Origin of the sequence: Mycolicibacterium sphagni (assembly GCF_002250655.1) — a bacterium.
GTDB lineage: Bacteria > Actinomycetota > Actinomycetes > Mycobacteriales > Mycobacteriaceae > Mycobacterium > Mycobacterium sphagni.
In genome coordinates this window covers 52845-110301 of sequence record NZ_NOZR01000019.1, presented here as the reverse complement: position 1 = coordinate 110301, position 57457 = coordinate 52845, and the positions used below count along the sequence as shown (strand labels likewise).

Annotated in this window: 56 protein-coding genes (2 of these 56 only partly in view); 44 read left to right on the top strand and 12 right to left on the bottom strand. The window is 66.0% G+C overall.

Translation table 11 applies throughout. The annotated features are described in order from the left end of the window. From CG716_RS20760 to CG716_RS20705, 12 genes are all read left to right on the top strand, one after another. A protein-coding gene (locus tag CG716_RS20760; RefSeq protein ID WP_094482998.1) for a glycoside hydrolase family 38 N-terminal domain-containing protein crosses the window boundary here: on the top strand, positions 1 to 2138 show its 3' portion. The gene continues 2053 nt to the left of window position 1, outside the view; 2138 of the gene's 4191 nt are visible here — the last part of the coding sequence; its start codon lies beyond the left edge, outside the window; the stop codon is at positions 2136 to 2138. Continuing rightward, positions 2135 to 2740 (top strand): DUF7158 domain-containing protein, encoded by a 606-nt coding sequence (locus tag CG716_RS20755; RefSeq protein ID WP_165774226.1) that lies wholly within the window; start codon positions 2135 to 2137, stop codon positions 2738 to 2740. The genes CG716_RS20760 and CG716_RS20755 overlap by 4 nt, the downstream gene beginning before the upstream one ends. Positions 2741 to 2745: 5 nt before the next feature. Further along, the gene (locus CG716_RS20750) at positions 2746 to 3663 is read left to right on the top strand and encodes an ROK family protein (protein ID WP_094482997.1); all 918 of its coding nucleotides are present in this window, start codon (positions 2746 to 2748) and stop codon (positions 3661 to 3663) included. Between the two features lie 250 nt (positions 3664 to 3913). Then, on the top strand, positions 3914 to 4444 hold the full coding sequence (rplJ, locus tag CG716_RS20745; RefSeq protein ID WP_094482996.1) for a 50S ribosomal protein L10: 531 nt from the start codon (positions 3914 to 3916) through the stop codon (positions 4442 to 4444). A 36-nt stretch (positions 4445 to 4480) separates the two neighbouring features. Then, positions 4481 to 4873 carry a 50S ribosomal protein L7/L12 gene (gene rplL, locus CG716_RS20740; protein WP_094482995.1) on the top strand — a complete coding sequence of 131 codons (393 nt, stop codon included), beginning with the start codon at positions 4481 to 4483 and terminating at the stop codon, positions 4871 to 4873. A gap of 212 nt (positions 4874 to 5085) precedes the next feature. Next, the gene (locus CG716_RS20735) at positions 5086 to 6108 is read left to right on the top strand and encodes an ABC transporter ATP-binding protein (RefSeq protein WP_094482994.1); all 1023 of its coding nucleotides are present in this window, start codon (positions 5086 to 5088) and stop codon (positions 6106 to 6108) included. Between the two features lie 147 nt (positions 6109 to 6255). Continuing rightward, positions 6256 to 8664, top strand: a complete 2409-nt coding sequence (locus CG716_RS20730) for a hypothetical protein (RefSeq protein WP_133066988.1) — start codon at positions 6256 to 6258, stop codon at positions 8662 to 8664. A 354-nt stretch (positions 8665 to 9018) separates the two neighbouring features. Further along, positions 9019 to 12516, top strand: a complete 3498-nt coding sequence (gene rpoB, locus CG716_RS20725; protein WP_207760729.1) for a DNA-directed RNA polymerase subunit beta — start codon at positions 9019 to 9021, stop codon at positions 12514 to 12516. A gap of 41 nt (positions 12517 to 12557) precedes the next feature. Then, positions 12558 to 16511, top strand: a complete 3954-nt coding sequence (locus tag CG716_RS20720) for a DNA-directed RNA polymerase subunit beta' (protein WP_094482992.1) — start codon at positions 12558 to 12560, stop codon at positions 16509 to 16511. Between the two features lie 141 nt (positions 16512 to 16652). Then, the gene (locus CG716_RS20715) at positions 16653 to 17300 is read left to right on the top strand and encodes a dihydrofolate reductase family protein (RefSeq protein ID WP_094482991.1); all 648 of its coding nucleotides are present in this window, start codon (positions 16653 to 16655) and stop codon (positions 17298 to 17300) included. Between the two features lie 42 nt (positions 17301 to 17342). After that, complete coding sequence (locus CG716_RS20710) at positions 17343 to 18095, top strand: deoxyribonuclease IV (RefSeq protein WP_094482990.1); 753 nt, start codon at positions 17343 to 17345, stop codon at positions 18093 to 18095. Between the two features lie 23 nt (positions 18096 to 18118). Next, positions 18119 to 18931, top strand: coding sequence for a CE1 family esterase (locus CG716_RS20705; RefSeq protein WP_094483020.1), 813 nt, complete (start codon positions 18119 to 18121; stop codon positions 18929 to 18931). A 34-nt stretch (positions 18932 to 18965) separates the two neighbouring features. Here CG716_RS20705 and CG716_RS20700 read toward each other — a convergent pair whose 3' ends face one another. Next, positions 18966 to 19301 carry a cupin domain-containing protein gene (locus CG716_RS20700; protein WP_094482989.1) on the bottom strand — a complete coding sequence of 112 codons (336 nt, stop codon included), beginning with the start codon at positions 19299 to 19301 and terminating at the stop codon, positions 18966 to 18968. A gap of 62 nt (positions 19302 to 19363) precedes the next feature. On the opposite strand from CG716_RS20700, the gene CG716_RS20695 reads away from it, so the two are divergent. The 4 genes from CG716_RS20695 to CG716_RS20680 are packed head-to-tail and all read left to right on the top strand — an operon-like array spanning position 19364 to position 23536. Further along, positions 19364 to 20992, top strand: coding sequence for an acyl-CoA dehydrogenase family protein (locus CG716_RS20695; RefSeq protein WP_094482988.1), 1629 nt, complete (start codon positions 19364 to 19366; stop codon positions 20990 to 20992). After that, entirely contained in the window at positions 20989 to 21897 is a 909-nt protein-coding gene (locus CG716_RS20690) for a crotonase/enoyl-CoA hydratase family protein (protein WP_094482987.1), read from the top strand. The genes CG716_RS20695 and CG716_RS20690 overlap by 4 nt, the downstream gene beginning before the upstream one ends. A 23-nt stretch (positions 21898 to 21920) precedes the next feature. Further along, positions 21921 to 22634, top strand: a complete 714-nt coding sequence (locus CG716_RS20685) for a PaaX family transcriptional regulator C-terminal domain-containing protein (protein WP_094483019.1) — start codon at positions 21921 to 21923, stop codon at positions 22632 to 22634. Further along, positions 22631 to 23536: a crotonase/enoyl-CoA hydratase family protein gene (locus CG716_RS20680; RefSeq protein ID WP_094482986.1), complete on the top strand. Its 906-nt coding sequence runs from the start codon at positions 22631 to 22633 to the stop codon at positions 23534 to 23536. The genes CG716_RS20685 and CG716_RS20680 overlap by 4 nt, the downstream gene beginning before the upstream one ends. Positions 23537 to 23578: 42 nt before the next feature. Here CG716_RS20680 and CG716_RS20675 read toward each other — a convergent pair whose 3' ends face one another. Continuing rightward, the gene (locus CG716_RS20675) at positions 23579 to 23974 is read right to left on the bottom strand and encodes a DUF3060 domain-containing protein (protein ID WP_094482985.1); all 396 of its coding nucleotides are present in this window, start codon (positions 23972 to 23974) and stop codon (positions 23579 to 23581) included. Between the two features lie 288 nt (positions 23975 to 24262). Between CG716_RS20675 and CG716_RS20670 the strand changes: the two genes are divergently transcribed. The 7 genes from CG716_RS20670 (at position 24263) to CG716_RS20640 (ending at position 31604) form a co-directional block, all read left to right on the top strand. After that, entirely contained in the window at positions 24263 to 24901 is a 639-nt protein-coding gene (locus tag CG716_RS20670; protein WP_094482984.1) for a TetR/AcrR family transcriptional regulator, read from the top strand. A gap of 323 nt (positions 24902 to 25224) precedes the next feature. Beyond that, entirely contained in the window at positions 25225 to 25599 is a 375-nt protein-coding gene (rpsL, locus tag CG716_RS20665; RefSeq protein ID WP_036343468.1) for a 30S ribosomal protein S12, read from the top strand. Then, positions 25599 to 26069, top strand: a complete 471-nt coding sequence (rpsG, locus tag CG716_RS20660; RefSeq protein ID WP_003881868.1) for a 30S ribosomal protein S7 — start codon at positions 25599 to 25601, stop codon at positions 26067 to 26069. Before rpsL ends, rpsG begins: the two co-directional genes overlap by 1 nt. A gap of 88 nt (positions 26070 to 26157) precedes the next feature. Next, positions 26158 to 28260 (top strand): elongation factor G, encoded by a 2103-nt coding sequence (gene fusA / locus CG716_RS20655; RefSeq protein WP_094482983.1) that lies wholly within the window; start codon positions 26158 to 26160, stop codon positions 28258 to 28260. 116 nt (positions 28261 to 28376) lie between these two features. Beyond that, a complete protein-coding gene (gene tuf, locus CG716_RS20650) occupies positions 28377 to 29567 on the top strand; it encodes an elongation factor Tu (protein ID WP_094482982.1) in 1191 nt (396 codons plus the stop codon). A 231-nt stretch (positions 29568 to 29798) separates the two neighbouring features. Beyond that, complete coding sequence (locus CG716_RS20645; RefSeq protein ID WP_094482981.1) at positions 29799 to 30656, top strand: SHOCT domain-containing protein; 858 nt, start codon at positions 29799 to 29801, stop codon at positions 30654 to 30656. 93 nt (positions 30657 to 30749) lie between these two features. Further along, complete coding sequence (locus CG716_RS20640) at positions 30750 to 31604, top strand: mycofactocin-coupled SDR family oxidoreductase (RefSeq protein ID WP_094482980.1); 855 nt, start codon at positions 30750 to 30752, stop codon at positions 31602 to 31604. Between the two features lie 7 nt (positions 31605 to 31611). Here the strand turns inward: CG716_RS20640 and CG716_RS20635 are convergent, their stop codons facing one another. Genes CG716_RS20635 through ddaH form a run of 4 tightly spaced genes read right to left on the bottom strand, consistent with a single transcriptional unit; the run spans position 31612 to position 36106 of the window. Further along, positions 31612 to 32493 carry a universal stress protein gene (locus CG716_RS20635; RefSeq protein ID WP_094482979.1) on the bottom strand — a complete coding sequence of 294 codons (882 nt, stop codon included), beginning with the start codon at positions 32491 to 32493 and terminating at the stop codon, positions 31612 to 31614. Further along, positions 32490 to 33986, bottom strand: a complete 1497-nt coding sequence (locus CG716_RS20630) for an amino acid permease (protein ID WP_094482978.1) — start codon at positions 33984 to 33986, stop codon at positions 32490 to 32492. Before CG716_RS20630 ends, CG716_RS20635 begins: the two co-directional genes overlap by 4 nt. Before the next feature lie 33 nt (positions 33987 to 34019). After that, positions 34020 to 35264 (bottom strand): ornithine--oxo-acid transaminase, encoded by a 1245-nt coding sequence (gene rocD / locus CG716_RS20625; protein ID WP_094482977.1) that lies wholly within the window; start codon positions 35262 to 35264, stop codon positions 34020 to 34022. Continuing rightward, on the bottom strand, positions 35261 to 36106 hold the full coding sequence (ddaH, locus tag CG716_RS20620) for a dimethylargininase (protein ID WP_094482976.1): 846 nt from the start codon (positions 36104 to 36106) through the stop codon (positions 35261 to 35263). The genes rocD and ddaH overlap by 4 nt, the downstream gene beginning before the upstream one ends. Positions 36107 to 36227: 121 nt before the next feature. Between ddaH and CG716_RS20615 the strand changes: the two genes are divergently transcribed. After that, on the top strand, positions 36228 to 36674 hold the full coding sequence (locus CG716_RS20615; protein ID WP_094483018.1) for an Rv2324 family transcriptional regulator: 447 nt from the start codon (positions 36228 to 36230) through the stop codon (positions 36672 to 36674). Between the two features lie 75 nt (positions 36675 to 36749). Beyond that, positions 36750 to 37931 carry an NAD(P)/FAD-dependent oxidoreductase gene (locus CG716_RS20610; RefSeq protein ID WP_094482975.1) on the top strand — a complete coding sequence of 394 codons (1182 nt, stop codon included), beginning with the start codon at positions 36750 to 36752 and terminating at the stop codon, positions 37929 to 37931. 12 nt (positions 37932 to 37943) lie between these two features. On the opposite strand, the gene mftR is transcribed toward CG716_RS20610, so the two are convergent. After that, a complete protein-coding gene (gene mftR, locus CG716_RS20605) occupies positions 37944 to 38561 on the bottom strand; it encodes a mycofactocin system transcriptional regulator MftR (protein WP_094482974.1) in 618 nt (205 codons plus the stop codon). 93 nt (positions 38562 to 38654) lie between these two features. On the opposite strand from mftR, the gene mftA reads away from it, so the two are divergent. The 8 genes from mftA (at position 38655) to CG716_RS20565 (ending at position 45912) form a co-directional block, all read left to right on the top strand. Beyond that, a complete protein-coding gene (mftA, locus tag CG716_RS20600; protein ID WP_094482973.1) occupies positions 38655 to 38750 on the top strand; it encodes a mycofactocin precursor MftA in 96 nt (31 codons plus the stop codon). Continuing rightward, complete coding sequence (gene mftB, locus CG716_RS20595; protein ID WP_207760728.1) at positions 38735 to 39067, top strand: mycofactocin biosynthesis chaperone MftB; 333 nt, start codon at positions 38735 to 38737, stop codon at positions 39065 to 39067. Before mftA ends, mftB begins: the two co-directional genes overlap by 16 nt. Next, on the top strand, positions 39064 to 40233 hold the full coding sequence (mftC, locus tag CG716_RS20590) for a mycofactocin radical SAM maturase (protein ID WP_094482972.1): 1170 nt from the start codon (positions 39064 to 39066) through the stop codon (positions 40231 to 40233). Before mftB ends, mftC begins: the two co-directional genes overlap by 4 nt. A gap of 2 nt (positions 40234 to 40235) precedes the next feature. After that, the gene (gene mftD / locus CG716_RS20585; RefSeq protein WP_094482971.1) at positions 40236 to 41417 is read left to right on the top strand and encodes a pre-mycofactocin synthase MftD; all 1182 of its coding nucleotides are present in this window, start codon (positions 40236 to 40238) and stop codon (positions 41415 to 41417) included. A 137-nt stretch (positions 41418 to 41554) separates the two neighbouring features. Continuing rightward, positions 41555 to 42298 (top strand): mycofactocin biosynthesis peptidyl-dipeptidase MftE, encoded by a 744-nt coding sequence (gene mftE, locus CG716_RS20580; protein WP_094482970.1) that lies wholly within the window; start codon positions 41555 to 41557, stop codon positions 42296 to 42298. Continuing rightward, the gene (gene mftF / locus CG716_RS20575; RefSeq protein WP_094482969.1) at positions 42295 to 43707 is read left to right on the top strand and encodes a mycofactocin biosynthesis glycosyltransferase MftF; all 1413 of its coding nucleotides are present in this window, start codon (positions 42295 to 42297) and stop codon (positions 43705 to 43707) included. The genes mftE and mftF overlap by 4 nt, the downstream gene beginning before the upstream one ends. Before the next feature lie 4 nt (positions 43708 to 43711). Next, entirely contained in the window at positions 43712 to 45148 is a 1437-nt protein-coding gene (gene mftG / locus CG716_RS20570) for a mycofactocin dehydrogenase MftG (RefSeq protein WP_094482968.1), read from the top strand. Positions 45149 to 45261: 113 nt separating this feature from the next. Then, positions 45262 to 45912: a TetR/AcrR family transcriptional regulator gene (locus CG716_RS20565; RefSeq protein WP_094482967.1), complete on the top strand. Its 651-nt coding sequence runs from the start codon at positions 45262 to 45264 to the stop codon at positions 45910 to 45912. Here CG716_RS20565 and CG716_RS20560 read toward each other — a convergent pair. Continuing rightward, positions 45878 to 47128: a cytochrome P450 gene (locus tag CG716_RS20560; RefSeq protein ID WP_094482966.1), complete on the bottom strand. Its 1251-nt coding sequence runs from the start codon at positions 47126 to 47128 to the stop codon at positions 45878 to 45880. The two genes, CG716_RS20565 and CG716_RS20560, sit on opposite strands and share 35 nt — an antisense overlap. Before the next feature lie 216 nt (positions 47129 to 47344). Between CG716_RS20560 and CG716_RS20555 the strand changes: the two genes are divergently transcribed. Then, positions 47345 to 48907, top strand: coding sequence for a carboxylesterase/lipase family protein (locus tag CG716_RS20555; RefSeq protein WP_420093211.1), 1563 nt, complete (start codon positions 47345 to 47347; stop codon positions 48905 to 48907). On the opposite strand, the gene CG716_RS20550 is transcribed toward CG716_RS20555, so the two are convergent. Genes CG716_RS20550 through CG716_RS20535 form a run of 4 tightly spaced genes read right to left on the bottom strand, consistent with a single transcriptional unit; the run spans position 48904 to position 51822 of the window. After that, positions 48904 to 49518 carry a TetR family transcriptional regulator gene (locus tag CG716_RS20550; RefSeq protein WP_094482964.1) on the bottom strand — a complete coding sequence of 205 codons (615 nt, stop codon included), beginning with the start codon at positions 49516 to 49518 and terminating at the stop codon, positions 48904 to 48906. The two genes, CG716_RS20555 and CG716_RS20550, sit on opposite strands and share 4 nt — an antisense overlap. Continuing rightward, complete coding sequence (locus CG716_RS20545; RefSeq protein ID WP_094482963.1) at positions 49515 to 50303, bottom strand: SDR family NAD(P)-dependent oxidoreductase; 789 nt, start codon at positions 50301 to 50303, stop codon at positions 49515 to 49517. The genes CG716_RS20550 and CG716_RS20545 overlap by 4 nt, the downstream gene beginning before the upstream one ends. Next, positions 50287 to 50757, bottom strand: a complete 471-nt coding sequence (locus CG716_RS20540) for a VOC family protein (protein ID WP_272938281.1) — start codon at positions 50755 to 50757, stop codon at positions 50287 to 50289. Before CG716_RS20540 ends, CG716_RS20545 begins: the two co-directional genes overlap by 17 nt. Positions 50758 to 50760: 3 nt before the next feature. After that, positions 50761 to 51822, bottom strand: coding sequence for an NAD(P)H-dependent amine dehydrogenase family protein (locus tag CG716_RS20535; protein WP_094482962.1), 1062 nt, complete (start codon positions 51820 to 51822; stop codon positions 50761 to 50763). Positions 51823 to 51950: 128 nt separating this feature from the next. Between CG716_RS20535 and CG716_RS20530 the strand changes: the two genes are divergently transcribed. The 10 genes from CG716_RS20530 to rplP form a co-directional block, all read left to right on the top strand. Continuing rightward, positions 51951 to 52631, top strand: a complete 681-nt coding sequence (locus CG716_RS20530; RefSeq protein WP_094482961.1) for a hypothetical protein — start codon at positions 51951 to 51953, stop codon at positions 52629 to 52631. A 345-nt stretch (positions 52632 to 52976) separates the two neighbouring features. Beyond that, complete coding sequence (gene rpsJ / locus CG716_RS20525) at positions 52977 to 53282, top strand: 30S ribosomal protein S10 (RefSeq protein WP_003883485.1); 306 nt, start codon at positions 52977 to 52979, stop codon at positions 53280 to 53282. A gap of 14 nt (positions 53283 to 53296) precedes the next feature. Continuing rightward, entirely contained in the window at positions 53297 to 53950 is a 654-nt protein-coding gene (gene rplC / locus CG716_RS20520) for a 50S ribosomal protein L3 (protein WP_094482960.1), read from the top strand. Further along, on the top strand, positions 53947 to 54600 hold the full coding sequence (gene rplD, locus CG716_RS20515; protein WP_094482959.1) for a 50S ribosomal protein L4: 654 nt from the start codon (positions 53947 to 53949) through the stop codon (positions 54598 to 54600). The genes rplC and rplD overlap by 4 nt, the downstream gene beginning before the upstream one ends. Continuing rightward, the gene (gene rplW, locus CG716_RS20510; protein ID WP_094482958.1) at positions 54600 to 54902 is read left to right on the top strand and encodes a 50S ribosomal protein L23; all 303 of its coding nucleotides are present in this window, start codon (positions 54600 to 54602) and stop codon (positions 54900 to 54902) included. The genes rplD and rplW overlap by 1 nt, the downstream gene beginning before the upstream one ends. A gap of 31 nt (positions 54903 to 54933) precedes the next feature. After that, positions 54934 to 55770: a 50S ribosomal protein L2 gene (gene rplB, locus CG716_RS20505; protein WP_094482957.1), complete on the top strand. Its 837-nt coding sequence runs from the start codon at positions 54934 to 54936 to the stop codon at positions 55768 to 55770. 14 nt (positions 55771 to 55784) lie between these two features. Beyond that, positions 55785 to 56066: a 30S ribosomal protein S19 gene (rpsS, locus tag CG716_RS20500; RefSeq protein WP_003892827.1), complete on the top strand. Its 282-nt coding sequence runs from the start codon at positions 55785 to 55787 to the stop codon at positions 56064 to 56066. Beyond that, entirely contained in the window at positions 56063 to 56563 is a 501-nt protein-coding gene (gene rplV, locus CG716_RS20495) for a 50S ribosomal protein L22 (protein WP_094482956.1), read from the top strand. The genes rpsS and rplV overlap by 4 nt, the downstream gene beginning before the upstream one ends. Continuing rightward, positions 56563 to 57405 (top strand): 30S ribosomal protein S3, encoded by an 843-nt coding sequence (gene rpsC, locus CG716_RS20490; RefSeq protein ID WP_094482955.1) that lies wholly within the window; start codon positions 56563 to 56565, stop codon positions 57403 to 57405. Before rplV ends, rpsC begins: the two co-directional genes overlap by 1 nt. A gap of 3 nt (positions 57406 to 57408) precedes the next feature. Then, positions 57409 to 57457 carry the 5' portion of a 50S ribosomal protein L16 gene (rplP, locus tag CG716_RS20485; RefSeq protein WP_094482954.1) on the top strand. 368 nt of this gene lie beyond the right edge of the window, so only the first 49 of its 417 coding nucleotides appear in the window; its start codon is at positions 57409 to 57411; its stop codon lies off the right edge, out of view.

Here is a 57457-nt window from a genome sequence, read left to right as displayed (position 1 = left end):
CCCTGTGGCACGGCATCGACCGCGTCGACACCAGCACCACCATCGACGAATTCGCCGGGTCCGACCGGCTGGTCCGGTTGCGCTGGCCGTGCCCGGTGCCCGGTGCGCTGCCGGTCAGTGAGGTCGGCGACGCCGTGATCGGACGCGGATTCGGGCTGATGCACGATCATGCCGCGGGTGAGGACCGCGCGGTCGATTCCGCCGAACATCCATGGACACTGGACAATCCGGCGCACGGCTGGTTCGGGCTGTCCTCTGCGTGCCGAATCCACGTCGGATCCGGCACCCGTGCGGTATCGGTCGCCGAGGTCGTGGTGGCAGGAGAGGACACCGCCGTTGCGCGCGAGTTGATGGTGGCACTCGTGCGGACCGGGGTGACGGCCACCTGCAGTAGTGCGGCGCACCCGCGCTACGGCCACCTCGACGTCGACTCCAACCTGCCCGACGCCCGGATCGCGTTGGGCGGGCCCGACGACAACATCTTCACCGCTGCGGTGCTGTCCGCGGCTGACCCCGCCTATACCGCGGAACTACGCCGCCAGCTCTCGGTAACCGGACACGTTCGGCTGTGGGTGCCGGCCAGCCGCCCGTTGACCGCGGTATGGCGGCCGGACGCCGACTTGCGCGACGTACTCGCGCTGCCTGTACTGATCGTCGCCGGCCGGGGAACGGGCGGCTTGGCAGGCGCCGTCGCCACCGTGGTCGACGACCTCGACGACGCGCAGATCGTCGTCAACCAGGACGCACCGTCGGGCCTCGACGAGTTCGAATCGCGGACCGTCGCGCTGCTCAACCGCGGCGTGCCCGGTTTCGCCGTCGAACCTGACCACACCCTGCACAGCTCCTTGATGCGATCGTGCACCGGCTGGCCTTCCGGAGTGTGGATCGACCCGCCGCAACGCAAAGCGCCCGACGGGTCCAATTTCCAGCTGCAGCACTGGACGCACACCTTCGATTTCGCGCTGGTGTCCGGGCGAGGTGATTGGCGTGACGCTGACATGCCCTCCCGGAGTGCGGAATTCAATCATCCGATGATCGGTGTTGTGGCCGCCGAGGGGGCCGGCACGCTGCCCGCCGACGGGTCGCTGCTGCGCGTCGAGCCCGCCGGTGTAGTGCACCTCGCGGCGCTCAAGGTCGGGGGCAACCCGACCGCTACGGGCAGTTCCGCCGCAGCGGATCCCGAGGACGTCACCATCCGTCTGGTCGAAAACCGCGGAATCGCAACCGAAGTCACTATCTCATCCGATGTGGGCGCAGTGTCGTCGGTGGTGTCGGCCGACCTGCTGGAGACCGCGCGCGGTGACGGTGAACCGCCACTACGACTGCACGGCTACCAGATCGCAACCCTGCTGGCCCGCCTCGATGTCCGCGCTGCGCTCGACGCCCACGGCGCAGCCCTGGGTCCCGACACCGAAACAGCCCAACCGCTGTACGCCCGGTATTGGCTGCACAACCGCGGCCCGGCCCCGCTGGGCGGCCTGCCCGCCGTGGCGCATCTGCATCCCCAAACCGTTACCACTGAGCCCGGCGAGCAGGTGCGGTTGCGGCTGACCGCGGCGAGCGACTGCAGCGACGCGACACTGGCCGGAGAAGTCCGGCTGCGAGGCCCACGCGGCTGGACCATCGACCCCGTCGCACTGCCCTTCGAACTGCCTACTGGCCACCACCGCGAAGCCGAGATCGTCGTCGCCGTGCCGCCCGGCACAGTGCCGGGCGACTATCCGGTTCGCGCGCAGCTCACCTTGACCGGCGACGTACCTGCGGCGTGGCGCCAGCCTGTCGAAGACGTCTGCATCGTCTCGGTGGGCACACCAGACCAGGAACTCGTGCGGCTGGTCAGCGAGCCGTCCGATGTCGTGGTCACAGCCGGTCAGCGCGCCCACCTGGCTGTCACCATCGGCAGCGGCGCCCACACCGATCTGGCGCTGGAGGCGCACCTCGTCAGCCCGTGGGGGACGTGGGAGTGGATCGGTCCGGCGGCCCGCGGGGCCGTCCTCGGCGCCCGCTCGACGGTCGACGTCGCCTTCGACATCGCCCCGCCGCCGTGGGTGAAACCAGGACGCTGGTGGGCAATGATCCGGGTCGGCTGTGCGGGTCGGCTGCTGTACACACCCGCGGTGGCGGTGACGGTCCGATGACCGTGGCGGCCATCGTGGGCGAGATGAGCGTGGACGTCGGCGAAGTCGACGCCCGCGAGGCGGCGCTGCGGGCGACGCCGCAAGTCGCGGCGCTGCCGCGCCCGCACACCAGCGAAGGCCGGCAGTTGCGGCGCTGGCTCACCCAGTTGGTGGTTGCCGAAAAGCTGGTGGCACGCGAGGCTGACCAGCTGGGCGTCACCGTCACCGAGGCCACGCCCGCCGAAGAGGACCTGCTGCCCGACCAGACCGCACGGCTGGAGATCGGCAGCATCGCCGCCGCCGTCCTGGCCGACCCGGTCGCCCGCGCGGTGTTCGCACATGTCACCGCAGATGTCGACGTCGATGACGACGCGGTCGCCGACTTCCACACCCGAAACCCGCGCCGGTTCCTGCGTTTTGCGGGGGCCGGCGGCTGGCGGGTGGCCTGCGAGCCGGACCTGACCGAGGTACGTCCACGCATCGTTGCGCATCTGCGTGACGCGGCCCGGCGACGCCGGTTCCGGATGTGGCTGGATCAGCGGCGCGCCGACCTAGTGTGGCTGGCACCCGGCTACGAACATCCCGGCGACCCGCGCCAGCCCGACAACACCCACAAACACTGACACCGATGCGGCCAACACTCGTCATCGATATCGGCGGCACCAAGATCGCCGCCGGCCTCGTCGACGCCGACGGACAGTTGCAGTACGAAACCCGCCAGCCGACCCCGCACAGCGACGACCCCGACGTGGTGTGGGCCGCCGCTCAGCGCACGATCGCCGACACACTCGCCGAGGCGGGTAGCACGGTCGGCGGTGTCGGCATTTCCTCGGCGGGCCCGATTCATCTGCCCAGCGGAACCATCAGCCCCATCAACATCGCCGCCTGGCGCGACTTCCCGATCGTGGAGCGGGTCGCCGCCGCCGTCCCCGACGTGCCCGTCCGCCTGGGCGGGGATGGGTTGTGCATGGCGCTGGGCGAGCACTGGCGCGGAGCCGGGCAGGGCCAAGCGTTCCTTCTCGGCATGGTGGTATCCACCGGAATCGGTGGGGGACTGATCCTCGACGGCGCGCCGTTCCACGGGCGCACCGGCAACGCGGGTCACGTCGGTCATGTCATCGTCGACCCCGACGGGCCACCCTGCGTCTGCGGCGCGCGCGGGTGCGTGGAGGCCATTGCCAGCGGGCCGAACCTGGCGGAGTGGGCCCGCTCGCAGGGCTGGACCGGCGCGGACGCCAAGGAGTTGGCCGATGCCGCCGCTGCCGGAAACGGTTTGGCGCTGAAGGCATTTCAACGCGGAGCCCGCGCGATCGCGGCGATGATCGCCTCGGTGGGTGCCGTCTGCGATCTCGATCTCGTGGTCGTCGGTGGCGGCGTGGCCAAGGCCGGAACGCTGCTCTTCGACCCGTTGCGCGAAGAGTTGCACGCCTACGCCCGGCTGGACTTCCTGGCCGGGCTGCGAGTGGTACCCGCCGCGTTGGGCGGGGAAGCCGGACTGGTCGGAGCTGCCGCATTGCTACACGAGCCGTCGGCCTGCACGAATTAGGAGTTCAGGGGGCACCACGCTATCCTTGGCCAGTTCCACCGAAGACCGTCGGTCACCGAGCAATCGGTTGAAGGTCCGGGTTATCCCGGCGGCCCACGCAGGAGGACGAGGTTAGACCTGCGGATTAAGAGTCCGTAGCTTTCGCGCCCCGACCTGTCCTGTGTCGGGGCGTTTGTGATTTCCGAGCTTTCAAGGCCAGTTGCGGCCCCGTGTCGGTTGGTGGACATCCCAACATCACGAGGAGGCAAGCATGGCCAAGGCTGACAAGGCCACCGCGGTCGCCGACATCGCCGAGAAGTTCAAGGAGGCGACGGCCACCGTCGTCACCGAGTACCGCGGCTTGACGGTGGCCAACCTTGCCGAGCTGCGCAGAGCGCTGGGTAAGGAAACGTCCTACGCCGTCGCCAAGAACACCCTGGTGAAGCGTGCGGCATCCGAGGCCGGCGTCGAGGGTCTCGACGACCTGTTCGCCGGACCGACCGCCATCGCGTTCATCAGCGGCGAGCCCGTCGACGCCGCCAAGGCGATCAAGAAGTTCGCCAAGGACAACAAGGCGCTGGTCATCAAGGGCGGCTACATGGACGGTCGCGCGCTGACCGTCTCCGAGGTCGAGCGGATCGCCGATCTCGAGTCGCGCGAGGTGTTGCTGTCGCGCGTCGCCGGCGCCCTGAAGGCGAAGCAGTCCCAGGCCGCGGCGCTGTTCGTGGCGCCCGCGTCCCAGGTCGCCCGCCTGGCCGCAGCTCTGCAAGAGAAGAAGGCCGGCGAAGACAACGCCGCCTGAGACCAACCACCACACAGTTAGAGATAAGGAATCACCATGGCAAAGCTGTCCACTGAAGAACTGATCGACGCCTTCAAGGAACTGACCCTGCTCGAGCTCTCGGAGTTCGTGAAGGTGTTCGAGGAGACCTTCGACGTCACCGCCGCCGCCCCCGTCGCGATTGCGGCTGCCGGCCCCGCGGCCGGTGGCGCTCCCGCCGAGGCCGCCGAGGAGCAGTCGGAGTTCGACGTCATCCTCGAGGGTGCCGGCGACAAGAAGATCGGCGTCATCAAGGTCGTCCGCGAGATCGTTTCCGGCCTGGGCCTCAAGGAGGCCAAGGATCTGGTCGACGGCGCCCCCAAGCCGCTGCTCGAGAAGGTCAACAAGGAGGCCGCCGACGACGCCAAGGCCAAGCTCGAGGCCGCTGGCGCGACGGTCACCGTCAAGTAGATCTGCTTGTACAGAAATCCCCCGCGGGCATGCGTGCCCGCGGGGGATTTTCTTGTCCCCGTTGACGGGTCAATGCGGTGGCAACGATGGGCCGGCGTCGTCGATCACAGGTCGGTACACAAACTCAGTGGCGCGAATCGGCGTGCGCTACAGTGACTCAAACCACAGGCCATCGCGGCGATGGCTGACCCGTGTGGGCGGAAGGATCTGGCGTGGGTATTGCTATTCAGGTCGAGGGGTTGACCAAGTCGTTCGGTTCCCAGCGAATTTGGGAGGACGTAACCCTCGATATCCCCGCCGGTGAGGTCAGCGTGCTGCTTGGCCCGTCGGGTACCGGTAAGTCGGTGTTCTTGAAGTCGCTGATCGGCCTGCTGCGTCCCGAGCGGGGCAAGATCATCGTGGATGGCACCAACATCATCGAGTGCTCGGCCAAGGAGCTCTACGAGATCCGCACGCTGTTCGGCGTCATGTTCCAGGACGGTGCGCTGTTCGGTTCGATGAGCCTGTTCGACAACACCGCGTTCCCCCTTCGTGAGCACACGAAGAAGAAGGAATCCGAAATTCGCCAGATCGTCATGGAAAAGCTGGACATGGTCGGCTTGGGTGGTGACGAGAACAAGTTCCCCGGTGAGATCTCCGGCGGTATGCGCAAGCGCGCCGGGCTGGCGCGTTCGCTGGTGCTCGACCCGAAGATCATCCTCTGCGACGAGCCCGACTCGGGCCTGGACCCAGTGCGTACCGCCTATCTGAGTCAGCTGCTGATCGACATCAACGCCCAGATCGACTGCACGATCCTGATCGTGACGCACAACATCAACATCGCCCGCACGGTGCCCGACAACATCGGCATGCTCTTCCGCAAGCATCTGGTGATGTTCGGCCCCCGTGAGGTGCTGTTGACCAGTGATGAGCCGGTGGTGCGCCAGTTCCTCAACGGCCGTCGTATCGGCCCGATCGGTATGTCGGAGGAGAAGGACGAGTCGACGATGGCCGAGGAGCAGGCCCTTGTCGATGCTGGTCACCACGACGGTGGTGTCGAGGAAATCGTGGGTGTGCCCCCGCAGCTGACGGTCACCCCGGGAATCCCGGAACGTGACGCCGTCCGCCGCCGCCAGGAGCGGGTGCGCCAGATCCTGCACACCCTGCCCCCGGCCGCCCAGGAAGCCATCCGCGACGACCTGGACGGCACCCACCGGCTGCCGAGCCACACCTTCGCCGGAGAAGACGGCAACTAGCCGCTCTCGACGTCGTGGCGCCGGGCGCTTTCGCGCCCAAAATCCGGTCATATCCCGAAGTTTCGGGTCTTTCGTGCCGAAAAGGGTTCCAGCGGGCGTCCTCTCCGCTAGCGTTTGCCCGATCGTCGACGAGGAAGGGGCGACTGGGTGGTACGCGACCGGCGGATTTGGTGGGGGACGTTAGCCCTCTTCGCCGGACTTGGCGCGGCCCTGATGATCGGCGGTGGCACGGCCACCGCTGACACCGGCGCCAGCGCCGTGCACACGAGCACATCCACGTCGGCATCGTCGGCACAAGCCGCTGCCGCGACCGGTCGGCTCCGCGTCGTGCCCGCAGCTGCCGCCTCCGGGACGAGCACCACGCAGCTCGCGGCCAAGGCTGCGCCGAAGGCCGCGGCCACCGCCACAGCTGCCAATAAGGCGTCCACGCCATCGGCAGCCAAGATCCTGGCCAGTGTGTTGTCCGTGTTCGGCGTCTCGGGTGCGACGCCGGCTCCCGCCGCGCCGGCGACGGGCAACTCGGCACGCCCCGCCTCGGCAAGCGAGTCCGCCCAATCGGTCGTCACCCCGCCCGCCACCAACGGCGTCACCGGTGTGAAAGTCGGCCACTCGACACTGACCATCCCGGTCGGCTCGGGCTTCAACGCTCCTGCCGACTGGTATTTCCCGACCCAGGCCGACGGTTCGGTGCAGGCCAACGGGATCATCTGGTTGCAGCACGGGTTCCTGGCCAATAAGTCGTACTACTCGGCGCTGGCGACTTCCCTGGCCCAGCAGACCAACAGCATCGTGGTGGTGCCCACGCTGCCCTCGTTCCCGTCGCTGACCTGTAGCGGTTGCACCCTCTACGGAGTTTCGATGCAGAAAGCCGCCGCCACGATGTTCCTCGGCAGCCGCTCGGCATTGACAATCAGCGCCAACCAGGCCGGCTACCAGGGAGCGCTGCCGGAGGACTTCATCCTGGCCGGGCATTCCGCCGGCGGCGGATTCGCGTCGTCGGTGGGCGGCTACTACGTCGGCGACCTTCAATCCGGCGACGTCAACCACCTACTGGGTGTGGTGATGTACGACGGCGTCACCATGAACGGCACGCTGCCTCAGGCGATCGACAGCCTGAACACCCTTGACATTCCCGTCTATCAGATCGCGGCGCCGGCCCAGATATGGAACGCCTTCGGGGCCACCACCAACGAGCTGCTGCAGCTGCGCCCCGGCCAGTTCGACGGCGTCGTCCTGACCAACGGCTCGCACGTCGACTCGATGCTGGGCAGCAACCCGATCATCGACTTCTTCGCCCAGCTGGTCACCCAGCGCTCGCCGGCCGGCAATACCTCTGCTGTCCATACCCTCGGCGCCGGCTGGATCAACGACCTCTACGTCGGCGCCGGCCCGAACGACCCGCAGTACGGCATCTACGGCACCGCTGGTCAGCCGATCATCATGGGTAACGCCTCGGCGGTGGTGCTGCCGACACCGCTGGCCAGCCAGCTGACACCGATCGAGAAGCTGATGAAGTCGTTGACCGCCCTTTTCCTGCCCCAGTTGTTCGGCGGCTCGGCGACCACCACCTCTGTCGGCCAGCCGGCGTCGAATCCTGCCCCCGCGGTCACGAGCCCGACGGCCAACGGGGTGACCGGCGTGAAAACCGGCAACACCACCCTGACGATCCAGGTCGGTTCGCGCACCTACAATGCCCCGACCGACTGGTATTTCCCGACGCAGGCCGACGGCTCGGTACAGGCCAACGGCATCATTTACCTGCAGCACGGCTTCCTGGCCAACAAGTCCTTCTACACGGTGTTGGCCAAATCGCTGGCCCAGCAGACCGACAGCATCGTTGTCGCGACGACCCTGCCGTCCTTCCCGTCGCTGACCTGCCCGACCTGCACACTCAACAACCCCGCGATGCAGCAGGGGGTCGCCGACCTGTTCCTCGGTGACCGTGCCGCCCTCACGATCAGCGCGAGCAACGCCGGTTATCAGGGGGCGCTGCCAGAGGACTTCACGCTCACCGGGCATTCCGCGGGAGGGGGACTGGCGGTGGCCGCCGGCGCCGACTATGTCAGCGCCCTGGCGCCCGGCGCAGAGAACCATTTACTCGGTGTGGTGATGTTCGACGGCGTCGCCTCCAACAACGACACATTCGCCAACCAACTCGCGACCCTGGACGGCATCCCCGTCTATACGATCGCTGCGCCACCGCAGGCATGGAACGCCTTCGGTCAGACAACCACGGCACTGATCGCCGACCGCCCGGGTCAGTTCGTTGGCGCCGAACTGGTCAACGGTTCACACATCGACTCGGTGATCGGCTCTGATCCGTTCTTCGACTTCTTTGCTCAGATCTTCGTCAGGCCGTCCGCGCCCGGTAACGCCACCGCCGTGCACACCCTGGCCGCCGGCTGGATCAACGATTTCTACGTCGGGGCCGGGCCGGATGCGCCTCAGTACGGGCTCTACGGATCGGCCGGGGAGTCGATCATTATGGGCCAGACTGCCGCGATTGTCCTGCCAACTCAGCCGGCCGCCGCGACAGTCGGCGCGCTCGCCGCCTAGAGCGGTATTTTCCACACCAAACAGCGCGTTTCCCTTGACGGAAAGGCGCAAACGGGTCAGTCTGTTGACCAGCATGTGTGCATGGGTAGCTAGATCGCCAGCCAGCGCCAGCCCGCCCGGCATGAGCTTGTTGAGGAATGCGCCGTTCTGCGCTATTGTTGGACGTTGCGCTGGCTGCCTCCTGCCCACCTCTACCAGCACTTGACACCCGGTCCTTAAGCCTGAGCCTAGATATTCCAGCTCAGAGACCTATTTGCGTGTCGCGTGCGTCGGGGAAAGGCCGGGCCTCGAGTAGGCCAGCCGAACCGATGCAGATATCGCGACCTCGGAATCTCCTCCGGACAGTCGCATTAGGTGCTGGAAGGATGCATCTTGGCAGTCTCTAGCCAGAGCAAAACGACTACTACTTCTAACTCCGTCCCCGGAGCACCAAAACGAATTTCATTCGCGAAGCTGCGCGAGCCTCTCGAGGTACCCGGCCTGCTCGACGTCCAAACGGATTCGTTCGAGTGGCTGATCGGCTCGCCGCGCTGGCGTGCGATCGCAGAGGCGCGTGGCGACGTCAACCCGGTGGGTGGCCTCGAAGAGGTCCTCACCGAGCTGTCGCCGATCGAGGATTTCTCGGGCTCGATGTCGCTGAGCTTCTCCGACCCTCGTTTCGACGAGGTCAAGGCTCCAGTCGACGAGTGCAAAGACAAGGACATGACGTACGCGGCCCCGCTGTTCGTCACGGCCGAGTTCATCAACAACAACACCGGTGAGATCAAGAGCCAGACGGTCTTCATGGGTGACTTCCCGATGATGACCGAGAAGGGCACCTTCATCATCAACGGCACCGAGCGTGTCGTGGTGAGCCAGCTGGTCCGTTCGCCGGGCGTGTATTTCGACGAAGCCATCGACAAGACCACCGAGAAGACGCTGCACAGCGTCAAGGTGATCCCCGGCCGCGGTGCATGGCTGGAGTTCGACGTCGACAAGCGCGACACCGTCGGTGTGCGCATCGACCGCAAGCGCCGTCAGCCGGTCACTGTGCTGCTGAAGGCACTCGGCTGGACCAACGAGCAGATCCGGGAGCGCTTTGGCTTCTCCGAGATCATGATGTCGACGCTGGAGAAGGACAACACCGCCGGCACCGACGAGGCCCTGCTGGACATCTACCGGAAGCTGCGGCCGGGCGAACCGCCCACCAAGGAGTCCGCGCAGACCCTGCTGGAGAACCTGTTCTTCAAGGACAAGCGCTACGACCTGGCCCGGGTGGGTCGCTACAAGGTCAACAAGAAGCTGGGCCTCAACGCGGGCCAGCCGATCACCAGCTCGACGCTGACCGAAGAGGACATCGTCGCGACCATCGAGTACCTGGTGCGTCTGCACGAGGGCCAGCTCATGATGACCGCGCCGGGAGGTGTTGAAGTACCCGTCGAGGTCGACGACATCGATCACTTCGGTAACCGTCGTCTGCGTACCGTCGGCGAGCTGATCCAGAACCAGATCCGGGTCGGCCTGTCCCGCATGGAGCGGGTCGTCCGCGAGCGGATGACCACCCAGGACGTCGAGGCGATCACGCCGCAGACCCTGATCAACATCCGTCCCGTCGTGGCGGCGATCAAGGAGTTCTTCGGCACCAGCCAGCTGTCGCAGTTCATGGACCAGAACAACCCGCTGTCGGGCCTGACCCACAAGCGCCGCCTGTCGGCGCTGGGCCCCGGTGGTCTGTCTCGTGAGCGCGCCGGCCTCGAGGTCCGCGACGTGCACTCCAGCCACTACGGCCGGATGTGTCCGATCGAGACCCCTGAGGGTCCGAACATCGGTCTGATCGGTTCGCTGTCGGTATACGCACGGGTCAACCCGTTCGGCTTCATCGAGACGCCGTACCGCAAGGTCACCGAAGGCGTTGTCACCGACGAGATCCACTACCTGACCGCCGACGAGGAGGACCGCCACGTCGTGGCGCAGGCCAACTCGCCGACCGACGCCAACGGCAAGTTCACCGAGGCTCGCGTGCTGGTGCGCCGTAAGGGCGGCGAGGTCGAGAACGTAACCCCGGCCGAGGTCGACTTCATGGACGTCTCGCCGCGCCAGATGGTGTCGGTCGCGACGGCGATGATCCCGTTCCTCGAGCACGACGACGCCAACCGCGCCCTGATGGGTGCCAACATGCAGCGCCAGGCGGTTCCGCTGGTGCGCAGCGAGGCACCTCTGGTGGGCACCGGTATGGAGCTGCGCGCCGCGATCGACGCCGGCGATGTTGTCGTCTCGGAGAAGGCGGGCATCGTCGAGGAGGTCTCGGCCGACTACATCACCGTGATGGCCGACGACGGCACCCGGCACACCTACCGGATGCGTAAGTTCGCCCGCTCCAACCACGGCACCTGCGCCAACCAGCGTCCGATCGTGGACGCCGGACAGCGTGTCGAGGCCGGCCAGGTCGTCGCCGACGGGCCGTGCACCGAGAACGGTGAGATGGCGCTGGGCAAGAACCTGCTCGTCGCGATCATGCCGTGGGAGGGCCACAACTACGAGGACGCGATCATCCTCTCCAACCGTCTGGTTGAGGAGGATGTGCTCACATCGATCCACATCGAAGAGCACGAGATCGACGCCCGCGACACCAAGCTGGGCGCCGAGGAGATCACCCGGGACATCCCGAACGTCTCCGACGAGGTACTGGCCGATCTCGACGAGCGCGGCATCGTCCGCATCGGCGCCGAGGTCCGCGACGGCGACATCCTGGTCGGCAAGGTCACCCCGAAGGGTGAGACCGAACTGACCCCGGAGGAGCGCCTGCTGCGTGCCATCTTCGGTGAGAAGGCCCGCGAGGTTCGCGACACGTCGCTCAAGGTGCCGCACGGCGAGTCCGGCAAGGTCATCGGCATCCGCGTGTTCTCACGTGAGGATGACGACGAGCTGCCCGCCGGAGTCAACGAGCTGGTCCGCGTCTATGTGGCTCAGAAGCGCAAGATCTCCGACGGCGACAAGCTCGCCGGACGCCACGGCAATAAGGGCGTCATCGGCAAGATCCTGCCGGTCGAGGACATGCCGTTCCTGCCGGACGGCACCCCCGTCGACATCATCCTGAACACGCACGGTGTGCCGCGACGGATGAACATCGGCCAGATCCTGGAAACCCACCTCGGGTGGGTGGCCAAGGCCGGCTGGAAGGTCGACGGAACGCCGGAGTGGGCGGGCAACCTGCCCGAGGATCTGCTGGAGGCGGAGCCGAACAGCATCGTCTCCACGCCGGTGTTCGACGGTGCCCGGGAAGAAGAGCTGCAGGGCCTGCTGAGCTCGACGCTGCCGAACCGGGACGGCGAAGTTCTGGTCAACGGCGACGGCAAAGCTGTGCTGTACGACGGCCGTAGCGGCGAACCGTTCCCGTACCCGGTGACGGTTGGCTACATGTACATCCTGAAGCTGCACCACTTGGTGGACGACAAGATCCACGCCCGCTCGACCGGTCCGTACTCGATGATCACCCAGCAGCCGCTGGGTGGTAAGGCGCAGTTCGGTGGTCAGCGGTTCGGTGAGATGGAGTGCTGGGCCATGCAGGCCTACGGTGCGGCGTACACGCTGCAGGAGCTCCTGACCATCAAATCCGACGACACCGTCGGCCGGGTCAAGGTCTACGAGGCGATCGTCAAGGGCGAGAACATCCCCGAGCCGGGCATTCCCGAGTCGTTCAAGGTGCTTCTCAAGGAGCTGCAGTCGCTCTGCCTCAACGTCGAGGTGTTGTCTTCTGACGGTGCCGCGATCGAGATGCGTGACGGTGACGACGAGGACTTGGAGCGTGCTGCTGCCAACCTCGGAATCAACCTGTCCCGCAACGAATCCGCGTCTGTCGAAGATCTCGCCTAAGTGTCATTGGCTACAAATCCCGAAAGGGGAAAGGGAGTTACGTGCTAGACGTCAACTTCTTCGATGAACTCCGGATTGGCCTGGCCACCGCTGAGGACATCCGCAACTGGTCCTTCGGCGAGGTCAAGAAGCCGGAGACCATCAACTACCGCACGCTGAAGCCGGAGAAGGACGGCCTGTTCTGCGAGAAGATCTTCGGACCGACTCGCGACTGGGAGTGCTACTGCGGCAAGTACAAGCGCGTCCGCTTCAAGGGCATCATCTGTGAGCGTTGCGGCGTCGAGGTCACTCGCGCCAAGGTGCGCCGCGAGCGGATGGGCCACATCGAGCTGGCCGCGCCGGTCACGCACATCTGGTACTTCAAGGGTGTGCCGTCGCGACTGGGTTACCTGCTCGACCTGGCGCCGAAGGATCTCGAGAAGATCATCTACTTCGCCGCCTATGTGATCACCGCGGTCGATAACGAGATGCGCCACAACGAGCTCTCCACCCTCGAAGCCGAGATGGAGGTCGAGAAGAAGGCTGTCGCCGATCAGCGTGACTCCGACCTGGAAGCCCGCGCCCAGAAGCTCGAGGCCGACTTGGCCGAGCTCGAGGCCGAGGGTGCCAAGTCCGACGTGCGCCGCAAGGTGCGCGACGGTGGCGAGCGCGAAATGCGTCAGCTGCGCGACCGGGCCCAGCGTGAGCTGGACCGGCTCGACGAGATCTGGACGACCTTCACCAAGCTGGCCGTCAAGCAGCTGATCGTCGACGAGAACCTCTACCGCGAGCTGGTCGACCGCTACGGCGAGTACTTCCAGGGTTCGATGGGCGCGGAGTCGATTCAGAAGCTCATCGAGACCTTTGACATCGACGCCGAGGCCGAGAACCTGCGTGAGGTCATTCGTAGTGGCAAGGGGCAGAAGAAGCTTCGTGCGCTCAAGCGCCTGAAGGTGGTCGCGGCCTTCCAGGCCAACAGCAACTCGCCGATGGGCATGGTGCTGGACGCGGTGCCGGTGATCCCGCCGGAGCTGCGTCCGATGGTGCAGCTGGACGGTGGCCGCTTCGCGACCTCCGACCTCAACGACCTGTACCGCCGCGTGATCAACCGCAATAACCGGTTGAAGCGGCTGATCGACCTCGGTGCGCCCGAGATCATCGTCAACAACGAGAAGCGCATGCTTCAGGAGTCGGTGGACGCGCTGTTCGACAACGGCCGTCGCGGCCGTCCGGTCACCGGCCCGGGCAACCGTCCGCTCAAGTCGCTGTCTGATCTGCTCAAGGGCAAGCAGGGCAGGTTCCGTCAGAACCTGCTCGGCAAGCGCGTCGACTACTCGGGCCGTTCGGTCATCGTGGTCGGCCCGCAGCTCAAGCTGCACCAGTGTGGTCTGCCGAAGCTGATGGCGCTGGAGCTGTTCAAGCCGTTCGTGATGAAGCGACTCGTGGACCTCAACCACGCGCAGAACATCAAGAGCGCCAAGCGAATGGTGGAGCGTCAGCGTCCCCAGGTGTGGGATGTCCTCGAAGAGGTCATCGCCGAGCATCCGGTGCTGCTGAACCGCGCACCGACGCTGCACCGCCTCGGCATCCAGGCCTTCGAGCCGCAGCTGGTGGAGGGCAAGGCAATTCAGCTGCACCCGCTGGTCTGTGAGGCGTTCAACGCCGACTTCGACGGCGACCAGATGGCGGTTCACCTGCCGCTGAGCGCCGAGGCACAGGCTGAGGCGCGCATCCTGATGTTGTCGAGCAACAACATCCTGTCGCCGGCGTCGGGCAAGCCGCTGGCCATGCCGCGTCTGGACATGGTGACCGGTCTGTTCTTCCTGACCACGCTGGTTCCCGGTGACACGGGCGAGCACACCGCGGCGGCCAAGGATGCCCCGGAGACGGGCGTGTACAGCTCGCCGGCCGAGGCCATCATGGCGCTGGATCGCGGTGCACTATCGGTTCGGGCTCAGATCAAGGTTCGCCTGACGCAGCTGCGTCCGCCGCATGAGGTCGAGAACGAACTGTTCGGCGAGAATGGCTGGCGCCCGGGCAATGCCTGGATCGCCGAGACCACGCTGGGCCGGGTGCTCTTCAACGAGCTTCTGCCCCAGGGTTATCCGTTCGTCAACGAGCAGATGCACAAGAAGGTCCAGGCCCGGATCATCAACGATCTGGCCGAGCGCTACCCGATGATCGTCGTCGCGCAGACCGTCGACAAGCTCAAGGATGCCGGCTTCTACTGGGCCACCCGTTCGGGTGTCACCGTGTCGATGGCCGACGTCATCGTCCCGCCGGAGAAGCAGGAGATCCTCGAGCGTTACGAAGGCGAAGCCGACACGATCGAAAAGAAGTACCAGCGCGGTGCTTTGAACAAGCAGGAGCGCAACGACGCCCTCGTCGAGCTCTGGAAGGAAGCCACCGAAGAGGTCGGTCAGGCACTGCGGGCGCACTACCCGCAGGACAACCCGATCATCACGATCGTGGACTCCGGCGCGACGGGTAACTTCACCCAGACCCGGACGCTGGCCGGCATGAAGGGTCTGGTGACCAACCCGAAGGGTGAGTTCATCCCGCGCCCGATCAAGTCCTCGTTCCGTGAGGGCCTGACGGTGCTGGAGTACTTCATCAACACCCACGGCGCCCGAAAGGGTCTGGCGGACACGGCACTTCGCACCGCTGACTCGGGTTACCTGACCCGTCGTCTGGTGGACGTCAGCCAGGACGTGATCGTGCGCGAGCACGACTGCGGCACCGAGCGCGGCATCATCGTCGAGCTCGCCGAGCTGCAGGGTGACGCGCTGATCCGCGATCCGCACGTCGAGACCTCCGCGTACGCCCGAACGCTGGCCGCTGACGCGGTCGACGAGAAGGGCAACGTGATCGTCGTGGCCGGACACGACCTCGGCGATCCGGCGATCGACGCTCTGCTCGAGGCCGGCATCACCTCGGTCAAGGTTCGCTCGGTGCTCACCTGCACCAGCGGCTCGGGCGTGTGCGCGATGTGTTACGGCCGCTCGATGGCCACCGGCAAGCTGGTGGACATCGGTGAGGCGGTCGGCATCGTGGCCGCGCAGTCCATCGGTGAGCCCGGCACGCAGCTGACCATGCGTACCTTCCACCAGGGCGGTGTTACCGGTGGCGCCGACATCGTCGGCGGTCTGCCCCGTGTGCAGGAGCTGTTCGAGGCGCGTGTTCCGCGGAACCGCGCACCGATCGCCGATGTGGCCGGGCGGGTGCAGCTGGAGGAGACCGAGAAGTTCTACAAGATCACCATCGTTCCCGACGACGGGAGCGAGGAGGTCGTGTACGACAAGCTCTCCAAGCGTCAGCGGTTGAAGGTGTTCAAGCACGACGACGGCAGCGAGCGGCTGCTTGTCAACGGTGACCACGTCGAGGTGGGCCAGCAGCTCATGGAGGGCTCGGCCGACCCGCACGAGGTGCTCCGTGTCGAGGGCCCGCGCAAGGTACAGATTCACCTCGTCAAAGAGGTGCAAGAGGTGTACCGGGCGCAGGGTGTGTCGATCCACGACAAGCACATCGAGGTCATCGTTCGGCAGATGCTCCGTCGCGTCACGATCATCGATTCGGGCGCAACGGAATTCCTGCCCGGCTCGTTGACCGAGCGTGGCGAGTTCGAGTCGGAGAACCGTCGGGTGGTTGCCGAGGGCAATGAGCCCGCGGCAGGCCGTCCGGTGCTGATGGGTATCACCAAGGCGTCGCTGGCCACCGATTCGTGGCTGTCGGCGGCGTCGTTCCAGGAGACCACTCGCGTGCTGACCGATGCGGCGATCAACTGCCGCAGCGACAGGCTCAATGGTCTGAAGGAGAACGTGATCATCGGCAAGCTGATCCCGGCCGGTACCGGCATCAGCCGCTACCGCAACATCCAGGTGCAGCCGACCGAAGAGGCCCGGGCCGCGGCGTACACGATCCCGTCTTACGAGGATCAGTACTACAGCCCGGACTTCGGCCAGGCCACCGGTGCTGCGGTGCCGCTGGACGATTACGGCTACAGCGACTACCGCTAGCTAGTCGCGCAAGAAAAGAGCCTCCGCATCCGCGGGGGCTCTTTTCTTTTGCCGAATTCTTTTCGAACAAGCATGAGCCGATGAGTTCGGCCGGTGGTTGGGGTCTATCTATTGTCAGTCCAAGTAGCCCAGGAGGAACGCGTGGCCCAACTGCTCAGAGTGCACAACTTCATGCTGTCGCGCGACGGATTCGGAGCGGGGCTCAACCAGTGCTTCGAGCGCCCGTTCGGCGACGCCGACCAACCTGCGCTGTTCGCGTGGGTCGGCGCGACGGCGAGTTGGGTGGGCCGCCGCGAGCCCGGTGGAACTCGCGGCCTCGACGACTATTTCACCCGCGACTTCACCAACAACATCGGCGCGGAGATCATGGGCCGCAACAAGTTCAGTCCGTACCGCGGCCCGTGGCAGGACCATCCCGAGTGGCAGGGGTGGTGGGGTGGCGAGCCGCCTTTCCACACTCCGGTATTCGTCATGACGCACCATGACCGTCCGTCGTTGACGCTGTCGGACACGACATTCCACTTCGTCTCCGGCGATCCGGCAGATGTCCTCGATCAGGCGAAGGCGGCCGCTGCGGGCAAGGATGTCCGGCTCGGCGGCGGGGCGAGCACGGTCAGGGAATTCCTCGATGCGGGGCTCGTCGACACGCTCCACGTGGCGGTCGCCGAGATTGAGATTGGTGCCGGATCGCGGCTCTGGGAGTCGCCGGCCGAGCTGGACGACAGGTTCCACCACGAGGTGGTGCCCAGCCCCAGTGGGGTTACCCATCACCTGTTCTGGCGGCGCTGACCGGCATGCGCGGGGTCGGTGACCGCGCATAGACTCGGACCTGTGTTGATCGGTTCCCACGTCCACGGCGATGACCCACTGGCGGCCGCGGCCGCCGACGGCGCCGAGGTGGCGCAGTTCTTCCTCGGCAATCCGCAGAGCTGGAAGAAGCCGAAGCCCCGTGAGGACGCCGAAACGCTGAAATCGTCGTCGATCCCGCTGTATGTCCATGCGCCGTATCTGATCAACGTGGCCTCGGCCAACAACCGGGTGCGTATTCCGTCACGCAAAATCCTGCAGGACACCTGCGATGCCGCCGCTGAGATCGATGCGACGGCCGTGATCGTGCACGGCGGTCATGCCGACGACAACGACATGGAGGCTGGTTTCGAGCGCTGGGTGAAGGCTCTGGCGGCCCTGGAGACCGACGTGCCCGTGTATCTGGAGAACACCGCGGGCGGCGACCATGCGATGGCGCGCCACTTCGAAACCATCGCTCGGCTCTGGGAACGCATCGCCGACACCGGAATCGGGTTCTGCCTCGACACCTGCCATGCCTGGGCGGCCGGTGAGGAGCTGATCGACGCCGTCGAGCGGATCAAGTCCATCACCGGCCGCATTGATCTGGTGCACTGCAACGATTCCCGTGACGCCAAGGGGTCCGGCGCTGACCGGCACGCCAATTTCGGTACGGGCCAGATCGATCCGCAGCTTCTCGTGGCGGTCGTGCAGGCTGCCGATGCGCCGGTGATCTGTGAGACGGCCGACGAGGGCCGCAAGGATGACATCGCCTTCCTCCGCGAGCATTTGAGCTAGCCGTGTGGGCCCGCCGAATCGCCATGTTGGGGGCCTTGTTGTTGGTTGCGGCCTGCGCGCCGTCGGGAGCCGCGGCGGCCCCGTTCACCTCGGGCGCGAGCGTGCACACGATCAACGTCGGCGGCGTCGACCGCGATTACCGGCTGTACATCCCCGCTGGTCTGGCGCCGGCGGCGTCGCTGGTGGTCATGCTGCACGGCTGGACCGGCAGCGCGGAGCAGGCTGAACAGGCCTACGGCTGGAACCAGCTCGCCGACTCTGCCAAGTTCGTGGTCGCGTATCCCGACGGAGTGGGCCGATCGTGGAACTCCGGCGGCTGCTGCGGGGAGGCGAGCCGCGACGGTGTCGATGACGTCGGCTTTATCACCGCGGCAGTCCGTGACGTCGCCGACAATGTGGGCATCGACCCGGCCCGCATCTACGCTGCCGGAATCAGCAACGGCGGCATGATGGCCTACAAATTGGCTTGCAACAGCGCGGTTTTCGCGGCCATTGGGCCGGACGCGGCGACTCAGCTCGACGCGTGCCCGGCGCCGCGCCCGACGTCTGTGCTGCACATCCATGGCACCGATGACCCGCTGATTCGCTACGACGGCGAGCCTGGGACCGCCGTGCCCATCAAGACCCCGACACCGCCGGACGTCAACGCGTTCTGGCGCAGCGTCGATCAATGCCAGCAGCCGGCGACGACGGTCGACGGGGGATTGACGACGTCGATGGCCGACTGCCCCGAAGGGCGCAACGTCGAGCTGATCACGGTGGCCGGCGGTGGCCATGACTGGCCCTCGTTCGCGACCCAGCGGATGTGGGACTTCTTCGCCTCCCATCCGGCTTAGTTTCCCCGGGTCGCTTCGCTCCTGCCCGCCGGATCTAGGTCAGATACACCTTCCGCAGCGTCTCGGTCACCGTCCACACCGTCTTGGTCCCCTCGGTAAGCCGCACCACGTCACCGGCACCGAGCGTGAGCGTCGGGCTCCCGTCGTCGAATTCGACGGTGGCTGCCCCCGAAAGCACCACGAACAGTTCCTCGGCTTCGACGTCGCGCATCACCCCGGGAGTCATCTCCCACACCCCGACCTGTAGCCCCCCGAACTCACCGAGCTCGGCAATACCGGTGTGCGGATCGCCGTCGACGGACTGGTCGGCGGGTACCGGCTCGTGCTCGAGCCACAAGGTGGCGGCGTGGACCTCAGAGTTCGACTTCACCCTGTCCAGCGTGCCATATTACGCATCTTGTGCGACTGTCGAAAAAATGTAACAGTGGTGTCATGTCGGATACGCATGTCGTCACCAACCAGGTTCCGCCGCTGGTGGACCACAACCCGGCGAGCTCACCGGTTCTGATCGAGGCCCTCATTCGAGAGGGCGGCCAATGGGGCATCGATGAGGTCACCGAGGTCGGCGCGCTCTCGGGCAGCGCCCAGGCTCAGCGCTGGGGTGACCTGGCCGACCGCAATCAGCCGATCCTGCACACCCACGACCGCTACGGCTACCGCGTCGACGAGATCGAATACGACCCCGCCTACCACGAGCTGATGCGCACGGCGATTGCCCACGGTCTGCACGCGGCTCCGTGGGCCGATGACCGTCCGGGCGCGCATGTGGTCCGCGCGGCGAAGATGGGCGCGTGGACTTGCGAGCCGGGTCATGTCTGCCCGATCTCGATGACCTACGCCGTCGTCCCCGCGCTGCGTCACAACCCCGAGCTCGCCAAGGTGTACGAGCCGCTGTTGACCAGTCGGCTCTATGACCCCGAACTGACGGTGCCTGCCACCAAGGTCGGCATCACCGCCGGGATGTCGATGACCGAGAAGCAGGGCGGATCCGACGTGCGGGCCGGTACCACGCAGGCCGTCCCAAACGGTGATGGCAGCTACCGTCTCACCGGCCACAAATGGTTCACCTCCGCGGCGATGAGCGACATCTTCCTGGTGCTGGCCCAGGCGTCCGGCGGGCTCAGCTGCTTCATGCTGCCCCGCGTACTGCCCGACGGCACCCGCAACCGAATGTTCTTGCAGCGCTTGAAGGACAAGCTGGGGAACCATGCCAACGCCTCCAGTGAGGTTGAATACGACGGTGCCATCGCATGGCTGGTTGGCGAAGAGGGTCGTGGGGTGCCCACCATCATCGAAATGGTCAACCTCACCCGACTCGACTGCACACTGGGCAGCGCCACCAGCATGCGCAGCGGGCTGACCCGCGCCGTGCACCACGCTCAGCATCGAAAGGCGTTCGGCGCCTACCTGATCGACCAGCCGCTGATGCGCAACGTGATCGCGGATCTGGCCGTCGAGGCCGAGGCGGCCACCATCGTTGCGATGCGGATGGCCGGGGCCACCGACGCCGCCGTTCGCGGTGACGAACGCGAGACGTTGCTGCGCCGGATCGGTCTGGCCGCCGCGAAGTACTGGGTGTGCAAGCGTGCCACCCCGCACGCCGGCGAGGCGATGGAATGCTTGGGCGGCAACGGTTACGCCGAGGAGTCCGGCATGCCTCGGCTCTACCGAGAGGCGCCGCTGATGGGTATCTGGGAAGGCTCGGGCAACGTCAGCGCACTGGACACGTTGCGCGCCATGGCAACTCGGCCCGAGTGCGTTGACGTGCTGTTCGAGGAGCTCGCCACCACCACCGGGCAGGAGGTCCGGCTCGACACCCATGTCGCCGAGTTGCGTGCGGAGCTGGGGAACCTCGAGGCCGTCGAGTACCGCGCCCGTAAGGTCGCAGAGGACATCACCCTGGCACTGCAGGGTTCGCTGCTGGTCCGGCACGGCCACCCCGCCGTCGCCGAAGCGTTCCTGGCCAGCCGGCTCGGTGGCAATTGGGGTGGTGCGTTCGGAACGCTTCCCGTCGGACTCGACCTGGCGCCGATCATCGAGCGCTGCCTGGTCAAGGGATGACCGACCTCAAGACGATGACCTACGAGGTCACCGATCGGGTCGCCCGGATCACCTTCAACCGCCCGGAAAAAGGCAACGCGATCGTGGCCGAGACACCGCTGGAGTTGGCGGCGCTCGTCGAACGAGCCGACCTCGACCCGCAAGTCCACGTGATCCTGGTGTCGGGCCGCGGTGAAGGCTTCTGTGCCGGTTTCGATCTCGGTGCCTACGCTGACGGCTCGTCGTCGGCCGGCGGAGGGGACCGCCAGGGCACCGTCCTCGACGGCAAGACGCAGGCGGTCAATCACAAGCCGGACCGGCCATGGGACCCGATGGTCGACTATCAGATGATGAGCCGGTTTGTGCGGGGTTTCTCCAGCCTGATGCACGCCGACAAGCCGACCGTGGTCAAGATCCACGGCTACTGTGTGGCCGGCGGCACCGATATTGCGCTGCACGCCGACCAGGTGATCGCCGCTGCCGATGCCAAGATCGGCTATCCGCCCACCCGTGTCTGGGGCGTTCCCGCCGCGGGTCTGTGGGCCCACCGGCTCGGCGACCAGCGGGCCAAACGCCTTCTGCTGACCGGGGATTGCATCACCGGTGCGCAGGCCGCCGAGTGGGGTCTTGCGGTCGAGGCGCCGGACCCCGCCGATCTCGACGAGCGCACTGAGCGGCTCGTCGAGCGCATCGCGGCGGTGCCGGTCAACCAGCTGATCATGGTGAAGCTGGCCATGAACACCGCGCTGTACCAGCAGGGCGTGGCGACCAGCCGGATGGTCAGTACCGTGTTCGACGGTATCGCCCGGCATACCCCGGAGGGGCACGCCTTTGTGGCAGACGCTCGCGCGCGAGGCTTTCGCGAAGCGGTACGCCACCGCGACGAGCCGTTCGGCGATCACGGGCGCAGCGCCTCGGGGGTGTGAGCGTGCCGCAGTCGCTGTCGAAGATGACCGCCAGGTCGGTGGTGCTCAGCGTGCTGCTCGGTGCCCACCCGGCGTGGGCCACGTCCGCGGAGATGTTGCAGCTGACATCGGATTTCGGTATCCGTGAGCAGACGCTGCGGGTGGCGCTGACCCGGATGGTCGCAGCCGGCGACCTGGTGCGTTCCGATGACGGATACCGGCTCTCCGACCGGCTGCTCAACCGGCAGCGGCGCCAGGACGACGCGCTCGACCCCCACACCCACGATTGGGACGGCAGCTGGGTCACCCTGGTGATCACCGCGGTCGGAATGGATGCCAGGGCGCGGGCTGCGCTGCGAAACACCCTGCAAATCAAGCGGTTCGGCGAGCTCAGAGAAGGCGTCTGGCTGCGGCCGGACAACCTCGCCGCCGAGTTGCCTGCCGAGGTCACTGACCGGGTGCGGGTGTTGCGTACCCGTGACGAAGACCCGGCGGAGCTGACCCGACGCCTGTGGGATCTTCCCGATTGGGCACGTACCGGCCATCGGCTGCTGGCAGATATGGCGGCCGCTCGTGACGTGCCAGGCCGATTCCGCGCGGCCGCAGCGATCGTGCGGCATCTACTCACCGATCCGGTTCTGCCGGACGAACTGTTGCCGGCGCACTGGCCAGGCGCGGAGCTTCGGAAGATGTACGCAGACTTCGCGACCGAACTGGGCGCGCGGCGAGATGAGGGACGACTGGTGGAGGCGACATGAGTGGCGACAGCGTGTCGGAGGGCAGGAGCGCAGCGACCCGGGAATCGGGATCGGAGGGCAGGAGCGCAGCGACCCGGGAATCGGGATCGGAGGGCAGGAGCGCAGCGACCCGGGAATCGGTCCGGGTGGAACGCAAGGGCGCGGTGACGACGGTGATCCTCGACCGCCCGCACGCCCGCAATGCCGTCGACGGCCCGACCGCGATGGCGTTGTTCAACGCCTTCGAGGAATTCGACCGCGACGAGTCGGCATCGGTGGCCGTGCTCTGGGGCGATCACGGAACTTTTTGCGCCGGAGCTGATCTCAAGGCGATGGGCACACCCGACAGCAATCCGCTCCATCGTCCCCGGGCCGGGTCCGATGTCGCCGGCCCAGCGGCCCCGGGTCCCATGGGGCCTAGTCGGATGGTGTTGTCCAAACCCGTCATCGCCGCGGTCAGCGGCTTCGCCGTGGCGGGCGGCCTGGAGCTGGCGTTGTGGTGCGACCTGCGGGTGGCCGAGCAAGACGCGGTCTTTGGCGTGTACTGCCGGCGGTGGGGGGTGCCACTGATCGACGGCGGCACGGTACGACTGCCCCGGATCATCGGTCACAGCCGGGCGATGGACCTGATCCTGACCGGCCGCGCCGTCGATGCCGACGAGGCGCTCGCTATCGGCCTGGCCAACCGGGTGGTGCCTACCGGGCAGGCCCGCCGGGCGGCCGAGGAGCTGGCGGCCGAGTTGGCGGAGCTACCGCAGCTCTGTCTGCGGTCGGACCGGCTGTCGGCACTGAATCAATGGGGGAACTCCGAAGCCGAGGCCATGGACTTCGAGTTCGGTAGCCTGTCGCGGGTCGCCGCCGAGTCACTCGCCGGGGCAGCGCGATTCGCTGAGGGCGCCGGCCGGCACGGGGCTCCCGCATAATCCCGCGTCGCTTCGCGACCGGCCTGCCGGAAGGCTTAACGACTAAGAGGTCTTGTTGAGAGTGTTGCCCGACCCGAGGTTGTTGACTTTCGGCTCGCCCTTGTAGTTGATGGTGTTGTTGAGGCCGACGACCGACAGTTCTTTGTCGACCTTGTCGAAGGTGATCTTGTTGTCGGCGCCGCCGATGTTCACCGTCGCGCAGGAACCCTTGACCGTCAACGTGTTGTTCGAGCCTCCGACGTTGAGCGACTTGCCGTCGGCACAGTCGATCTCCGCCGTGGTGCCGAACGAGCCGTAGTTGATGGTGTTGCCCACTTCGACCTGAGCTCCCGACTGTGCGGCCGTGGGGGACTTGCCGTCCGTGCTGGTGGATCCGCAGCCGGCCAGGGCAAGAGCGGCGAGAACGCCCACACCGGCGATCAGGGTCGGGGAGTGCATGAGTGTTTCCTTTGGTCCTACGCCGGAACGCGGTCGATCCGGTTCGTCATATCTCATTCGCGTCCACGGTCGAGGACGGCGGGATCGCCGGTCTTGTCCGGAACTGCCCGTTCATGAACAACGTCGACCCATTGCAGTCGACGGTCTGCATGATGCAGACGGGTGCGCAGCGGCGGTGTCCCCAGCTCACCGGCATGCCCTCTCTTTCCGCGAACCTGTGTTGGAGCCTACGTGGCGGCAGGTCGGTCAACTAGAGTTCTTCGTCGATCCACCATTGAAGGGCCTGTGATGACAATTCAGCCGGAACCGGCGTCGGCGGGCGGTCGGTCGCGCCCCGGCAGCCGGTCGTCGGCGAGGTCAGCCAAACTCAGCCGCGACGTCATCGTCAATGCGGCGTTGACGTTCCTGGACCGTGACGGCTGGGACGGACTCACCATCAATGCACTGGCCACCCAGCTGGGCACGAAAGGGCCGTCGCTGTACAACCACGTGCACAGCCTGGACGACCTGCGCCGGACCGTCCGCATGCACGTCATCGAGGACATCCTGCAGATGCTGTCCGCCGTGGGGCAGGGCCGCACCCGCGACGACGCCGTGATGGCGATGGCCAGCGCGTATCGCAGTTATGCCCACCACCACCCGGGCCGCTATTCGGCGTTCACCCGCATGCCGCTCGGTGGTGACGACCCGGAGTTCACCGCCGCGACGCACGCCGCGGCCGCACCGGTCATCGAGGTGCTGATCTCCTACGGCCTGGCCGGCGACGACGCGTTCTATGGCGCGCTGGAATTCTGGGCGGCGCTCCACGGGTTCGTGCTGCTGGAGATGACGGGTGTGATGGACACCGTCGATACCGATGCGGTGTTCTCCGACATGGTGCTGCGGCTGGCCACGGGCATGGCGCAGCGCAACCCAGCACTCGGCTGAGCCGGTGCTTAGGGGAGGTTGATATCCGGGCCGTCGGGAACCGACACCGACATTCACGCGTTGACCTGCAGTAAGGCGCCGTACACCGAGTTTGGAGGGGCGTGCCGCGCCTGGTATCGTAGAAGCTCGTGCCTGGCCGTAAGGGGCGCAAGCGGGGACGCATGCGCGCACGCCGGGCCAATTCGCATGTCCAGTATGCATCGGATTTACCTGGTGCGCAGTGAGTGCGACACGCCCGGCAGCGGGGTACGCGGCGGGGTGAAAACAGCAGTACAGAGACTTAAAAACCGCCGAAAGACGGACGAGAGATAGAAAGCCGGTAGATGCCAACCATTCAGCAGCTGGTCCGCAAGGGTCGCACGGACAAGGTCGCGAAGGTGAAGACCGCGGCCCTCAAGGGCAGCCCGCAGCGCCGCGGTGTGTGCACCCGCGTGTACACGACCACCCCGAAGAAGCCGAACTCGGCACTTCGCAAGGTCGCGCGCGTGAAGCTGACAACCGGCGTCGAGGTGACCGCCTACATCCCCGGTGAGGGCCACAACCTGCAGGAGCACTCGATGGTGCTGGTGCGCGGCGGTCGTGTGAAGGATCTCCCCGGCGTTCGCTACAAGATCATCCGCGGCTCGCTGGACACCCAGGGTGTCAAGAACCGCAAGCAGGCCCGTAGCCGTTACGGCGCGAAGAAGGAGAAGAGCTGATGCCGCGCAAGGGTCCCGCGCCGAAGCGCCCGTTGGTCAACGATCCGGTCTACGGGTCGCAGCTGGTTACCCAGCTGGTCAACAAAGTCCTGCTGGACGGGAAGAAATCACTGGCAGAACGCATCGTCTACGGTGCGCTCGAGCAGGCTCGCGACAAGACCGGCACCGATCCGGTCGTCACCCTCAAGCGCGCTCTCGACAACGTCAAGCCCGCCCTCGAGGTGCGCAGCCGTCGTGTCGGTGGCGCCACCTACCAGGTGCCCGTCGAGGTTCGCCCGGATCGCTCCACCACGCTGGCCCTGCGCTGGCTGGTCAGCTTTTCCAAGGCGCGCCGCGAGAAGACCATGATCGAGCGGCTGGCCAACGAAATCCTCGACGCCAGCAATGGCCTGGGTGCTGCCGTCAAGCGGCGCGAGGACACCCACAAAATGGCCGAGGCGAACCGGGCCTTCGCGCACTACCGCTGGTGATTGCACTGGCCGGCTGCATGCGCAGAGGCCCGCGTGCGGTGGCCATTAATACAGCGAACGACAGAAGCGAAAGAGTGGGAATTTAGCCGTGGCACAGGACGTGCTGACTGACCTGAACAAGGTCCGCAATATCGGCATCATGGCGCACATCGATGCCGGCAAGACGACGACGACCGAGCGCATCCTCTACTACACCGGTATCAGCTACAAGATCGGTGAGGTGCACGACGGTGCCGCCACGATGGACTGGATGGAGCAGGAGCAGGAGCGGGGTATCACGATCACCTCGGCTGCAACCACCTGCTTCTGGAACGGCAACCAGATCAACATCATCGACACCCCGGGTCACGTCGACTTCACCGTCGAGGTGGAGCGCTCGCTGCGCGTGCTCGACGGTGCCGTTGCCGTGTTCGACGGCAAAGAGGGTGTGGAGCCGCAGTCCGAGCAGGTCTGGCGGCAGGCCGACAAGTACGACGTTCCGCGTATCTGTTTCGTCAACAAGATGGACAAGATCGGCGCGGACTTCTACTTCTCGGTGAAGACGATGGAAGACCGGCTCGGTGCCAACGTCATCCCGATCCAGATCCCGATCGGCTCCGAGGGTGACTTCGAGGGCGTCGTCGACCTGGTCGAGATGAAGGCCAAGGTCTGGCGCGGCGAGACCAAGCTCGGTGAGACCTACGAGACCATCGAGATCCCGGCCGATCTGCAGGACAAGGCCGACGAGTATCGCACCAAGCTGCTTGAAGCTGTCGCCGAGACTGACGAAGCGCTGCTGGAGAAGTATTTCGGTGGCGAGGAACTCTCGATCGAGGAGATCAAGGGCGCGCTGCGCAAGCTGACCATCAGCTCGACGGCGTACCTGGTGCTGTGCGGTAGCGCGTTCAAGAACAAGGGCGTGCAGCCCATGCTCGACGCCGTGATCGACTACCTGCCGTCGCCGCTGGACGTGCCGGCCGCCGTGGGTCACGCTCCTGGCAAGGAGGACCTCGAGGTCATCCGCAAGCCGTCGACCGACGAGCCGTTCTCGGGCCTGGCGTTCAAGGTCGCCACGCACCCGTTCTTCGGCAAGCTCACCTACGTCCGGGTGTACTCGGGCAAGGTCGACTCGGGCGCCCAGGTCATCAACGCCACCAAGGGCAAGAAGGAGCGGCTGGGCAAGCTGTTCCAGATGCACTCGAATAAGGAGAATCCCGTCGAGACCGCTTCGGCCGGCCACATTTATGCGGTCATCGGCCTGAAGGACACCACCACCGGCGACACCTTGAGCGACCCGAACAATCAGGTTGTGCTGGAGTCGATGACGTTCCCCGATCCCGTTATCGAGGTCGCCATCGAGCCCAAGACCAAGAGCGACCAGGAGAAGCTGAGCCTCTCCATCCAGAAGCTCGCCGAAGAGGATCCGACCTTCAAGGTGCACCTGGACCAGGAGACCGGCCAGACCGTCATCGGCGGCATGGGCGAGCTGCACCTGGACATCCTGGTGGACCGGATGCGCCGCGAGTTCAAGGTCGAGGCCAACGTCGGCAAGCCGCAGGTGGCCTACAAAGAGACCATCAAGCGTCCCGCCACCAACGTCGAGTTCACGCACAAGAAGCAGACCGGCGGTTCGGGTCAGTTCGCGAAGGTGCTCATCAACCTGGAGCCCTTCGTCGGCGAGGACGGTGCGACCTACGAGTTCGAGAACAAGGTCACCGGTGGCCGCATCCCGCGTGAGTACATCCCGTCGGTGGATGCCGGTGCGCAGGACGCCATGCAGTACGGCGTGCTGGCCGGCTATCCGCTGGTGAACGTGAAAGTCGTGCTGCTCGACGGTGCGTACCACGACGTCGACTCGTCGGAAATGGCCTTCAAGATCGCTGGCTCCCAGGTGCTGAAGAAGGCTGCCGCGATGGCGCAGCCGGTCATCCTGGAACCGATCATGGCCGTCGAGGTCACCACACCCGAGGACTACATGGGTGACGTGATCGGCGACCTGAACTCCCGCCGTGGTCAGATCCAGGCCATGGAGGAGCGCAGCGGTGCGCGCGTCGTCAAGGCGCAGGTTCCGCTGTCGGAGATGTTCGGCTACGTCGGCGACCTCCGGTCGAAGACGCAGGGCCGGGCTAACTACTCCATGGTGTTCGATTCGTACGCCGAAGTTCCGGCGAACGTGTCGAAGGAGATCATCGCGAAGGCGACGGGTCAGTGAACGAACTGAACGGCCCATTAGGGTTGGGCCAGTAAGTCCGTCGTTTTCGGACCAACACAACTGAAGAAATCAACACTGCTTAACCAAAGCAACAACAAGTCCAGGAGGACACAGAAGTGGCGAAGGCGAAGTTCGAGCGGACGAAGCCGCACGTCAACATCGGGACCATCGGTCACGTTGACCACGGCAAGACCACGCTGACTGCAGCAATCACCAAGGTTCTGCACGATAAGTACCCGACGCTGAACGAGTCGCGCGCATTCGACCAGATCGACAATGCGCCCGAGGAGCGTCAGCGCGGTATCACCATCAACATCTCCCACGTGGAGTACCAGACCGAGAAGCGTCACTATGCACACGTCGACGCCCCCGGTCACGCTGACTACATCAAGAACATGATCACCGGTGCCGCCCAGATGGACGGTGCAATCCTCGTGGTCGCCGCCACTGACGGTCCGATGCCGCAGACCCGCGAGCACGTGCTGCTGGCCCGCCAGGTCGGCGTCCCCTACATCCTGGTGGCGCTGAACAAGGCCGACATGGTCGACGACGAAGAGCTCCTCGAGCTCGTCGAGCTGGAGGTCCGTGAACTGCTGGCCGCCCAGGAGTTCGACGAGGAAGCCCCGGTCATTCAGGTGTCCGCACTCAAGGCTCTCGAGGGCGACCCGAAGTGGGTCAAGTCGGTCGAAGAGCTGATGGACGCCGTCGACGAGTCGATCCCGGACCCCGTCCGCGACACCGACAAGCCGTTCCTGATGCCCGTCGAGGACGTCTTCACGATCACCGGCCGCGGCACCGTGGTCACCGGTCGTGTCGAGCGTGGCGTGATCAACGTGAACGAGGAAGTCGAGATCGTCGGCATCAAGCCGACCGTCACGAAGACCACGGTCACCGGTGTGGAGATGTTCCGCAAGCTGCTCGACCAGGGCCAGGCCGGCGACAACGTCGGTCTGCTGGTTCGCGGTGTCAAGCGCGAGGACGTCGAGCGTGGCCAGGTTGTGGTCAAGCCCGGCACCACCACCCCGCACACCGAGTTCGACGGCAGCGTCTACATCCTGTCGAAGGACGAGGGCGGCCGCCACACGCCGTTCTTCAACAACTACCGTCCGCAGTTCTACTTCCGTACCACGGATGTGACCGGCGTTGTGACCCTCCCCGAGGGCACTGAGATGGTGATGCCCGGTGACAACACCGACATCTCCGTCAAGCTGATCCAGCCCGTCGCCATGGACGAAGGCCTGCGATTCGCGATCCGCGAAGGTGGCCGTACCGTCGGCGCCGGCCGGGTTACCAAGATCCACAAGTGATCTGACCTAGTACCGCGAAGCGGCGCTCACCTTTCCGGTGGGCGCCGCTTTTCGTTTGCGCCGAGCCACCGCCCTTTCGCTGCTTGCCCAGACCAACGTTTCGCCGGGAAACTGCACGACCATCGCGTCATTTCGTCGATCTCGGCGTTGAAAATTGGGATCGGTAGTGCCACGTCGGTGCGCTACTCTTCACCCGAAAGCACTGGTCAAGGGCAAATGAGGAGTAACGACATGTTGGGGCGATATCTCAAAGCGCAATTGACAGTGTTGTTGTTCGGCGGTCTGGTCGGACCGATCTTTCTGATCGTCTATTTCGCCCTCGGCCCGTTTGCGCGGCCATATATCGGGTGGATGTTCTGGGTCGGTCTGCTCATCACCGCCGGTGACGTGTTGGCCGCGCTGTGGCTGACCAACGCCGGGGTGAAATCGGCGGCCCGGCACGACGAACTCAGCCAGCGCGGGGTTTTGGTGCTGGCTCAGATCACCGGAATCTCGGACACCTCCTGGTTTGTCAACGATCAGCAGATGATCAAGGTGAACCTGCACTTCGAGGTGCCCGGGTATCAGGGGTTCGATACACAGGAGACCATGGCCTCCAGCCCGACCCGGATGCAGATCCTCAACGCCCACAAACTGGTCGCCCTGGTCGAGCCCGGTACGCAGAAGTACGAAATTGATTGGAACGCCAGCGCTTTGATCGCAGGCGTGGTGCCTGCCCAGTTCACCCTCGCCGAGGACGGCAAGACCTACGACCTGCGGGGCCAGGCCAGGCCGCTGATGGAGATCATGCAGATCCTGCGTGCTAATGGCGTTCCGATGAACGGCTCCATCGACATTCGGTCCAATCCGGCTGTGCGCCAGCAAGTGATGGACGTCGTCCGCCGGGCCGCTGCGTCCGGACAATCCGCCGCGTCCGCACCCGCGGCTGCACCACCGCCGCCGCCGGCACCGCCAGCGTATGTGCCGCCGCCGGCGCCACAGGTGTCCACCGCGCAGCGGCTGCAGGAGCTGGAGACGCTGCGGGCGACAGGCACGATCACCGACGCCGAATACGCCACCAAAAGGCAGCAGATTCTGTCGGATCTCTAGCGCCTGTTCCGCGCGTCCGGTCCATGGGACGGTTCCTAGAACACGTTTCAATTGGCTTGCTAGCCTGACGTGAGCTGACCGAAAGGACCATTGATGACAACATCGTCGGGGACGCTCGAAGGACGAGTGGCATTCGTAACCGGGGCCGCTCGCGGCCAGGGTCGCGCCCACGCGGTTCGGCTGGCCCGCGAGGGCGCCGACGTCATCATCTCCGATATCAGCGCGACGGTCAGCGACACGATTCCCTATCCTGGCACCACGCCCGACGACCTCCGCGAGACGGCGCGGTTGGTGGAGGCCGAGGGACGCAAGGTGCTGGCCCGTGAGGTCGACATCCGCGACGACGCCGCGCTGCGCCAGCTGGTGTTCGACGGTGTAGAACAGTTCGGCCGGCTCGACATCCTGGTGGCCAATGCCGGTGTGCTGTCCTGGGGCCGGCTGTGGGAGCTGACCGACGAGCAATGGAACACCGTCATCGACGTCAACCTGACCGGCACCTGGCGCACGCTGCGCGCCGTCGTCCCGGCCATGATCGATGCGGGCAACGGCGGTTCGATCATCGTGGTGAGTTCGTCGGCCGGCGTGAAGGCCACTCCCGGAAACAGCCATTACGCCGCGTCCAAGCACGGCTTGACCGCTCTGACGAATTCACTTGCGCTGGAGGCCGGGGAGTATGGCATCCGGGTCAACTCCATCCACCCGTACTCGGTGGCTACTCCGATGACCGAAAACGACGCCATGATGGGCGTTTTCGCCGCGCACCCCAGCTTCCTGCACGGCTTCTCGCCGATGCCCTACCTCCCGACCGGCCAGGGCGCGACGGGCAAGCTGTCCGACTTCATGAATGTCGACGAGGTGGCCGACGTGGTGGTGTGGCTGGCCAGTGACAACTCTGCCACTCTGTCCGGCTCGCAGATCAACGTCGACCGCGGCGTGATGAAGTACTAGCTCGGACTCAGCCCGGGAGAACCAACACCGGAACGGGGCTGTGCCGCATGATCTTCGAGCCGCGCGACCCCAGGAACACCCGAGCGATGTCGTCGCGCGGGGAGGTGCCCAGTGCCAAGAGCTCGCCGTCCTCCCAGTCGGCGGCATCCAGGGCCTGATCCCAGCCATTGCCGCTGACCACTTGCAGCAGTGCATCGTCATCCACCACGCCGTCGGCGCGCAGCTGCGCGAGCGCCTCGCGGGCATGCGCCTCCCAGGCGGCCAGAATCGAATCCTCCGCGTGCAGGCCGACTTCCGGGGGGTACATTGTGCGGCCGCGCACCGCAAAGGTGATCACCCGCAGTGGCACCTCGAACTGCCGGGCCAGCTCAGCGACCCGCGCGACCACTGACGCCGCCTCCGGTGTACCCGGGTAGCCGCACGTGATCCGGGTCAGCCGCGGAGTGCGGGTGCTTCGATACCCGCGCGGGGCGATCGCCAGCGGCACCGGCGCCGAGTGCAACAGCCGGTCGGCGGTTGATCCCACCACGACCTGACCCAGCTGGCCATTGGCTGACGAGCCCAGCACCAACAGCTGGGCTTTGAGTTCTTCGGCCACCTCGATGAGCCCGCCTGACACCGAGCGGTGGGCGTGGCCGTGGTAGGCGACGTCGACGCCGTCGGACAAGGTGCCCAGATAGCGTTGGGCTTCTTTAGCCGAGTCCGCGGCGAGTTGGTCTGCCCACGCGGCATATTCGGCGTCGATGCGGGCCGGTGACGGTGTGGTCCACGGTTTGGGCACGATGGTGGCCACGGTCAGTGAGGTGTGCAGTGTGCGCGCCGCGCCGAGCGCCAGGCTCAGCGGCGCGGTCCCGCTCTTGCCGGCGAGATAGCCGACGACGACCGTCATGACGGGTCCTGCGGCGGCTTGACGACCTCTACGTCGTCGACTCCCGCTGCGGCACTGGCGATTACACCGCCGTCACGGCCGTTGAGCGCGCTGTGGTGACGACCCCAGACGAAGTAGAACACCAGAACCACAGCGACCCAGCCGGAGAACGCGATCCACGTGTACCAGTGCAGGCTGTAGAGGATGTAGCTGCAGGCCAGCACTGACAGCACCGGTGTCACCGGATAACCGGGCACCTTGAAGCCGCGGGGCAGGTCGGGTTCGCGCACCCGCAGAAGAATCACCCCGACCGAGACGACGATGAACGCGACCAGCGTGCCGATCGACACCATGTCGGCCAGGTAGCTCAGCGGGATGACACCGGCGAGGATGCTGACCACGATGGCCACGATGATCGTGTTGTTGACCGGAGTCATGCTGCGCGGGTTGACTTTTGCGAACATCGGCGGCAGCAGCCCGTCGCGGCCCATGGCGAACAGGATGCGGGTCTGCCCGTACAGCGTTATCAACGTCACCGAGAAGATGGAGATGACCGCCCCGGCGGCCAGCACTGTGCCCCAGTAGTGGGCGCGGGTGACGTTGTCCAGGATGGTGGCCAGCCCCGCCTCCTGGCCCTCGAAACCGGTCCACTCTTGGGCGCCCAGGGCGGCGATGGTGACCAGGATGTAGACCGTCGTCACCGTCACCAGTGCGGCGAGAATGGCACGAGGCATGGTCTTCTGCGGGTTCTTCACCTCGTCGCCTGCGGTGGAGACGGCGTCGAGGCCGATGTAGGAGAAGAAGATCGTTCCGGCGGCCGAGCCAATTCCCGCGGCACCCAGTGGTGCGAAATTGGCGAAGTGGTCGACGTCGAAGGCGGTGAACGCGACCACCGAGAACATCACCAACACGCCGAGCTTGATCAGCACCATGATGGTGTTCACCTTGGCGGACTCGCTGGCGCCGCGGATCAGCAACAAGGCACACATGACGACCAGGAACACCGCGGGCAGGTTGATGATCCCAGGTGCGTCATCCCACGGGGCTGCCGAAATCGCTTGAGGCAGATGGTGTCCAAGGAAGTTGTCGAGAAGCTTGTTGACATATTGACTCCAGCCGACGGCCACGGCGGCGGTCGAGACCCCGTATTCGAGCAGTAGGCAGGCGGCCACTCCCATCGCGACGACTTCGCCGAGCGTGGTGTAGGCGTAGGAGTAGGTGGAGCCGGAAACGGGGACCGCCGAGGCCAGTTCGGCATAGCAGACAGCCGCCAGGCCGGCCGCGATGCCTGCGATGAGGAACGAGACGACGACGCCGGGCCCGGCTTGGGGAACCGCCTCCGACAGGACGAAGAAGATGCCGGTGCCGACGGTGGACCCGACGCCGAACATGGTCAGCTGGAACGTGCCGATGGTTCGCTTGAGGTGATCCGAGGCGCCGTGTGCGACCGGGGCGCCGAGGACGGGTCGCCGGCGCAACATCTGTTCAGTCAAATTGATCGACGGGGCAGTCATGTGCGCCTCCTGGGGTCGGGCGAGATCAGCTGATTATGAGCCTGCCCTGGCCAGTACGCTCGCGAACTGCTCAACCGCCCAGTCGATCTCCTCGGCGGTGATCACCAGCGGCGGAGCGAAGCGCAATGTCGAGCCGTGGGTGTCCTTCACCAGCACACCGCATTCGGCTAGCGCCACGCTGAGTTGCTTGCCGGTCCCCAGGCGCGGGTCGATGTCGACGCCGGCCCATAGGCCCATGCCACGCACCGCCAGAACACCGTGGCCGAGCAACGACCGCAGCCGTGCATGTAGATGCAGGCCGAGTTCTGCTGAGCGGGTTTGGAATTCACCACGGCGCAGGATGTCGACCACGGTGGAGCCGATGGCCGCGGCCAGTGGGTTGCCGCCGAACGTCGAGCCGTGTTCGCCGGGGTGGAGGACGCCGAGGATGTCGCGGTCGGCGACCACCGCGGACAGGGGCAGGACGCCTCCGCCGAGGGCCTTTCCCAGCAGGTAGATGTCGGGCACCACACCCCAGTGCTCGCAGGCGAAGGTGTGACCGGTGCGGGCCAGGCCGGACTGGATCTCGTCGGCGATCAGCAGCACATGGCGCTGGGTGCAGACCTGGCGCAGCCTGGGCAGGTAGTCGTCGGGTGGGACGATGATCCCGGCCTCGCCCTGGATCGGTTCGACGAGCACCGCGACGGTGTGCTCGTCCACCGCGGCCGCGACTGCGTCGGCGTCACCGAAGGGCACGGACCGGAATCCCGGCGTGAAGGGACCGAACCCGCCACGGGCGGAGGCATCGGAGGAGAAGCTGACGATGCTGATCGTGCGGCCGTGGAAGTTGTTGTCGGCCACAATGATATTGGCCGTGCCCTCGGCCACACCCTTGACGTCGGTGCCCCATTTGCGAGCGACCTTGAGACCGCTTTCCACCGCCTCTGCGCCGCTGTTCATCGGCAGCACCATGTCTTTGTTGCACAGTCCGGCCAGTGCCGCGCAGAACGGCCCGAGCTGATCGGAGTGGAATGCCCGACTGACCAATGTCACCGCATCGAGTTGCCGGTGGGCGGCGGCGACGATCTCGTCGTTGCGGTGGCCGAAGTTGACGGCAGAATAGGCGGCCAGGCAGTCCAGGTAGCGACGGCCTTCGACGTCGGTGATCCATGCGCCGTGGGCGCTGGCAGCCACCACCGGAAGCGGCGAATAGTTGTGGGCAGCGTAGGTGTTGTCCAGGGCGATGGCCTCTGTGGTCAACCCTGTAGTGGCTTCTCTTCTGATCTCGGCCATGGTCATGGAAACACCTCCAGCGTGCAACATTTCACCGAACCGCCGCCCTTGAGCAGCTCGGAGAGGTCGACGCCGATGGGATGGAAGCCCGCGCGGTCGAGCTGCTGGGCGAAACCGGTGGCCTGCGCGGGGTGTACGACATGCTTGCCGTCGGAGACCGCGTTGAGGCCCAGCACATAGGCATCGGTGCTGGCGACCTCGATGGCGTCGGGGAACAGTTCGCGCAACCGGGTGCGGGCATCGTCGGTGAAGGCCGGCGGGTAGTAGCCGATCGTGGTTTCGTCGAGCACCGTCAACGCGGTATCGAGATGGTAGAAGCGCGGGTCCACGAGTTCAAGGGAGACCACGGGCATGCCCGTGATGCTGGCGACCTCGGCGTGCGCTTGCGGTTGTGTGCGAAAACCGGTGCCGGCCAGAATCGTTGAGCCGACGACCAGAAGATCGCCCTGCCCTTCGTTGACGTGGCGGGTGGCGACGGGATGGTGTCCGTGCTCATCCATCCAGTTGGCGTAGGCGACCGACTCGCCCTGTCGCTCGGCGTGCTTGAACCGGGCGACGATCGCCACGCCGTTGATGATCAGTCCGGCGTTGGCGGCATAGACCATGTCCGGCAGACCGGGGACCGGGTCGACGACGTCGACGGTGTGGCCCAGCCGGCGATAGGTGTCCCGCAGGTTCTGCCACTGGGCGACGGCACGCTCGACGTCGACCGGCGTGCTGATGTCCATCCACGGGTTGATGGCGTATTCGACAGTGAAGAACGTCGGAGGGGTCATGGCGTAGTGGCGAAGTCGCTGGCGGCGCGGTGTCCTCGTTGACTCAGCGGCGACATCTGGGGATATCGTCATGAAATCAACGATAGAAGGGCACTTGTACGCAATCAATCAATAGTCATTGCGTGTCTATGATCGATTTATTGCGTCAAGACGAACATCGTATTGATTTGTTGTGTATGAGGAGGAGTTGTCGATGGACCGGTTGGACGAGACCGACGAGCGCATCCTCGCCGAGCTCGCCGAGCACGCCCGTGCCACGTTCGCTGAGATCGGGGCGCGGGTGAATCTCTCGGCGCCGGCGGTCAAACGCCGGGTCGATCGGATGCTCGACAACGGTGTCATCCGCGGGTTCACCACCGTCATCGATCGCAGCGCGCTGGGATGGAACACCGAAGCCTACGTCCAGGTGTACTGCCACGGCACGATCGCGCCGGATCAGTTGCGCGCGGCCTGGATTGACATCCCCGAGATCATCAGTGCCGCAACCGTCACCGGTACCGCCGATGCCATCCTTCATGTGCTGGCTCGGGACATGCGCCATCTGGAGGCCGCCCTAGAACGCATTCGCTCCAGCGCCGACGTTGAACGCAGCGAAAGTATCGTGGTGTTGTCCAACCTGATCGACCGGTCACCGGCCTGATGGCCGTCTAACCAGTCGGTTGGGAACGGCAGGCTGACGCGCACTTCGCTGCGGTGATCGTGTAAGAAAGCCAACGTGAGCACGAGCGAAAACGGCATTCTGATCATCGGTGGCGGGCTGGCGGCCACCCGAGTTGCCGAACAGTTGCGCAAGTCGGAGTACTCCGGGCCGGTCACCATCGTCAGCGACGAGGTGCACCTGCCCTATGACCGTCCGCCGCTTTCGAAGGACGTGCTGCACGCCGATCTCGACGACGTCGCGCTCAAGCCTGCCGAGTTCTACACCGAGAACAACATCACCATGCAACTGGGCAGCGCGGTCGTCTCGCTGGACACCGCCGCGCAGACCGTCACGCTGGCTGACGGCGCGGTGCTGGGCTACGACGAGCTGGTGATCGCGACGGGCTTGGTGCCCAAGCGTATTCCGTCGTTCCCTGACCTGGAGGGCATCCGGGTGCTCCGCTCGTTCGACGAGGCGTTGGCGCTGCGCACCCACGCTGCGTCGGCGAAGAACGCGGTGATCATCGGTGCCGGCTTCATCGGCTGCGAGGTCGCGGCGAGCCTGCGCAAACTGGGCGTTGACGTGGTCTTGGTCGAGCCCCAGCCGGCGCCGCTGGCCTCGGTGCTGGGCGAGCAGGTCGGGAACCTGGTAACGAGGCTGCACCGTGCCGAGGGCGTGGACGTGCGCACCGGCATCGGCGTGGCCGAGGTGCGCGGGGAAGACGGCCACGTGACCGCGGTGGTGCTGTCCGACGGCGCCGAGGTGCCCGCCGACCTGGTGGTCGTCGGCATCGGGTCCCGGCCGGCCACCGACTGGCTCGACGGCAGCGGTGTCGCTGTCGACAACGGCGTGGTCTGCGACGAGACGGGGCGCACCAGCGCTCCCAACGTGTGGGCGCTCGGCGATGTCGCGTCGTGGCGCGACGCCACCGGACATCAAGCCCGCGTTGAGCATTGGAGCAATGTCGCCGAGCAGGCCCGTGTCATCGTCCCGTCGATGCTGGGCCAGGAGGCGCCGTCGGTGATCGTCGTGCCGTACTTCTGGAGCGACCAGTACGACGTCAAGATCCAGTGCCTGGGTGAGCCGGAGGCCACCGACATCGTGCACATCGTCGAGGACGACGGCCGCAAGTTCCTGGCGTTCTACGAGCGGGACGGCGTGGTGGCCGGCGTGGTGGGCGGCGGCATGCCGGGCAAGGTCATGAAGACCCGCGCCAAGATCGCCAGCGGCGCCCCGATCGCCGACGTCCTCGGCTAGGTTCTCGCCGATTCAGCGGACGTCCAGGTCGTCGAGTCCGTGTGCGACGACGTCGAAGGCGTCCCCGAGCGCCTGGGGCAGTGACACAGACTCGTTGGCCAGCCAGTACTCGTAGGCCGACAGTGCAACGCCGAGCATCAGCCATGCGACCGACTGGGGGACCAGGTCACCCGTCTTGCCGCCGGTGCGTGCCGCCACGAAGTCCGAGACGACTCCGCGCCAGCCGGCGTACATGGTCATCGAGTGGGCCTGCAACTCGGCGGTTTGCAGGATCACGCGCATCCGCTGGCGGTGTCGTTCGGTTTCCGACTCGTCAAATGTGTTGAACGCCAGCAAGGCTGAGCGCAGCGCCGCGCTGACGGGTTCTGCCGCGTCTGCTGTGTCGAACAGAGTGCGGAAGTGCTCCAAGTGGGCATCGAAGTCGCCCCAGGGGATGGCGTTCTTCGACGGGTAGTAGCGAAACAGCGTGCGGCGGGCGATGCCCGATGCCGCGGCCACGTCGTCGACGCTCACTGAGCCGAACCCATAGTTCGCGAACAGGTCGAGCGCCACGTCGGTGATGTGGTCCTGGGTGGTGGAGCGCCGCCGGCCCACGCGGGCCCCGCCGGAACCCGCCGAACCACTTGTCATCGATCCACCCCTTTCTTTTCGGCACTCGATGCCATATTCTTGCGATCTCGATCACAATTGTCGAGAACCTGGGCCGAAGAAAGGGTGCTTTTCATGGAGCCGAGCCACGCAAATGAGACCGAGACCGAATTGGTGACCGAGACGCTGGTCGAAGAGGTCTCCATCGACGGGATGTGCGGGGTCTACTGACCGTGCCCGCCCACGCTGTGGGCGATCCGGCTGTGGCCGGGTCGGACTTCGACCCGGCGCTCAGCTGGCGTCTGCATCCGCAGGTGGCTGTGCGCCCGGAGCCCTTTGGCGCACTGCTGTACCACTTCGGCACCAGGAAGCTGTCGTTCTTGAAGAACCGCACCATCCTCGCCGTTGTGAACTCGCTGTCCGAACACCCCGACGCGCGCTCCGCCCTGCGGGCCGCCGGGGTCGATGAGCCCGACGAGGCGCCTTATTTGCACGCATTGAGCGTGCTGGTGACCTCGAACATGTTGATCTACAAGGATTCCCAATGACTTCGGTGGCACCGGTACCCCGATTGATCGAACAGTTCGAGCGTGGCCTCGACGCACCGATCTGCCTGACCTGGGAGCTGACCTACGCCTGCAATCTGGCGTGCGTGCACTGCCTGTCCTCCTCGGGCAAGCGCGACCCCCGCGAGCTGTCCACTCGCCAGTGCATGGACATCATCGATGAGCTCGAGCGCATGCAGGTCTTCTACGTCAACATCGGTGGCGGGGAACCGACTGTGCGCCCGGACTTTTGGGAGCTCGTCGACTACGCGACAGCCCACCATGTCGGGGTGAAGTTCTCCACCAACGGTGTACGCATCACCCCCGAGGTGGCGGCACGGCTGGCCGCCAGCGACTACGTTGACGTCCAGATCTCGCTGGATGGCGCCACCGCCGAGGTCAACGACGCCGTCCGGGGATCAGGCTCCTTCGACATGGCCACCCGCGCGCTGGAAAACCTGACCGCCGCCGGCTTCAAGGACGCCAAGATCTCGGTGGTCGTCACCCGGCACAACGTCGACCAACTCGACGAATTCAAGTCGCTCGCCGACCGCTACGGCGCGACCCTGCGCATCACCCGGTTGCGTCCCTCCGGACGCGGAGCCGACGTGTGGGACGAACTGCATCCCACCCCCGAACAACAGGTGACGCTCTACAACTGGCTGGTGGCCAAGGGCGAGCGCGTTCTGACCGGTGACTCGTTCTTTCACCTGTCCGGCCTCGGCGCCCCCGGCGCACTGGCGGGTCTGAACATGTGTGGCGCCGGGCGGGTGGTGTGTCTGATCGACCCCGTCGGTGACGTCTACGCCTGCCCGTTTGCCATCCACGACCGCTTCCTGGCCGGAAATGTGGTGCGCGAGGGCGGTTTTGACAACGTGTGGAAGTATTCGCCGCTGTTCACCGAGCTGCGCGAGCCGCAGTCGGCCGGCGCCTGCGGCAGCTGCGGGCACTACGACGCATGCCGGGGCGGCTGCATGGCTGCCAAGTTCTTCACCGGCCTGCCGCTGGATGGTCCCGATCCCGAGTGCGTCGAGGGTTACGGGACGCCGGCCCTGGCCACCGACCGGGACAAGCCCCGCCCGAGCGCCGACCACTCCCGGGGCAAGCCGATCATGCTGACCTTGTCCACCAGGCCCCCGGCCAAACCCTGCAACGAAAGTCCGATCTAGTCATGGCACGCGACACCTGGTTCGAAACGGTCGCTATCGCGCAGGAGCGCGCGAAGAAGCGGCTCCCCAAGTCCGCGTACGGCGCGCTCATCGGCGGCAGTGAAAAGGGGCTCACTGTCAATGGCAACAACGAGGCCTTCGACGAGCTCGGCTTCGCACCGCACGTCATCGGCGCCCTCGAAAAGCGCGACATGGCAACCACTGTCATGGGACAAGACATTTCGCTTCCAGTCCTGATCTCGCCGACCGGCGTGCAGGCCGTGCACCCCGACGGTGAAGTCGCCGTCGCGCGCGCGGCCGCGGCCCGCAACACCGCGATGGGGCTGTCCTCGTTTGCCAGCAAGCCGATCGAAGAGGTCGTCGCGGCGAACCCGAAGACGTTCTTCCAGATTTACTGGCTGGGCGACCGGGACGCGATCGCGGCCCGCGCCGAGCGCGCCCGCGCCGCCGGGGCCGTCGGTCTCATCGTGACCACCGACTGGAGCTTCAGTCATGGGCGCGACTGGGGCAGTCCGAAGATCCCGGAGAAGATGGATCTCAAGACCATGATCAAGATGAGCCCCGAGGCCGTGACGAGGCCGCGGTGGTTCCTGGAGTGGGCCAAGACCCTGCGTCCGCCGGCGCTGTCGGTGCCCAATCAGGCGGCCAAGGGTGAGGCCGGTCCGCCGTTCTTCGACGCCTACGGCCAGTGGATGGGCACACCCCCGCCGACCTGGGACGACATCGCCTGGCTGCGTGATCTGTGGGGTGGCCCCTTCATGCTTAAGGGCGTCATGCGTGTCGACGATGCCAAACGCGCTGTAGACGCGGGTGTTTCGGCGATCTCGGTGTCCAACCACGGCGGCAACAACCTTGACGGCACCCCGGCCTCGATCCGCGCACTGCCCGCTATCTCGGCGGCGGTCGGCGACCAGATCGAGGTGCTGCTGGACGGCGGCGTCCGCCGGGGCAGTGACGTGATCAAGGCGCTGGCGCTCGGGGCCCGCGCGGTCATGATCGGCCGGGCCTACCTGTGGGGCCTGGCCGCCAACGGGCAGGCCGGGGTGGAGAACGTCCTCGACATCTTGACCGGCGGTATCGACTCGGCCCTGCGCGGGCTCGGGAAGGCTTCGATTCACGACCTGACAGCCGAGGACATTCTGGTGCCGGACGGCTTCGTCCGGGCACTCGGAGTGCCGAAGTAAGGCGTGCGCTGATCCTGGCGTAAGCGAGGTTGTGGTGCTGGCGTGACTGACGGGACGGCGGTAAACCCTCTGGTGGGCCGGGCGGTCCCGAATGCGAAAGAAATCCGTCCTGTCCTCGAACAATTGGCGCACGGCAGGTGAATTCGGCCTACCATCACCGCGTGGCTTTCCGGCGCGAGTTGGGCAACTCGACATCGAGTCAACTTCGCGGCACCTCGCCAACGATCTTGATTCCCGTCGGCTCGACCGAACAGCACGGTCCGCACCTTCCGCTGGACACCGACACCCGCATCGCCACCGCGGTGGCCCGTACCGCCACCGAGGGCCTCAACGGCTCCGATCAAGATCAGTATCTGTTGGCGCCCGCGATCGCCTACGGCGCCTCAGGTGAGCATGAGGGCTTCCCGGGGACGGTGTCGATCGGCACCGCGGCGCTGACGGCAGTCCTGCTCGAGTACGGCCGCTCGGCCTGCGGCTGGGCCGGCCGGATCGTGTTCGTCAACGGCCACGGCGGCAATGTCGAGGCGATGCGCTCGGCGGTGCGCCTGCTGCGCGACGAGGGCCGTGACGCCACCTGGTGCCCGTGCATCGCCGAGGGCGGCGACGCCCATGCCGGCCATACGGAAACGTCTGTATTGCTACATATTTCACCTGCGGACGTGCAGACTGACGTCTGGTGTAGCGGGAACGGGGCGCCACTGGCTACCCTTTTGCCGCAGATGCGTGTCGGGGGGGTGGCCGCGGTTAGTGAGGTGGGCGTGTTGGGTGACCCGACGACGGCGACTCCGATGGAGGGTGCGCGCATCTTCGAGCAGATGGTCGCGGACTGTTCGCGACGCGTCGCTCAGTGGCGCCCGGCCGCTGACGGGATGTTGACATGACCCAGCCTCGGCTGCCCGACGGGTTTGCCGTACAGGTCGACCGCCGCGTGCGCACGCTCGCGGCGGGCTCCGCTCTGCTTGGCGGTTCACCGACCCGGCTGCTGCGGCTGGCGCCCGCCGCCCAGATTCTGCTGGACGGCGGCCGCCTGGAGGTTCGCGACGCCGTGAGCGCTCAACTGGCCCGCACCCTGCTCGATGCCACCGTCGCCCATCCGCGCCCGGCCGGGGGTCCGTCGCATCGCGACGTCACCGTGGTGATCCCGGTACGCGACAACCCGTTTGGGCTCTATCGCCTGGTGATGTCTCTGCGGGGCATGCGCGTGGTGGTCGTCGACGACGGTTCGCAAACGCCGGTGCAGCCGAGCGATTTCACCGGAGCACGCTGCGACGTCGAGGTTTTGCGTCATCCGCGCAGCAAAGGTCCGGCCGCGGCCCGCAATACCGGGATGGCTGCGTGCACAACGGATTTCGTTGCGTTTCTAGACTCCGACGTGGTGCCGCGCAGGGGCTGGCTGGAGGCGCTGCTTGGGCACTTCTGCGACCCCGCCGTTGCCCTTGTCGCTCCCCGCATCGTGGGGTTGGGGCACAGCGATCAGCTGATCGCCCGGTACGAAGCCGTCCGTTCGTCGCTGGATCTCGGTGAGCGTGAGGCGCCGGTGATGCCCTACGGCCCGGTGTCCTACGTGCCGAGTGCGGCGATCATCTGCCGACGGGCCGCGCTGCTGGACATGGGCGGCTTCGACGAGACCCTGCCCTCCGGTGAAGACGTCGACCTGTGCTGGCGGCTCATCGAGTCCGGTTCCCGGTTGCGCTACGAGCCGATCGCGTTGGTCGCCCACGAGCACCGCACAGAAATGCGAGAGTGGCTGGGCCGCAAGGCTTTCTACGGAAGCTCCGCCGCCCCTTTGTCTATCCGCCATCCCGACAAGACCGCGCCGGTGGTGATCTCCGCGTGGAGCCTTTTGGTGTGGCTGTTGATGGCGCTGGGGTCGATGTCGGGCTACCTGGCGTCTCTGGTCTTCGCGGGAGTGACCGCGCGGCGAACCGCCAAGGCGATGCAGAACACCGATGCTGGGATCTTCGACGTGGTGATCCTGGCCCTGCGTGGCATTGGTGCGGCCGCCCTGCAGTTGTCGGCGGCGGTGTGCCGCCACTACTGGCCGCTGGCTCTGGTCGCGGCCCTGATGTCCCGCCGGTGTCGGCAGGCGGTCTTGGTGGCCGCGGTGCTCGACGGGGTGAAGGACTGGATCACCCGCAACCCGAGCAACGACGTCGAGGGCAAACCCATCGGGCTGTTCGCGTATCTTTTGCTCAAACGCCTGGACGATCTGGCCTACGGTGCCGGCCTGTGGACCGGGGTGGTCCGGGAGCGCACCTTGCGGCCGCTGAAGCCGCAGATCAAAACCTGACCCGGTGGTCGACCACATCACTCACAGCGATGTTCTGATCGTCGGTGCCGGTAGCGCCGGATCCGTGCTGGCCGAACGACTCTCGGCCGACCCCGCACGCCGGGTCACGGTCGTGGAGGCAGGGCCCGGCCCGGGGGAGCCCGGGGTTCGCGAGCTCACCCACAACGGTCTGCAGCTGCCGATCGGCGGCGCCAGCCCGCTCGCCCGGCGCTACCCAACGCGGCTGACCGACGACCCGCAGCGCGGCGCCGAGATCGTACGGGGCGTGACAGTGGGGGGCTCCGGTGCGGTCAACGGCGGGTATTTCTGTCGCGCGTTGCCAGCCGATTTCGAGGGGCCCGCCGTGCCTGGGTGGTCGTGGTTGGACGTCCAGCCACACTATCGGGCTATCGAAACAGATCTTGACTTCCCCGATCGGGCTGACGGCGGCCCCATCTCGATCCGGCGGACCAGCGAATTCGTCGGCAGTACCGCCGCTTTCGTCGACGCCGTCAGGGCAGCCGACCTGCGCTGGCTGCCTGACCTCAACGCCGAGCCGGTGGGCGAGAACGCGCCGCCCGGAATCGGGGCGGTGCCTTTGAACATCGTCGACGGTGTCCGCTCCGGACCGGGTGCGGCATTTCTCGAACCGGCGGCAAACCGACCGAACCTGACCGTGCTGCCCCGCACCAGGGTGCTGCGTGTACGGATGTCCGCAGGCCGGGCAGTGGGCGTCGACACCCTCGGACCGACCGGCTTGGTGACACTCACCGCCGACCGGGTAGTGCTGTCGGCGGGGGCGATCGGTTCGGCACAGCTGCTGATGCTGTCCGGCATCGGGCCGGCAGCGGCCCTGCGCGCCGCAGGTATCTCGGTGGTGGCGGATCTGCCGGTAGGCCAGCGAACCTGGGACCACCCGGAGTGGGTGCTGGCCACCACGTGGGCAGTCGCCCCACAGCGTCCGGTGCTTGAAGTGGTCTTGGTGGCCGAGGGAGTCGAAATCCGGCCCTATACAGGCGGATTCATCGCAATGGTCGGTGACGGAACGCTGGGCCGACCGGACTGGCCGCACCTCGGTGTGGCGCTGATGTCACCTCGCGCGCACGGCAGGGTGGCACTGTTGTCGGCCGACCCGGCGGTGCCCCCGTTGATCGAACATCGTTACGACAGCGAGCCGGGCGATGTGGCAGCCCTACGCCGCGGCTGCGATTTAGCCGCGGAAATACTCAGCACCACAACCAAACTCGGCGAGCCGATGTGGTCGACCTCGCAGCATCTGTGCGGTAGTGCGCCGATGGGCGCCGACGGTGACGAGCATGCGGTCGTCGACCCGCGCTGCCGGGTGCGAGGCGTCGAGAATCTCTGGGTGGTGGACGGCTCGGTGCTGCCGCGGATCACTGGCCGCGGACCGCACGCGACGATCGCGATGATCGGGCATCGTGCCGCCGAATTCGTCGCCTGAGCGGTCTCGAGCCAAACAGACGTCGGCCTTGGGTAGAGTCACTCCATTGTTTGGGACTATCGGTCTTGCACAGTGAGTGGTCGTAGGAAACGTCACGGGAAGGATGCTGGGCGATGACGAGCCGACGCAGCGATCCGCGACCTGCGCGTTCACGCGCTCGGTTGCTGGATGCGGCAACGGCATTGCTGCGTACCGGTGGCCCCAGCGCGGTCACCGTCGACGCTGTCACCCGTGGAGCCAACGTCGCCAGAGCCACGCTGTACCGGCATTTCCCCAGCGGCAACGACCTGCTGGCGGCCGCCTTTCACAGCCTGATTCCACCGGCGCCCATGCCGCCTGAGTCGGGGTCGCTGCGGGATCGCCTCGTCGCATTGATGCAGGCGCAAGCCGACCTCATCTCGGAGACGCCGGTCCTGCTGACCGCGACGTACTGGCTGGCACTCGGTCCGGACATGGAGCACATCCCCGGAACATCCCTGGATGCCGACAGCCCCGAGGTGCGCACACTGCGGGAACGAGTGGCCCAGCAGTACGGCGCGCCGTTCGACGCGATTTTCGACAGCCCCGAGGCGCAACGTGAACTCGGTGAGGTGGACCGCGCCGAGGCCATCATGCTGCTGATCGGTCCGCTGGTGGCCGGGCGGATCAGCACGCTGGCCGATTTCGACTATCGCAAGTGTGCCCGTGCCGCGGTGGACGGCTTCCTTGCCGTCAACCGGGTCAGTGAAATCACTTCAGCGAGTAGCGAATCGGCAGGCGTTTGAGACCGCCGACGAAGGTGGTGGCCATCAGCTCTGGTTCGCCGGCCAGTTCGATGTCTTTGATCCGGGGCACGAGTTCGGTGAAGAAACTGTTCATTTCCATGCGGGCCAGCGCTGCACCCAGGCAGAAGTGCACGCCGTAGCCGAAGGACAGGTGTTTGTTGGGGTCGCGGCCGACGTCGAAGCGCATCGGGTCGTCGAAGACGTCTTCGTCGCGGTTGGCTGAAACGTAGGACAGCAGAACGGATTCACCTTTGGCGATGGGGACGCCGCGGACTTCGGTGTCGGCTTGGGAGGTGCGCATGAATTCCTTGACCGGAACGATGCAGCGGATCATTTCTTCTACGGCGGTGCCCATCAGGCTCGGATCGTTTTGCAGCCGGCGCAATTCGGCGGGGTTGCGTACCAATTCCAGCAGCCCGCCGGCGATTCCGGCGCTGGTGGTGTCGTGGCCGGCACTGGCGACGATCACGTAGTAGGAGGCGGTGTCCATATCGGACAGTGGTTGGCCGTCGATGGTGGCGTTGGCGATCGCCGAGGTCAGGTCTTCGGTGGGGTGTTCGCGGCGGGAAGCAGTCAACGCCGCGAAGTAGTTGAAGAAATCCAGTAGCACCGCAAGCATGTCGTCGGTGGAGCCGCCGCGCTGCAATTCGGTGTCGTCGCCGCCGAACATCTCCTGGGTGAGTTTGAGCATGCGGGGGAAGTCCGATTCCGGCAGACCCAGCAGGCTCAGGATGATGTACAGCGGGTATTTGACCGCGATCTCCCGGACGAAGTCCAGCTCGGGCCCCTGTTCGAGCATCTTGTCCACGTAAATCTTGGCCAGCTCGTCACAGCGGGCCTTCAAGGCGCGCATGGCTTTTGGCCGGAACCAGTCCGCGCCGATCTTGCGCATGTCGCGGTGGTGCGGATCGTCCATGTGGATGAGCGTGCGCAGCCCGATCCCGGCTTCCATCTGAGCGCGCAACGCGTCGTCAGCCGCGGCGATGGTCAGCAGAGGTCGCGGATCGTTGGTGAACAGGTCGTTCTGCCGCTCGATGTCCATGATGTCGGCGTGCTTGGTGATCGCCCAGAACGGCCGGTACCCCTCGGCTTCGACCCAGGACACCGGAGCATGTGCACGCAGATGAGCGAGGGACTCATGCAGCCGCTTCTCATCGGTGTAGCCCGTCGGGCTGGCCAGGACGCGCGCCCTTTTGTCCATGATCCGTGCGGTCATCGGGTCTCCTCGCTCGCCGACACCGATCGGTGTATCAAGAGAATTTGACGGGTGTCAGGTTTCTAGTGTCGGGCACGATTGTGCCAGGTGGCAGGTTTTTCGGCTAATTGCCAGGTCATGCCGCGGGGAGGTATCCGCGTAGGCTCGGATCTCGTGCGAGAGCGTTCGAGTAGCCGACCAATTCGGCGCGCGACCGGGCTGCTGCTGGGTCTGGCGATGCTCGTCGCATGCACGCGGGGCACCACCCCGATGCGTCCGCAGCCGGCGCCGGTCGCCGGGCCCGGCCCGGCGGTTGTGCAGACTGCAACGGGTGCTGTGCGCGGTGTCGTCAGCCCGGGCTACCGGGTGTTCGAAGGTATTCCGTACGCCGCCGCACCGGTGGGGCCGCTGCGCTTTCAGCCGCCCCAGCCGGCCGCGCCCTGGCCGGGGGTGCGGGACGCCACCAAGCCGGGCCTGCGCTGTATCCAGGACACCAGTATCGATCCCGACTACGGCCGGCCCACCGGCGAGGACTGTCTCAACCTCAATGTGTGGAGCCCTGACGGTGCCATCAAGTCCAGCCAGAAACCGGTCATGGTGTGGATTCACGGCGGTAGCTTCCTCAACGGCAGCGCCGATATCTACGACGCGCGTTGGCTGGCGACCCAGGGCGACATCGTCGTCGTCACCATCAACTACCGATTGGGCACCATGGGGTTCCTGGCGCACCCGGCGCTGAGCCCCGACGGCAATATCGGCAACTACGGATTCGCCGACCAACAGGCGGCGCTGCGGTGGGTGCATGACAACATCGCCGAATTCGGAGGTGACCCAAGCAAAGTGACGATCGCGGGGGAGTCGGCGGGCGCGATGTCGGTCTGCGACCACCTGGTCGCCCCGGACTCTGCCGGGCTGTTCCGGGCCGCGATCCTGCAGAGCGGGCCGTGTCAGGCCCAAGCCGATCGCGCCACCGCTCAGCAGGTCAGCACTGACTACGCGACCGGCGTCGGCTGTACCGACCCCGAGGCGGTTGCCGCGTGCCTGCGTTCACTGCCGACCAAGACATTGCAGAGCGCCCCCTTCTATGTTGGGTTCGGCCCCGACAAGCTCATCGGTCCGGTCACCGGAACCGATCGCCTGCCCACCGACCCCATGACCGCGTTCGCCCTGGATCGGGCGCCTCGCGTCCCGGTGCTGGTGGGCAGCAACGGCGACGAGTTCGCCATGTTCACGGCCATCCGATATCTGAAAAACGGTCGGCTGCCGCCCTATCCAAAGCTGTTGTCCGATACTTTCGGCGCCGACGCGGCCGCGGTGGCGCAGCGCTATCCGCTTGAGCGGTTTGGCGGCAGCGAAGGCCTTGCTTATTCCGCGGCGGTCACCGACAGCATATTCGCTTGCCCGACAGATCGAATCGCGTCCGGACTCGCGCACACCGGTCCGGTCTATGCCTACGAATTCAACGACCGGACGGCGCCGGCGCCGGATCCGTTGCGCGCGGCACCATTCCCGGTCGGTGCCAGCCATTCCCTGGAGTTGCGCTATCTGTTCGACGTGGGGGGCGCGCCACCACTCGATCCCGCGCAGCGACAGCTCTCCGACGAGATGGTCGCGTACTGGAGCCAATTCGTGAAGACCGGCGCACCTGACGTCTCCGGGCTACCGGACTGGCCGCGGCTGGGTACCGACGGGGCTACCGGGAAGTGGCTGTCGCTGCAGACCGGGCAGCTCTCGATCACCGAGGATTTCGGTCCGCGACACCTGTGCCCGTTCTGGGCAGTCCTGAAGGGGAACCGCTAGTGTCTCCAGCGTGGATGGGCGACGACGGCCAGGGCATCGGCCACGTCCGACGACAGTGGCCTACGCTGGGGCCCGCTTGCGCGAACCCACTGCTGGAAAGCAAAATCTGCTGCGGCAAAAGATAATTGGACGAGAAGTCCTGGCCGGCTGTCCTCGGCCGCGTCCACAACCATCCGCGCAGCCATTAGCTGAACCATCTGGTCACGGTCTGCGGCGGACAGCAGGGTCGCCCGGTCGAGCAGCTCGGGTGCGGTCAGGATGGCCGCTCGCCAGTTCTCCAGGTCGACATCCTCGAATGACTCGACTCGGCTCACGATCGCGGCGGCCAGCGCGACGTCGGGTGGCTCACCGGCCGGTCGGCGGGTGAACAGCGACGCGATCGCGGCATTTCCACGCTGCACCGCACCGAGCACCAGGTCCTCCTTGGTGGCCACGTGGCGGAAAAACGTGCGTGGCGACACCGACGCTTCGGCAGCGATGTCATCGGTGGTGACGTTGCCGAATCCCCGTGCGGCGAAAAGCCGGTACGCCGCCGCATGGATGTCGGCACGTACCTGCGCCCGCTGCCGGTCACGCAGTGACGGTGGCCGATCGGCGGGCGGGCTGGTCACCTGTACATTCCCATGCCGCCGTCGACATGGATGGTCTGCGCGGTCAGGTAGGAGGCATCGGAACTGACCAGGAAGGCCACCATCGGTCCGATATCGGCCTGCGTGTCACCGATCCGCCGCAGCGGGATGCCCTTGACGATCTTGTTGTAGACCTCCGGGAATTCCTCGCTCCAGCCGGCCACACCGTCGGATTGAGCGAAGGGGCACACCACGTTCACCCGGATGTTGTCTTTACCCCATTCCAGCGCAGCTACTTTCGAGATTCCCCGAATCGCTTCCTTGGCCCCCGCATATGCACCGAAGGTTTTCTGCCCGGCGGTGCCGGAGCCGGAGCCGAAGTTCACGATGGACCCGCCGCCGGCCGCCTTGAGCGCCGGGTACGCCGCCTGCATCAGGAAAAACGTAGCCCGCGGCCCGGTGTCGAAGACCAGGTCGAAATCGTCGAGCGTGATGTCGGTGAACACCTTGGGCTCGTTGGTCGCGATCGCATTGTTGATCAACGCGTCGATGCCACCCAATGTCTGGACCGCCTCGTCGACGATGCGTTGATAACTGGACCGGTCGCATAGATCGGCCACCAGCGGCACGGCGCGCCCCTCGACTCCGAAGGTGCCCGCGACGTCGGCCACTGCCGGGTCGCGGTCTACCATCAGGACCGCTGCGCCCCGCTCTAGGAGCGCCGCTGTGACGCCTTTACCCACTCCGCGCGCTGCGCCGGTCACGATGACCCGCAGGCCTGCCAGGGATGCGGAATGCCAATAGGTGTCCTCAGCGTGCAGGGCCACGGTGTAGCTCCTCCGATGTTCTTGCCGCACCGGGGAATTCAATGAATTCCACAGCTGTACCGTCGGGATCTTTCACGAAAAACATTCGCACCCCTGCTATTTCGAACGGCTCCTGGTCAGGCCGATAACCGGCTGCCTCTACCCGTCGATAGGTGTCGTCGAGGTCGGTGACTGACAGCGAGATGTTCTGGTTGCCGACGATGGATCGCCTCGGCGGCCGGCTTTCGATCCCCAGCGAGAGCAGTTCGAGCACCACGCCACCCACCAGGCCGCCGACCACGCGGCCCTGATTGCCGCCAGTGCCGCCCAGCGCGTGGTCGAACGGCTCACCGCCCATCGTCTGGTCGAAGATCACGTCCATGGCCAGTAACCCACGATAGAACTCGAGTGCCCGATCCATGTCGGTGACGCCGACCACCAGATGGGAAAAGCGAAGGTCGCCAAGGGGTTCCACGGACTACCGGGCCAGGTCGGGGGCGGCTCGGCCGGTGATCATCGGCAGGTCCAGGTAGGTCTTGATGCCCGGACCGGCCTGGCAGACAAGAGGGATGGCACTGATGCAGTGGTTGGCGGTCACCACCACACCGGGGTTGCGTTCGAGGCCCTCGGCGACCGTCTCGGGTTGTAGGCCCTTGAACGTGAGCAAGACGTCGGGATCGCCGGTGACTTCGACCTCGAAGCGCTCACCCTTCTCGCCGATCGTCCACGGCGGGTCGAGCTCGACCTCGCACATCAGCCAGTTGACCGCAGCGGTGACGACCGGCTGGTCGTCGACGATGGCCTGCCACTTGAACCGGCGCGCGGCCACGGTGCCCGCCTCCATCGGAACGACGAGCTCGTCGGTTCCGGTGACCGCGACGGCCACTTCTTGGGTGGACCGGATACGCGGTTCGGCGCGGAAACCCAATTGGTCGGCGACCATCCGCACCGACTGTTTGAATCCGGCTTCCAGCAGCGCGGCCATGGGTCCGCTCATGGCTTGTTCCGGAGTCAGGCCGAAGCCCATCACCTCGCGCACCACCAGTGGCGCGTTGTAGGTGCGGATATCGGAGAACTCCTCGGCCCGGACGTGGGTGATAGCCGACGTCAGCCCTGAGATCATCAGCGGGAAGCGTTCGGTGATCCCGCCGGGATGAATCCCGGAGCCGTGCAGCGTGGAGTTGCCTGCCGCGCACGCCTCTTCGAGGGCTTGCACAGCGGGGTTCTCCCGGTCCGGGTAGACCCAGCCGACCGGGGTCACCACGTTCTTGCCCGAACGCAGGATCTTGGCGACGACTTGATCGTCGGGCAGCAGAGGGGAGTACATGACGCAGTCGGCGTCCAGCGCAAGCAGCTCGTCGATGTCGGTCGTCGCCGCCACCCCGACATGGGCCTCGCCGATCACCTCGCCGACGTCGCGGCCGTGCTTGTCGGCGCTGTGCACCCAACAGCCGACGAGCTCGAGTTCGGGGTGCCGCAAGACACCCTGGATTGCCGCCTTGCCTACCCCGCCGGTTGCCCACTGGATTACGCGATACATACCGGCATGCTATGCCGATATGGCAGTAACTGTCACAAAATCAATCCCGGTATGTGCACATCCGTTCTAACTCGGGCATCGGCCGGCCGTACTGTCATCAGACGGGTCGCCAAGTTATCGGGGGAACGATGAACGATCGTCGTTTGAATCGGACTGGCGGCATCGCGGGCCTCGCGTACTTAGTCATCGCCTCGGCTGCCGCGGCCATCACCAGCAAGCCACCGGGACCCCATGCGAGCAACCAGTCAGTTCAGCACTTCTTCATCGAATACCAGGGGCGGTTGGTAGCTCAAGGATGGCTGTACGCCCTGGCCACCGGCTTGGTCATCTGGTTCGCGGTCGCAGTCCGGCGCGTGCTCTACGCGGCCTCGTCCGGTCGTCATCTCGGCGACCTGTTCTTCGTGGGCACTGTCGCCGTCGGTGCCCTGTCGTTCGTCTCGATGTCCATCCGGATCGTTGCGGCCGGAGCGGCGGCTGAGCTGTCGGCTTCGGCGGTGCGCGCGGTGGGGACTGATTTCAGCCTGGTCCTCCTCGCCCTGTGCGGGTTCATCGTCGCTCTCTCGGCGATCGGCTACGCCTGCTGTGTGATCCCCGACGGGCTGCTGCCCCGCTGGACGGGCTGGTTGGCCATCGTTGCGGCAACCGTCAATGTGGCGGGAACGGCCAGTGTCTTCGTCACCGACGGCCCGTTGTCGATCGAGGGTGGGTTCGCCACGGTGTTGCCTGTTGCGGCTACCGCAGCGTGGTATCTCGGGACCTCGATCAGCATGTTCACCGCGCGCGACGAGACGCTCTCGCAGCCGCTCTGAGCAGGCCGTGCAGGGATTTGGATCAGGTTCCGACCGGATTTGGCTGGTGCCGCGATCTAAGGCATACTGTTCGGGTTGCCTTGAGCAGGGTTCGCCCCCATTGGGAGCGGTGCCGCTCAAGGTATACGACCGGCGCCCAAACGGGCGCGTCCGGTCCCAATCTCGGAGCGCGACGGTTTTCACCGCGCCTGCGGGGCTGCGTTAGGGCGACACACCCGACCGCGGGGGCCGGAGCACCAGGACAGGTAAAGAGCGGCGGCAACAGCCAGCGCGACGCCTTCGGGCGAGAGCGCATGACCACCGTGTCCCGCTATGGGACCGAGCAGGAATGAAGGTAGGAGAAGCGTGGCGGGACAAAAGATCCGCATCAGGCTCAAGGCCTACGACCACGAGGCCATCGATGCCTCGGCGCGCAAGATCGTGGAGACGGTCACCCGTACCGGCGCGAGCGTGGTTGGTCCAGTGCCGCTGCCGACGGAAAAGAACGTGTACTGCGTCATCCGCTCCCCGCATAAGTACAAGGACTCGCGGGAGCACTTCGAGATGCGTACACACAAGCGACTCATCGACATCCTCGACCCGACGCCGAAGACCGTTGACGCGCTCATGCGCATCGATCTTCCGGCGAGCGTCGACGTCAACATCCAGTAGGAGACCCGAAAAAAATGGCTAGAAAAGGCATTTTGGGCACCAAGCTGGGCATGACACAGGTGTTCGACGAGAACAACCGCGTCGTCCCCGTCACGGTCGTCAAGGCCGGACCCAATGTGGTGACCCGCATCCGCACGCCCGAGCGCGACGGCTACAGCGCCGTGCAGTTGGCCTACGGCGAGATCAGCCCCCGCAAGGTGAACAAGCCCGTCACCGGTCAGTACGCCGCCGCCGGGATCAACCCGCGCCGGCATCTGGCCGAGCTTCGTCTGGACGACGAGGCCGCGGCCGCCGAGTACGAGGTCGGCCAGGAGCTGACGGCGGAGATCTTCGCCGACGGCGCCTACGTCGACGTCACCGGCACCTCCAAGGGCAAGGGCTTCGCCGGCACGATGAAGCGTCACGGCTTCAAGGGCCAGGGCGCCAGCCACGGTGCCCAGGCAGTTCACCGCCGGCCGGGTTCGATCGGTGGCTGTGCCACCCCGGGGCGTGTCTTCAAAGGCACCCGGATGTCGGGCCGCATGGGTAGCGACCGTGTCACCACGCAGAACCTGGTGGTGCACAAGGTCGATGCCGAAAACGGCGTGCTGTTGATCAAGGGCGCGGTTCCCGGCCGCAACGGCGGGCTCGTGGTGGTTCGCACGGCAGTCAAACGAGGTGAGAAGTGACTCTGAAGATTGACGTTCGCACTCCGGACGGCAAGAAGAACGGCACGGTGGAACTACCGGCTGCCCTCTTTGATCTGGAACCCAACATCGCGTTGATGCACCAGGTCGTGACCGCGCAGCTGGCCGCCAAGCGGCAGGGCACGCACGCGACCAAGACTCGCGCTCAGGTCTCCGGCGGCGGCAAGAAGCCGTACCGCCAGAAGGGCACCGGTCGTGCTCGCCAGGGTTCGACCCGCGCTCCGCAGTTCACCGGCGGTGGCGTCGTGCACGGCCCGCAGCCGCGTGACTACAGCGAGCGCACGCCCAAGAAGATGATCCGCGCTGCGTTGCGCAGTGCGCTGTCGGACCGGGCTCGCAACGAGCGGATCCACGCGGTGACCGAGCTGCTGAGCGGCCAGACCCCGTCGACCAAGAGCGCCAAGGCGTTCCTGGGCGCGCTGACCGACCGCCGCAAGGTGCTGGTCGTGATCGGCCGAAGCGACGAGGTCGGCGCGAAGAGCGTGCGCAACCTTCCCGGTGTGCACGTGATCTCGCCCGATCAGCTCAACACCTACGACGTACTCAACGCCGACGACGTGGTGTTCAGCGTGGAAGCGCTGGATGCCTACATCAGCTCGAACACCAAACAGGACGAGGAGGTTTCGGCCTGATGGCAACCATCACTGATCCCCGCGACATCATCCTGGCCCCGGTCATCTCGGAGAAGTCCTATGGACTGATCGAGGACAACGTCTACACGTTCGTCGTCGCACCCGGCTCGAACAAGACGCAGATCAAGATCGCCATCGAGAAGATCTTCAAGGTGAAGGTCGACTCGGTGAACACGCTCAACCGGCAGGGCAAGCGCAAGCGCACCCGCGCCGGCTACGGACAGCGCAAGAGCACCAAGCGCGCGATCGTGACCTTGGCCCCCGGCAGCAAGCCGATCGAACTCTTCGGCGCACCGGCCTAGTCCGGCAACGATTAGAACTCAGGAATAGATAATGGGAATTCGCAAGTACAAGCCGACGACCCCCGGTCGCCGCGGTGCCAGCGTCTCCGATTTCTCCGAGATCACTCGCTCGACTCCGGAGAAGTCGCTGATCCGCCCGCTGCACGGCACCGGTGGTCGTAACGCGCACGGCCGAATCACCACCCGCCACAAGGGCGGTGGGCACAAGCGTGCCTATCGGGTGATCGACTTCCGGCGCAACGACAAGGACGGCGTCAACGCCAAGGTCGCACACATCGAGTACGACCCGAACCGCACCGCGAACATCGCGCTGCTGCACTTCCTGGATGGCGAGAAGCGCTACATCATTGCGCCCCAGGGACTCAAGCAGGGCGACGTGGTGGAGTCCGGCGCCAACGCCGACATCAAGCCGGGCAACAACCTGCCGATGCGCAACATCCCGGCCGGTACGTTGATCCACGCTGTGGAGCTGCGTCCCGGCGGCGGCGCCAAGCTTGCCCGTTCGGCCGGCTCGAGCATCCAGCTGCTGGGCAAGGAAGGCGCCTACGCCTCCCTGCGTATGCCCTCGGGTGAGATCCGCCGCGTCGACGTGCGCTGCCGCGCCACTGTCGGCGAGGTCGGCAACGCCGAGCAGGCGAACATCAACTGGGGCAAAGCTGGCCGCATGCGGTGGAAGGGCAAGCGCCCCACGGTCCGTGGTGTCGTGATGAACCCGGTCGACCACCCGCACGGTGGTGGCGAGGGCAAGACCTCCGGTGGTCGCCACCCGGTCAGCCCGTGGGGTAAGCCCGAAGGCCGCACCCGCAAGCCCAACAAGCCGAGCGACAAGCTCATCGTCCGTCGCCGGCGCACCGGCAAGAAGCGCTAGGCAGGAGTAGATAGATGCCACGCAGCCTGAAGAAGGGTCCGTTCGTCGACGACCATCTGTTGAAGAAGGTCGACGTCCAGAACGAGAAGAACACCAAGCAGGTCATCAAGACCTGGTCGCGTCGTTCGACCATCATCCCCGACTTCATCGGTCACACCTTCGCCGTCCACGACGGTCGCAAGCATGTGCCGGTGTTCGTCACCGAGGCGATGGTGGGCCACAAGCTGGGCGAGTTCGCCCCGACGCGCACTTTCAAGGGTCATATCAAGGACGACCGGAAGAGTAAGCGGCGATGACGACGACTGAATATCCTTCCGCCACCGCTGTTGCGAAATACGTGGGGATCTCGGCGAGCAAGGCGCGCCGGGTGATCAACCTGGTCCGCGGCAAGTCTGTGGAAGAGGCGCTGGACATCCTGCGCTGGGCACCGCAGCAGGCGAGCGAGCCCCTCGCCAAGGTGATCGCCTCGGCCGCGGCGAATGCGCAGAACAACAACGGCCTGGACCCGGCGACCCTGGTGGTCGCCACCGTCATGGCCGACGAGGGCCCGACCGCCAAGCGCATCCGGCCGCGCGCCCAGGGGCGTGCGTACCGAATCCGCAAGCGCACCAGCCACATCACCGTGATCGTCGAGAGCCGTCCGGCCCGCAACGAGCGGTCCGCACAGTCGGCTCGCTCGCGTCGCGCGCAGGGCAGCAAGGCCGCCGCAACCGCGCCGGCTAAGAAGGCCCCGGCTAAGAAGGCTCCGGCCGCCAAGGCGACGGTCGAACAGACGAAGGAGGGCTCGGAGTAGTGGGCCAGAAAATCAACCCCCACGGCTTCCGGCTCGGTATCACCACCGACTGGAAGTCCCGGTGGTACGCCGACAAGCAGTACGCGGACTACGTCAAGGAAGACGTGGCGATCCGGCGGCTGCTGGCCACCGGTCTCGAGCGCGCCGGCATCGCCGATGTGGAGATCGAGCGCACCCGTGACCGGGTTCGCGTTGACATCCACACCGCGCGTCCGGGCATCGTGATCGGTCGCCGCGGCACCGAGGCCGACCGCATCCGCGCCGACCTGGAGAAGCTGACCGGCAAGCAGGTTCAGCTGAACATCCTCGAGGTGAAAAACCCCGAGAGCCAGGCGCAGTTGGTCGCCCAGGGTGTCGCCGAGCAGCTGAGCAACCGCGTGGCGTTCCGCCGCGCGATGCGCAAGGCCATCCAGTCGGCCATGCGGCAGCCCAACGTCAAGGGCATCCGCGTGCAGTGCTCGGGTCGCCTTGGCGGCGCCGAGATGAGCCGCTCGGAGTTCTACCGCGAAGGCCGCGTGCCGCTGCACACCCTGCGTGCCGACATCGACTACGGACTGTACGAGGCCAAGACCACGTTCGGCCGTATCGGCGTGAAGGTGTGGATCTACAAGGGCGACATCGTCGGTGGCAAGCGTGAGCTGTCCGCCGCCGCACCTGCCGCCGACCGCCCGCGCCGCGAGCGTCCGTCGGGCACCCGCCCGCGCCGCAGCGGTGCGTCGGGTACCACCGCGACGAGCACCGAAGCCGGCCGCGCCGCCAGTGAAGAGACCGCGGAGTCCGCAGTGCCGGTCACCGCGGAGGCTCCCGCTGTCGAGCCCGCCGCTGAAAGCACGGAGAGCTAGACCATGTTGATTCCCCGTAAAGTCAAGCACCGCAAGCAACACCACCCCAGGC

What these genes read in the sequence shown, in the direction of transcription:
- CG716_RS20755 (WP_165774226.1), top strand. Translation starts at nt 2,135, where the DNA reads ATGACCGTGGCGGCCATCGTGGGCGAGATGAGCGTGGACGTCGGCGAA.
- CG716_RS20750 (WP_094482997.1), top strand. Translation starts at nt 2,746, where the DNA reads ATGCGGCCAACACTCGTCATCGATATCGGCGGCACCAAGATCGCCGCC.
- rplJ (WP_094482996.1), top strand. Translation starts at nt 3,914, where the DNA reads ATGGCCAAGGCTGACAAGGCCACCGCGGTCGCCGACATCGCCGAGAAG.
- rplL (WP_094482995.1), top strand. Translation starts at nt 4,481, where the DNA reads ATGGCAAAGCTGTCCACTGAAGAACTGATCGACGCCTTCAAGGAACTG.
- CG716_RS20705 (WP_094483020.1), top strand. Translation starts at nt 18,119, where the DNA reads ATGTTGGGGGCCTTGTTGTTGGTTGCGGCCTGCGCGCCGTCGGGAGCC.
- CG716_RS20695 (WP_094482988.1), top strand. Translation starts at nt 19,364, where the DNA reads ATGTCGGATACGCATGTCGTCACCAACCAGGTTCCGCCGCTGGTGGAC.
- CG716_RS20690 (WP_094482987.1), top strand. Translation starts at nt 20,989, where the DNA reads ATGACCGACCTCAAGACGATGACCTACGAGGTCACCGATCGGGTCGCC.
- CG716_RS20685 (WP_094483019.1), top strand. Translation starts at nt 21,921, where the DNA reads ATGACCGCCAGGTCGGTGGTGCTCAGCGTGCTGCTCGGTGCCCACCCG.
- CG716_RS20680 (WP_094482986.1), top strand. Translation starts at nt 22,631, where the DNA reads ATGAGTGGCGACAGCGTGTCGGAGGGCAGGAGCGCAGCGACCCGGGAA.
- CG716_RS20675 (WP_094482985.1), bottom strand. Translation starts at nt 23,974, where the DNA reads ATGCACTCCCCGACCCTGATCGCCGGTGTGGGCGTTCTCGCCGCTCTT.
- CG716_RS20670 (WP_094482984.1), top strand. Translation starts at nt 24,263, where the DNA reads ATGACAATTCAGCCGGAACCGGCGTCGGCGGGCGGTCGGTCGCGCCCC.
- rpsL (WP_036343468.1), top strand. Translation starts at nt 25,225, where the DNA reads ATGCCAACCATTCAGCAGCTGGTCCGCAAGGGTCGCACGGACAAGGTC.
- rpsG (WP_003881868.1), top strand. Translation starts at nt 25,599, where the DNA reads ATGCCGCGCAAGGGTCCCGCGCCGAAGCGCCCGTTGGTCAACGATCCG.
- CG716_RS20645 (WP_094482981.1), top strand. Translation starts at nt 29,799, where the DNA reads ATGTTGGGGCGATATCTCAAAGCGCAATTGACAGTGTTGTTGTTCGGC.
- CG716_RS20640 (WP_094482980.1), top strand. Translation starts at nt 30,750, where the DNA reads ATGACAACATCGTCGGGGACGCTCGAAGGACGAGTGGCATTCGTAACC.
- CG716_RS20635 (WP_094482979.1), bottom strand. Translation starts at nt 32,493, where the DNA reads ATGACGGTCGTCGTCGGCTATCTCGCCGGCAAGAGCGGGACCGCGCCG.
- CG716_RS20630 (WP_094482978.1), bottom strand. Translation starts at nt 33,986, where the DNA reads ATGACTGCCCCGTCGATCAATTTGACTGAACAGATGTTGCGCCGGCGA.
- rocD (WP_094482977.1), bottom strand. Translation starts at nt 35,264, where the DNA reads ATGACCATGGCCGAGATCAGAAGAGAAGCCACTACAGGGTTGACCACA.
- ddaH (WP_094482976.1), bottom strand. Translation starts at nt 36,106, where the DNA reads ATGACGATATCCCCAGATGTCGCCGCTGAGTCAACGAGGACACCGCGC.
- CG716_RS20615 (WP_094483018.1), top strand. Translation starts at nt 36,228, where the DNA reads ATGGACCGGTTGGACGAGACCGACGAGCGCATCCTCGCCGAGCTCGCC.
- mftR (WP_094482974.1), bottom strand. Translation starts at nt 38,561, where the DNA reads ATGACAAGTGGTTCGGCGGGTTCCGGCGGGGCCCGCGTGGGCCGGCGG.
- mftA (WP_094482973.1), top strand. Translation starts at nt 38,655, where the DNA reads ATGGAGCCGAGCCACGCAAATGAGACCGAGACCGAATTGGTGACCGAG.
- mftC (WP_094482972.1), top strand. Translation starts at nt 39,064, where the DNA reads ATGACTTCGGTGGCACCGGTACCCCGATTGATCGAACAGTTCGAGCGT.
- mftD (WP_094482971.1), top strand. Translation starts at nt 40,236, where the DNA reads ATGGCACGCGACACCTGGTTCGAAACGGTCGCTATCGCGCAGGAGCGC.
- mftF (WP_094482969.1), top strand. Translation starts at nt 42,295, where the DNA reads ATGACCCAGCCTCGGCTGCCCGACGGGTTTGCCGTACAGGTCGACCGC.
- CG716_RS20565 (WP_094482967.1), top strand. Translation starts at nt 45,262, where the DNA reads ATGACGAGCCGACGCAGCGATCCGCGACCTGCGCGTTCACGCGCTCGG.
- CG716_RS20560 (WP_094482966.1), bottom strand. Translation starts at nt 47,128, where the DNA reads ATGACCGCACGGATCATGGACAAAAGGGCGCGCGTCCTGGCCAGCCCG.
- CG716_RS20555 (WP_420093211.1), top strand. Translation starts at nt 47,345, where the DNA reads ATGCTCGTCGCATGCACGCGGGGCACCACCCCGATGCGTCCGCAGCCG.
- CG716_RS20535 (WP_094482962.1), bottom strand. Translation starts at nt 51,822, where the DNA reads ATGTATCGCGTAATCCAGTGGGCAACCGGCGGGGTAGGCAAGGCGGCA.
- CG716_RS20530 (WP_094482961.1), top strand. Translation starts at nt 51,951, where the DNA reads ATGAACGATCGTCGTTTGAATCGGACTGGCGGCATCGCGGGCCTCGCG.
- rplC (WP_094482960.1), top strand. Translation starts at nt 53,297, where the DNA reads ATGGCTAGAAAAGGCATTTTGGGCACCAAGCTGGGCATGACACAGGTG.
- rplW (WP_094482958.1), top strand. Translation starts at nt 54,600, where the DNA reads ATGGCAACCATCACTGATCCCCGCGACATCATCCTGGCCCCGGTCATC.
- rplB (WP_094482957.1), top strand. Translation starts at nt 54,934, where the DNA reads ATGGGAATTCGCAAGTACAAGCCGACGACCCCCGGTCGCCGCGGTGCC.
- rpsS (WP_003892827.1), top strand. Translation starts at nt 55,785, where the DNA reads ATGCCACGCAGCCTGAAGAAGGGTCCGTTCGTCGACGACCATCTGTTG.
- rplV (WP_094482956.1), top strand. Translation starts at nt 56,063, where the DNA reads ATGACGACGACTGAATATCCTTCCGCCACCGCTGTTGCGAAATACGTG.